This window comes from Aquimarina latercula DSM 2041 (genome assembly GCF_000430645.1).
GTDB lineage: Bacteria > Bacteroidota > Bacteroidia > Flavobacteriales > Flavobacteriaceae > Aquimarina > Aquimarina latercula.
Genome location: NZ_AUMK01000016.1, coordinates 57,672 through 110,718, shown reverse-complemented (window position 1 = coordinate 110,718; position 53,047 = coordinate 57,672). Strand labels below are relative to the sequence as shown.

Genomic DNA, 53,047 nt, shown 5'->3' with positions numbered 1-53,047 from the left:
GTCTGCGACTAGTGGCGTCAAAGATTGGCAGGCAAGAATACTAAATAAATACTAAGAACCAGTTGCATTGATTTGTAGCTGGTTTTTTATGTGATAAATTTAAGTTTTACTACTTTATAGACAGCTAGTACTCGTTTATAACGAATGTTGTCAAAGATCATTATACCTAACGATAATATGTAATAATCAAAAAAACTTTAGGATACAGTATAGCTTTTTGTATTTTGTAATACATAATTAATTAGTTCGATATTAAAAAGTCCATCACAGAAATTAATGGAGTAACTAGACTAAGTAAAATCAACAAAGCACGCTCGCAGGAGATAATGAATCTTCATGGCATTACAATTGTTATCCAAGGTATGCTTCCTATGATGATTGTTATTGGGAGTTTTATTAAGCTAAAAAGAAAAATCTGTATGGTTTATAATTTAGACTCTAAGTGTTTATCGAGTAAACATGGACATCTTCTTAATATTTATTCCTAAGTTCGCATGGAATCATTAATGGATTGTATCCCTATGAAAGCTGCCACGGTTAGAGAGTTAAAAATAGAGTTAAACAATTGTTCACAGCAAGAATTGGTAGCGCTATGCTTGCGATTATCTAAATTTAAAAAAGAAAATAAGGAGTTATTTACCTATTTGTTATATGAAGCTTCTGATGAGGATAATTATATCGCCTCGGTGCAACAAGAAATTACCAAAGAGTTTGGGCTGATTAATACCAGTAGCTATTACTACATCAAAAAAAGCGTTCGTAAAATCCTACGTATTAGTAAAAAGTATATTCGATATTCTGGTAAAAAAGAAACAGAGGTAGAAATATTATTACATTTCTGTTCAGAGTTAAAAAAGGTACGTCCTTCTATTAAAAATAATAGAATGCTAACCAATATCTATGATAGACAAATCAATAGTATAACTAAGACCATACGAACATTACACGAGGATTTACAGTATGATTATGAGTTAGTTTTGGACTCATTGGTATAATATCATTTTGTTTCAACAGTTTTTTTGATAAATTGGGGAATTTTACATCTTTTTTTATCAAAACACGGGAAAACACTTATAGTATATTATGTTGATTTTGAGTTAGTTTGTATGTGCACAAAAAATAAGTACTAACAATTTTAACTTAAATTAATCATTATGGGTATTAGTATTAGTATTGTTGCTGGACAAGATCAGGCAGCATCTAGCGTAAATGCAAGTGGATCCGTTCAACACGTGATTACCGATGAGGAAAGAACAACTTTTAAATTGGGGGATAAACAATTAAAAGATGCAGTAAATAAGTATTTCGGAAAATCTCCTAATGATGCTTACTTACATAGCCCAACGCCATGGGGCGATTTGTATAAAAAATATAATTGGCCACAGGTACAGATGGTTCTGGTGGTACAAAGTGCAGAGATATTAGGAATTACATCAGAACCGGTGATTGTAAAAACACAAGATTTTACAAACAACAGTAGTATAAAAGGAACATTTAATGTTGCGATTTCAGAATCATTAAACAATACTACTTCGTCTAATTGGAGTACAGGAGGTACATTAACCATTGGTCAGAAGTTTAGTTATGGAGTAAAATTTCTTGGAGCTGGAGCAGAAGGAGAAACCTCATTATCTTATAGCCAATCATGGGGAGTTGGTGGTCAAGAGTCTAAATCAATTACCGTAGGTTCTACATCGGGAGTAAGTGTAGAATTGGATCCTGGAGAATCTGTAGTAGCAGAACTTTCTGCTAGTAGAGGAGTTATGAAAGTAAGGATTAGATATAATGCTTATCTGATAGGTAATACAGCGGTAAACTATAATCCTACATATAAGAAACACCATTTCTGGAGTTTAGGAATCGGTGGTGTCATGTCTAAAGGAGGAGTTTCTAACTCAGTGCAATCCACAGAAGATATAGAAATTGGATACTATTCTAATTCTAAAATTGAACTAAAGAATAAAATAAGCGGTAAGATAAAAGCGAGTCATGCATTAGCAGATGCTACTGCTGGCGAACTTACATTAGCTTAACAGGTATATTAATTTTGTTTTTCCCGACTTCGATAGGGTAGTATACTATTATACTGCTTTGTCGAAGTTTTTTACCCTTTTATTAATTTAAAAATATAATCAAGTTGACTATCCTTGCCTTTAATAAGATCCTCTACAGAAAATAGTATCGTGCGATCAGGAATTACACCAGAACCTTTGGGTAGGCTATTGTCTTTTACATAGTGAGTAATTCGTTCCATAGACATTACCATAATAATCTTAGCGTTAGGTAATTCATAATACACAGGAAACTGTCCGGTATGAGCGTAGTAACCACCACCTGTTTCTTCGCCAACCAAAAGAATATCTGGATCGTTTTTAGCTAATAAGGCAAGTGCCGATCCAGCAGAAAATGTAGTGCCACCTGCCAACATATACACCTTGCCCTTAAATCTATTTTTGTTAGGTACCATCATAGTCTCTAAATCATCAAAATCTAGTTTCCAGCCATCGTATTTTGGATGGTTATAAAACTTGTCTTTCAAGAATTCTTTTTCTCCGTACGTTCTAGTTACATATGTACGTTCTGGGATTTCTAAAGAAGATACAAAAGAACTAGTTCGTTGTTTGTATAGTTTATCTGTGATAAAAGAGAAAAGATGTACTGAGTTGGGTCTAAAACCTCCATCATTATTTCTGATATCGATAACTAAATGTTTTATTTTCTTTTTCTTAATTTCTTTAAATAGTTTTGTTAATCGTGATTTAAACGCTCTAATATCTACGCCAAAAGAGTTAGCAACCAATACAGCTGTTTTTAGATCATCTCTATAGTAAACAAAAGGTTCTTTGGTATTAACATGCTTTGAAAAAAAAGCAACTTTATCTGTAGCATTATGATATTTAGAAAAATAAGAGTTACGGTTGATATTTCTGTGTTTGGCATTTACAAAAGATTCTGCAGCTAAGGTGATTGTCTTTTTACTGCCATTAGGTGTTATGTAATCAACTATATATTCTTTTTGTACACCATATTCGTACATATAGAATAGTCCGAATTTTAATTCAATGTCTCTATATTTTCTAGTAAGATTATATCCATCAGTGGGAGCATATTTTTTTAAGGCTTCTAAAATAGTTGTAGTCGGAGTATTATTGATAGTGGCTACTTTTGACCCAATCGGTATATCAAAATCATCCGTATCTATATAAAACTCTGCCTGTATAATTTTTAGTATTAGTGGAAAATAGTATTGTGTAGTGTTTAATGTGTTAGGAGCAAAAAGTAATAGATGACCATCTTTTATTTGATCAGTAATTTGTTGCATTTTTTTAAACAGTTCAATATCTGCAATATCTTCGGATAAAGATCCTTTTGTAGTACTTAGTATAGAATCTAGTGTTACTTGATCAATATATTCATAGAGTGCAGGATGCCCCTGTTTTAATATGTTTTCAAAGATTTTAAAATCTTCTTGCGCTTTTTCTGGTGTGAGCGTTTTTTGAGCAAAAAGTGAAGTAGATATAGTAATTAAAAATACAATGCACCAAATGCGATTCATGTGATAAATTTTGATATACAATTTTTAAAGACGTCACTTAAGAAAAAATGTGACAATCTCTTGTTTTCCCTTAGGTGTAAAAATAAGAAATTACATACGAGCAACGATTATTTATAGACTAAAAAACAGGTGCTTCGTTAGCACCTGTTTTTCTATATTGTATGTATAAAGTATATTAATTTAATTTTCGTAATTGTTTCTTTATTTTTCGAATTGCGGATTCGATAGACTTTTCTGGTTCAATTACATTATACTCTCCCCAGAATTGTGGGTCAGAGAAACCAGAGGCTTCATCACTAATTACTACAGATGATTTTAAACGATCTTTAGGCCGTAAATTTTCGTTCTCTGGATTCTTTTTCCAATCAGTAACAGCCATTTCTATATTTAGCTTATAGGTAGAGTTAAATAACTTCTTTTTCCAGTTTACCTTAAAAACTAAATCGATTTTACCGTATCCGTAGTACCATCTTCCATTCTTTTCTCTATAATTCATGTTATAAGTAGCAACGGTAGGGTACACTTTGGCTCTGGTAGGTTTTTTTCTAACAAATAATTTACTTGCTTCTTCTCGGTCATCTAACTTAAGACTAAAAACAGCTTTTGTTAATGCTAATGTTTCTGAATCTATATATAACTTTCCGTAGTAATAAAGATCTTTGATATAAGGTCTTTGCTTAAACTTAAGAACATAAATATAGCGATCATTAATTTTAGTGGATTTATCAAAGCTGAATTCATAAATTTTCAATATATCTTCTGTAAACAGAAGGTCTGGATTTTTCATTACATCAATGAATAAGGTACTTGATGGTCCACCTTGAAGCTTTAGTGTTAGTGTGTCTAACTTTTTGTAATCAGCGCTTTTTCTGGCTTTGTATAGTTTAATAACATCATTTTTATCAGATGCATAAGGCTTTTTATATACATCTACAACCGCTTCGGAAAGCGAAACATACGTTCGTCTCCTTTTTATAGTTTCTCTGTAAAAAGCTGTCATAATTGTATTATCACTTTGATAATTAGCACCACGTTTTTTCATTACTGCTTTAATAAGAGCTTCTGGATCTCTAGGGTCAATATTTATTTCTGTAAGTTCTGTGATTGATGCAGATAGTTGGATTTTTGTTTTACTACCTTTTAGTGTGGACAGTGATACTATTTTGTCCTTATACCCCAAGAATGAAACAGTAATATTGGCACTGGCGTTACTTTTTGGAACTTTTAACAAAAATTCACCTTCGCTATTTGTAATCGTAGAAATGTTAGTTCCGTTAAGAGAAACTGTTGCAGAAACCAAAGGCTCATTATCGGTTTTGTCTACTACAAACCCTTTATATTCATTGTAGTTTGCTTCATTGGGGATGCCAGTGTCTTGAAAAAAGCTAAACGCTTGAAGACTATTAGAATACCCAATAATTAAAAATATACTAAGTAAAAAGGTAAAACCATTTTTACTTAAAAAAGTACTTTTTTTATTCATATCATATTCGTTCAGTTAATACTATAATTCTTAAATTTTTGAGGTAAAATGTAAAGTATACAATATACTAAATTTACGAGTGAATTTTAATGTACAATAGTTAAAAATGAGCTAATTATGAGTTTGTGAGTGCTAGTTTTGATAATTGCAAAGCATTAGATTTTAGTAAATTATCATTAAAAAAGAATTCTATTAATGAGTATTTTTCTTTTTAAAAAGAAAAATAAGAATGATATTTTAGTGATATCCACTATGATCACCAAACCAATTTTTGAGCTTTATATTTAATATTTCTGTAGTAAAAGGTTTGGTAATGTAATCATCGAGTCCTTTTGCAATAAATCGCTCTGCATCGCCAGGCAATGCGTTAGAAGTAATGGCAATTACAGGAGGTACTTTTTTATATCCTTGTCGGATTAGTTTACAGGTTTCTACACCATCTAGTTCTGGCAAGTTGATATCCATAAGAATAAGATCGTATGTGTCTTCTTCAAACATTTCTATTGCTTTTCTACCTGTTTTAGCAACATCAGCAGTACATCCCAAATATTTAAGTATTTGTTTAGAAACGATAATGTTTGTTTCTGAATCTTCTACTAGTAAAGCATGAAGATTAAATTTTTGATCATTACTTTTATCAAAAGCTTTCTCCGTAGATGGTATAACAGCGTTAGATATTTTTGTTTTAAAAGTGAACCAGAAGTTACTTCCTTTTCCGATTTCGCTTTGCACTCCTAGTTTACCATTCATTAGGTCCACTAATTTTTTGCTTATTGTTAGTCCTAACCCAGTTCCTTCACCCACAAGAATGGCTTCGTTATGTACTTGGCTAAATCTGTTAAATAATGATTTTTGGTCCTCTTTACTTATACCAATTCCAGAATCTATAACTTCTATCTTAAAGGTTAATTCGTCATTTTTTTTAGAAACCAACGAAGACTTTACGGTAATGTTACCTTTATTGGTAAATTTAATAGCATTACCAATTAGATTAGAAATCACTTGTTTTAATCTATTATCATCGGCATAAATTTGTTCTGGTAATGTGTCCGGATATTCAGAAATTAAATCAATACCTTTCGCTTTGCTATTAGCAAGGAATAGGTCAATATTTTGATGTATTAATTTTTTAAGATTAATACCTTTTGGGGATAAAGAAAATTTTCCTGCTTCCATTTTGGATAAATCCAGAATTTGGTTTAGAATATCTAATAAATTCTGTGAGGATTGGTGGATAGTACTTACATACTCCTTCTGTAAATCATCTAATTTTGTGTTTTTGAAAAGTAAATCAATCATACCAATAACTCCAACCATAGGAGTCCTGATTTCATGACTCATATTAGCTAAAAAATCTTGTTTAAATTTTGAGGCTTGAAGAATCTGCTTATTTGTACCTTTCAGTTTATCTAAATTACGTCCACCAAACATAGCAAAAAGTCCTAGAAATATGGGTGCAGTATCTATTATATAATGTATCGGGTGTTTTTTTTGTACGAATAGGATAGATTCCAATGAAAACTCTAAACCTAATTTAGAAATATCTATACTGGTAGCAACAATCGGAAACATTAGTCCGAATAACATTCCGTAAAAGGTATATTTTGCGGCTTCAGATTTTAACCATGATTTTTGATTCATAGATGGTTTTTTGACTACGATCTTACGTTAGTTAATGATCCGATAAGGTTATTTTGGGGCCTTACTGGGATATATGCTAAATATAGTGGTTTTTTTGTAAATGAATAATATCTGTTTTTTTCGATTACTAGCCGCCGATACTAATCATGCTTCTATTTTGAGAATGAAGTTCAGGGTTTTCTAGTTTATCAGAAGTATCCATTCCTCCTCTAGAAGCAAATTTATGCTGTAAAGCAGATCGTATCGCAGGAAGTATTGATTGGTTAGCCCTAAGTGGTTTTAATAAGGAAAACTCATTATTAGAAAATAAACAGTTTTTTAGTTTCCCATCTGCTGTAATGCGTATTCTATTACACGTATCGCAAAAAGGATTCGTAACAGAACTTATAATAGCAAAACTACCTAAATGCCCATCAATTTTATAATTTCTAGCAGTGTCATTAGGTGAGTCTGTTAATCTTTTCAGTTGCAACGGGAAAGTATAATGTACTTTGTCCAATATCTCTTGCTGTGTCACTAATTTATCCATATTCCATTGATTACCATCAAAAGGCATGAATTCAATAAATCGAATAGTAAGATTTTGATTCTTTGTTAGATTAATAAAATCAATGATTTCGTCTTCATTGAAATTTTTTATTAAAACAATATTTAGTTTAACATGAAAACCTTCCTTTTGAAAAAGTTGAATGGTATTCCAGACTTTATCGAATTCATTTCGGCGGGTAATCTTCTCAAACTTATCTTTATGCAGTGAGTCGATACTTATAGTAATTGTAGTAACATTGTTTTCTTTTAGTAATGGAAGAAAACGATCTGCTAATATCCCATTGGTAGTAATTCCAATCTCTACTGGGAGTGCGGCTAGATTTTCTAAAATTAAAGGGAAGTCTTTTCTTACCATTGGTTCTCCGCCGGTTAACCTAATCTTAGTAACACCAATATTAACAAATTCTTTTGCAATTGTATGGATTTCATCTGATGTCATTAGATGTTCTTTCGGTCTCAATGGTATTCCATTAGCAGGCATGCAATAGGTACATCTTAGATTACATCTTTCTGTCAAAGAAATTCTAAGATATGTGTGTTTTCGACCGAGATTATCTGTTAATATGTTCTGATTATTTATATCCACTTTCAATTAAGATTAGTTTCCATCGTGTTTAGCTCCTTTTAATATTCGAAAGGTATGCAATACAGCGGGGAAAATAGCTTCCATAGATTCTTTTGCTCCATTTGTTGATCCTGGTAATGCAAGTATTAATGATTCTCCAATCACACCGGCAACACTTCTAGAAAGCATAGCATATGGCATCCGATTTTGACCATAAGTTCGGATTGCTTCTTCTATTCCAGGAATTCTACGTTCTACTAAAGGAAGCAGTGCTTCTGGTGTTACATCCCGCGGTGATAATCCGGTACCACCAGTAAAAATGATAAGATCATTTTCTCTTAATTGCTTTACTTGCTGTTGTATTTCATTTATCTCGTCTGGGATTATTGTATATGTGCTAATAGTAACCCCACACTCTTCTAATTTTTCTATAATTGCTTTACCTGCTTTATCTTCTTTATGACCCTCAGAAATTGAGTCGGAACATACAACAACTCCGGCTTTAAAAGGCTCTCCGTTATCTTTGTAACTGGATTTTCCTCCTCGTTTTTTAAGCAATTTGATATGCCGGATTTCTACATTTTTGTCAACGGGCTTGAGCATATCATACATTGTGAGAGCTACTACAGATACTCCATGCATTGCTTCAACTTCTACACCTGTTTTATAAATGGTTTTTACCGTCATTTCTATAACAATTTCTAGATTATTAATTTTATAATCTATACTAGTGTATTCAATAGGTAAGGGATGACAATCAGGAATCATATCGCTGGTTCTTTTAACAGCAAATAAACCTGCAGTTTTAGCCATTTCAAAAACATCTCCTTTAGGAATACTTTTAGAGATAATGGCTTCTATGGTTTTGGAATTTCCGACTTTAACAATGGCTTGAGCTACTGCAGTACGAAGAGTATTATTTTTATGTGTGATGTCTACCATTCTTAATTATTTACTTTCCAAACATGGGTTTCGTCTTCAAAAATTTCTTTTCCAAATACAGGGACATCTTTTTTTATTTCTTCTACTAAAAACTCCAATGCTTCAAAAGCTGCTCTTCTATGCGGAGAAGATACAAATACAAAAAGACAAATTTCGCCAGCTTTTACTTTTCCTAAACTATGATAAATATGCATACAGGTAAGATCATATTTATCAAAAGTAGCTTCACGTATTTCGTGAAATTTTTCTTCGGCCATATCCTTATATGCAGAATATTCAATCGCTTGTACAGTATTACCTTCAATCTCATCTGCTCGTACTTGACCTAAAAAAATATCGTGAGCACCAATGGTTGTCTTAGTTTGATGTTTTTCGATAGAGTTTGCTATAAAACTTGGACGTATCGGTCCTTCTACAAAAACAGTTTTTCTTTTTTCCATGTATTACTTTTTTTAACCACCAGAAAACGGAGGTAATAATGCTATCTCACTTGCGGAGCTAAGTAGTGTATTATTTGACTTAATTTCTTTATCAATCGCAATTTTAAATGATAATCCTTGCAATTTTTGATATTTGTTTTTCAGTAAATTTTCTAATTGATCTACTTTGCTACCTTTTTCTAAAGAAATAATTTCTTCTTTGCAATTAGTAGCTTCAGCAATCATCCCGAAATATAAAATCTTTAATTCCATTGCGTTGCCTGTTTATATTGTTGCTGTGTATTTATGTTTTTTACGTACGGAGCTATAGTATCTTCTATAGGAATACTTTTTACTTTTAGTGTAGATAGTGTTTTTCTTAGGCTTAAACGTTTTTTATTAATACTTTCTAGAAAAGTATTAATAACAGATTCATTATATAACGTAATCAATGGAATATCTTGGAAAGTGATTATATCAAAATTAGGTTCATACGCTGAAATTAATTTATCTAGAACCATATGATTAACAAAAGGAACATCACAACTAAGTACTAAATTCTGTTTTGTTCTAGTATGTGTTAATCCAGTATAGATCCCTCCAACAGGTCCTAAATCAGGAATTATATCCGAAATACACTGATAACCAAAAATAGTATAAGCTGGATTATTAGTAATGATTAGAATTTTGTCTGTAATTGATTCTAGTGCCTTTAGAATATGAGCTATAAAAGGTTTTCCTTTGTGCAGTTTTAAACCTTTATCTTCTCCCATTCTACTACTCTTACCACCAGCTAGTATAATACCTGTTATGTCTAAACCTTTTAGAGAACTCATAATTGTAGCTCTTTTAGTTGTTGATCTAAGAAATCCCAGCAATTTTTATTTATGTTTTCGAATGCATTAATCATTTTTAGGCCGTATTCAGTTATTTCTGTACCACCACCACCGCTTCCCCCTGTATTTGTAATCACAACAGGAGTAGAAGCATTTTTATTAATGGAATCAACTAAATTCCAAGCTTTCTTATACGACATCCCAAGAGATTTTGCAGCTTTAGAGAGAGAACCTTCAGTTTTTATGGCTTTTAGAATTTTAATTCTTCCTTCTCCAAGAAAAACACCCTTCTCACCTTCGATCCATATCCTGCTTTTTATGTGGTACATGCTAGCCGTTGTTTCCTGCAAGATATAACGAAAAAAATAAAGAATACACTCTTTCAGAAATTTTTATGATTTATTCAAAATAGAAAGAGTTTGATAAGGTAAATTGAAATTATAGTTGTGTTCTTTTTTGAAAACATAAAATTAATCAGGTAACAAAATAGTTTCTACCAAAGAATCTTTATCAACTTTACTAATATTTTCTGGAATAAAAACTAAAGCATTTGCTACAGCATAGGAATATAACATGGCAGAACTTTGACCATCTAGAATTTCTACAGTTTCATTAGAAACTTTAGCTTTTAAAAACTGTGCCCGATCTCCTTTTTTGATAAAATCTTTTGTTAAAGATTTCATAGTCCTTGTAAGACCGTCAGAAGAGGAATCACCCATTATTTTTTGAATAATAGGAATTACATAAATATAAAAGCAAGTAAGAGAGGATGCAGGATTACCGGGTAAAGCAAAAATGAATGTTTCCTTATTTTTTCCAAAAAACAATGGTTTACCAGGTTTTTGTTTGATTTTATAAAATAATTCTTCGGTGCCAAGTTCGGATAAAGCTTCTTTTACAAAATCATAATCACCTACAGAAATTCCTCCACTGATTAATACTAAATCATTGTTTTCAATAGCTTGCCTGATTGTTTCTTTTGTACTTTCATATTCATCCTGAACAATATATTTATTAATTTCTTTTATTTGAAATTGCTCTAGAACAGCTTGTAGTTGAACAGAATTACTTTCATAGATTTTTCCTTGTTGTAATTTTTGTCCAGGCGCTATTAATTCATTTCCAGTTGTTATTATCGCTACGCTTGGGGGAATAAAAACTTCCAAATCAGTAATCCCTAATCCTGCTAAAAATCCAATACCAGCAGGAGATATTTTTGTTCCTTTTTCTAATGCAATATCTCCTTTTTTTATCTGTTCTCCAGTGGCTCTAATATTTTGGTTTTGGTGTATTTCTTCATTTATGGTAATAGTGTTTTCTGATCTTATTACCTTTTCTTGTATTACTATAGTATTTGCATTATCAGGAACTCTTGCACCTGTAAAAATGCGAACTCCTTGTCCTGGCAATAATGAATAATCATCTGCATCACCTGCTTTTACTTCACCAATAATTTGATAGGTGTTTTTATCATGAAGTAACAAGGCGTATCCATCCATCGCTGATTGACGGAATGGTGGCATATCTATGGGAGTAGGAATATTTTTGCTAAGCCTTAATCCATTAGTATCTTTTAATAAAACGGTTTTTGTTTTAGGAGTATAAAGTACTTCAGAGATTATGGACAATGCTTTTGATACAGAAATCATTTTAAAATTATTTTATATCAAAAATATTGCTTTGTTTGGAGGTAACCTAAATTTTATAACGCATAAAAAAAGCACGGCAATAAATACCGTGCTATCATAAAACCTTACTTTTTATGATTGATTTAACCTTTAAAAACGATTTTTTTTAGTTTGTAACCTTCAATTTTGATGAAGTATGTTTTTGGATCTCTATAATTATGAATGTAATCATCAATTATACCGTGATCTAATAATCTACCTGTTAGTGTATAAAGACTATAGTTAAGACCTTGGGGAACTTCTTTAATGTCTTTAAATGTTTCTAAACCAGTACTCTGTTGACAAGTTGAATCTGCTAGAAATCTATCGATAAAGGTAACTCGTCCTTTTTTCTCTCCTTCTAAAGTAACTGTTGCTGATTCGTCTACGTCAAGAATTCCGCTTCCAGAAATATCTCCTAATATAATTAAGCACGCATTTCTGATTTTAATTCTTGCACCGTTTTCGATATGTAAACTTTCTGTTATAAAAATAACACCTTCTTCGGTATTCTCGTCTAAACCATTAATTATGGTGTTCTCAGTCACTGACATTAATTTATAAGAAATGTCAATTTTTACATTCGCAAATGCAACACTTGCGAAAAGTAATGTTAATAGGGGTAATAATTTTTTCATAAGGTTCAGTTTTTGGGTTAAACTGCAATTAAAAAAGTAAGTTTTTTCTTACTAATTAAGTGTTTTAATCGTTGTAAAACACATAATCAACGACAAGATACAACTTTTTATGTTAAAACCGTAATTTTTCGCATTTAAATATTGATTTTATTACCATAGATTTTGCAAAAATTCTCATTTAACCCATAAACACTGGTGTTTAGACAAATGTTAAATTTTAAAGGTTTATTAACAAATTGATTTCCAATTTATTGCTTTTAGTGATTTTCGCTGTAAAATGATAGACCCCGTTTTTTTTAAGTTTATTTTTAAATATTGGTATATGATTTAAGGATATTTAATTTTAAATTTGATTATAATGATGATCAAACTATTATTATTTTCCCAAGGCTTTAATATTTGGTTTAAAAACCTACTAAGAGAACTTTCTAATAATATAATCAGTCTTTTTTTTATTGGGTCTGTTTATTTAGCTTTATGGCACTTTCCGCAGACAGTAGATTTATTATTAATTCTAAATCAAGCAGATGCTTTTTTACTAGAAGTTCCATTATATTTTACGCTACTTATTATTGCTGCATTTTTAATTTGGAACGCTCCTAAGTATTTTTATTTTCACAATTATAAAGACATTACTCTTACTAATCTCATAGGGTTTATTCCTAATCAACATTATAAATTTCAGGATAGAAGTGAATCTGCTAGTTATGCTTACATGACTAGAATTCATATGAGAAAAACATTACCAAGAATTTTAGCAATTTTATTATTAGCCATATCTGCATTGAGTATTCTTAATGCAATGGAGTTATTTGGTTTAGAAAACACATATACGGAATTTTTAAATCCTACAAATACATTAGTCTTGATTGTTTTTTTGCTATTGTTATTGTCTGAACCTAAACTATACAAGGTGCTAAAGGATTTTCTAAATCGAAGTGCTAAAACTAAAGTTTTTATTTTTATAGTTTCTATTGGATTAATGATTTTAATTATATCATTGGGAACACTAAATACTCAGACAGAGAAAGATTTAGGGAATCTTTTTCTTTCTAATAGTGCATTGGTACTGTTGTTTTTTACTTTGTCATTTAATAGTTATAAGTTCTTAAAGCATTTTCCTAAAAAGTTCTTTTATACTTTTATTCTAATGTCTGGGTTCATTATGTTAATGACATTTCTATTATTTAATTTTTATCCTAGTCTGGTAACCGGAATAAATCCATTATCCGTTTTAATTCTTTCGCTTTTAAGTCTTTTCATGATTTGTTTTATATTGATTTTGATCGGGAAAAAAATACGCCTTCCTTTATTATCAATTGTAACGGTCTTTTGTATTTTCTCTGCCAAGTTTTTTTCAGACACTTCGGATCATTATCAACTTAATTTGATGGAAACAAATGTTGATAGACCTTCATTAGATATTTATATATATTATTGGTTAAAGAGTAGGGAGAACATCATTAATGATAGTGAAACTACTTTTCCAATTATTATGGTTTCTGCTGAAGGAGGAGGGTCGAGAGCGGGACTTTGGGCTTTTTTAGTACATAGTTATTTATATGAAAACACAAAAGGGGATTATTTTGAAAAACATTTACTTTCATTAACAGGAGCCTCTGGCGGTGGTGTTGGTAATTCCATGTTTTTTGCAGAAGCTAGAAATACCAGTTTAGAAGGAAAAAAATCAAGCTTTAAAATTGATGAGAATGCTCATAAACCTATTGTAAAGTATAAAGCTAGTGGTATTTACAAGGAAAATTATTTATCGGTAGCATTGTTGTCTTTATTAGGACGCGATTTATTTAAGGAAGTCACTAGTTTATTTAAATTTAAAAATAGAGGGCAATTATTAGAAGAACATTGGAATCAAGCTCATGAAAAATACTTTTTGGATTCAAAAGGTAGGAGTATTATAGATAAAGAGTTTCTATCTTTTTACGATAATATTTTTACCGGTGATACCATGGATTTGATTTCTCAAAAAATACCACCTTTATTGTTTGTCAATACTACACATACGCAAACAGGAAATTATAATATTATTAGCCCAGTAGAATACTCTCAAGTAAAAGAATTCACGGGAATGAATGATTTTTTAAGTACTATACAGTCTAGTTACCCTAATAATTCCATTGCACTTTCGACTGCGATGAGGATTAATGCAAGCTTTCCATTTATTACTCCTGTTGGAGAAGTTAGGAATAGGACACAAAAGGATATATTCATTTCTGATCAATATGCAGATGCAGGATATTATGATAATATTGGAGGGAGAGTATCTATTGGTGTTGAAGAAGTGCTTAAGAAAGTATTAAATGATTCTTTTCCTTTGTTGAGAAAGAAAGTGAAAATTAAACAGTTGATTATCACTAATGAAGAAGAACTAAAAATAGCGAAAACAAGCACCCAACTTTCAGCCCCATTAACAACTCTTAAAAATGTTAGATATGGTCATACAAAAGAGGTTATGGAAAAATTGGGAGATGATTATGTAATTAGTTTAAAACAAACAGAAATTATGCCTTCCTCCATTAATTTGTTAGCAAGAGATATTAATAAAGAAGAACTTTTTATAAGGCCAGTACTGCCGCTAGGGAGATATTTATCTACCGTAGCAATTAGGTCTATGGAAGCTAGATTGGATTCAGTAAAAGTGGATTTGGATTTAATTACACAATAAGCAAGTCAATTGTCGTTTTTTTTTGTACATTTGTCAATGTAAAAAATTCTTTTGGTTATGAGCGCAGTATCACCGTTAGATTATGATGGTTTAGAAAGTAAAGGGTTATTGAGGTACCTAAATATTGATATTCCTTTGCACAATGTTTATGATTTTATTGAACTATCTCGTAATGGTATTGATAAGCGAGCATTATTACATCTTGCTAAAACGATAGATTTTGATTTGAGTGAGTTGGCCCATGTGTTGCATTTGTCGGAGCGCACGATACAGCGTTATGAGCTCAATAAAAAGTTAAGTACCGAAGCAAGTTCAAAAGCTTTGCAATTGGCAAAACTTTATGCGAGGGGAGAGAATATTTTTGGAGACTTAGATCGTTTTAAACGGTGGATGGAACATCCAAATGTTGCGTTAGCAACTAAAAAACCCAAAGAACTTCTTGATACCACTTTTGGATTTCAGTTATTAAACGAAGAGTTAATTCGTATAGAGCATGGAATTTTTGCATAATGTTGGTATATAGAATTGCTAAACAAAAGTATATAAAAGACCTTACCGGTATTGGAGCTAAAACCGTTGGAGGCAGATGGAACCCAAAAGGGGTTGCTGTCCTATATACAAGTACTACTGCGGCTCTTTCTGTTTTGGAAGTTCTAGCACATTTACCAGCTGCATATTTTCCGGATGATATGGCTATCGCCACCATCGAACTACCGGATGATAGAATTTCTACAATAGATATTAAAGAATTACCAAAAGATTGGAATAAAATACCACCTTCTACAGGAATTCAACATTTTGCTTTAAATTGGATATCGGAAAATATAAATTTAGGATTAAAAGTTCCCAGTATTATAGTACCAAGAGAGCAGAATCTTCTTATTAATCCATTACATCCAGATTTTAATTTGGTAAAGCTAATAGAGATTGAACCTTTTAGTTTTGATACACGACTACTTAAATAATTTCCTGTATTTAATTTTTAAAATCAATATTTACAGACTTAATTCTAAAAAATAATGATCATTATTAATGATGTTTTGTAGCTAATTTTTTGTTAATAAGATAATATAACTTACGGTTTAAGCATTGTTTTTCAACGGTTTAATGGTTTTGTTTTTGTTTTTGATTAGTTAAATTTTTAAAAAGAGCTTCCTGTATTTTTACAATTTGTCTAACTTGCAAGATTGGATATGAGTAACGAATCCTCAATTTTTACGTCTTATTCCAAAGAACTAAACTTAATTTATTAATAAAATGAATACAAAAATGAGAAAAGTGTATTTTTTGGCTGCATTCGTCATTGCATTTGTCGGTTGCAAGAATGAAACCAAAAAAGAGGAAGAAAAGGAAACCGAGGCTGTGGCCGAAGTTGAAAAAGTTCCAGGTATCGTTTTGGACAATATGGACCCCACCGTTAGTCCAAAGGAAGATTTTTATAACTTCGTTAATGGTAGTTGGATGAAGAATACAGAAATTCCGGAAGATAGAACTAGCTGGGGTGGTTTTGGTGTATTAAGAAAATCTACGGATAATGATGTTTTAGAAATCTTGGCTAAAGCAAAAAAGAGTGGAAAATATAGTGCAGATACTGATCAAGCTAAGGCTTTAGCAATTTTCGATACTAAATTAGATACTACAGCTAGAAATGCTGCAGGAGTAAAACCACTTCAACCAGCATTAGATGCTATTGCGTCTATTAATAATCTAGAAGATCTTCAAACAGTATTGGCAAAAAACCCTTCAGTTTCTTCACCTTTTATTGGATTGGGAGTACAGGCAGATCTTAATAATAGTGCTATGAATGCAGTATATCTTGGTCAAAATGGCCTTGGTTTGCCAGATAGAGATTATTATTTAGATCAGGACTCAAAATCAAAAGAAATTCGCGAAGAGTATAAAAAGCATATTGTAAGAATGCTTGGGATGTTAGGAGATACTGAGGCTGATGCAAAAATTGCGGCAGATAAGATCCTAAAGATGGAAACTCAACTTGCAGAACCAAGACTAAATAAAGAAGAGAGTAGAGACGCTCGTAATTATAATAATCCAAGAACGCTTGAAGAAGCGGATAAAATGTTGTCAACTTTGGATTTAAATAAAATGATCTCGGATCTTGGTGTAACTAAAAAATTCGATACTATTATAGTTGCTCATTTGAGATATACAAAGTCTTTAGATGGTTTTTTTAAAAATACACCTATAGAAGATATCAAAACACTTGTAAGATGGGATACCTTTAATAGCGCTACAGGTCTTTTATCAACTGATATAGAAAAAGCAAACTGGGAATTTTACAGTAAATATTTAAGAGGTCAGAAAGAGCAAAGACCGGCTGATGAGCGTGCTTTAGCAACTGTTAATGGAACAGTAGGAGAAGCATTAGGTCAGTTATATGTTGACGAAAAGTTTCCGCCTGAAGCAAAAGAAAAGGCAGAAAAAATGATTGCTAATGTTATCACAGCTTTTAAGGCTAGAATTGAGCGATTGGATTGGATGAGTGATACCACAAAGGTAAAGGCAATAGAAAAACTTGATAAATTTACAGTTAAGATTGGATATCCAGATAAGTGGGAAGATTATTCTAAGATGACAGTTTCTGCGGATAAATCTTATTTTGATAATATGGCAGCTGTTAGCAAATGGGCTCAGGATAGACAATTTGATGATATTGGAGAACCAGTAGATAAAACTAAATGGGGAATGTCTCCACAAACAGTTAATGCTTATTTTAATCCTCTTAATAACGAGATTGTTTTTCCTGCGGCAATATTACAACCTCCATTTTATAACTATACTGCTGATGAAGCTGTAAATTATGGAGGGATTGGAGCTGTTATTGGTCATGAAATTTCTCATGCTTTTGATGATTCTGGTGCTCGTTTTGATGCAGATGGAAATTTATCTAATTGGTGGACAGAAGATGATCTTAAGAAATTTACCGAAAGAGGTGATGCTCTTGCTGAACAATATAGCGCAATCGAAGTGTTAGATAGTGTATATATCAATGGTAAGTTTACTCTTGGAGAGAATATAGGAGATCTTGGAGGTGTATTGGGAGCTTATGATGGATTACAGATGCATTTAGCAGAAAATGGGCGACCTGAGGATATTGATGGATTTACTCCAGAACAACGATTTTTTATGTCTTGGGCTACTGTTTGGAGAACGAAGGTTAGAGAAGATGCGTTAAGAACGCAAATTAAGACAGATCCACATTCTCCTGGAACTACTAGAGCAATTCAACCATTGTTAAATGTTCAAGCATTTTATGATGCTTTCGATATTAAACAAGGAGATAAAATGTATTTAGAGCCGGAGAAGAGAGTGAATATTTGGTAAACAAATAAAAATAAATGAAAAGCCCTGATGATATCAGGGCTTTTTTTATTGAAGATTTTTAATTCTCTTTTATTTCATTCATTAAAAGAAATGCATCATTTACATATTCTTTTTCTAAAAAAAGAGTGAAGTAATTAGAAGTCGATATAATTTCAAAAACTGGAATTCCTTCATATGCTAAAAGCTTAAATATATAGAAATATAATCCAATCGATCTAGAACTATCATCAGGAAGAGCAATAGACATAGAAGATAAATCATCTTTGACGGATATACATGTTTCATCCTTAAAATGATCTTCAACCACTGACTTAAGGGATGAAGAAACAAGTATATTACTTTCTTGGAAATTACTAGAATATGTGAAATAGGTTTTTGATTTATCTTTCACAGTATTTAATAGATTAGATTGACTGGTAAGAATTGTATTAGAGTTTAGAAAAGCATATTCTGTAATTCCTGACCTTACCACAATATCGCCTAAGCTTCCAAGATTTTCTGAATGTTTAATTCTTTTAGGATGATATCTTCGTAAAGCCATTACAATGGAACCTGACTTTACTGGTTTTCTCATTTCTTTTTCTACTTGCGGCAATAGATCGGTAGCGAGTGAACTAAAATTAATAATATCTCGTGATAGTGCGTCTTCCAAAAATGGCTGATGCCTCAGTATATTGTGAACACAATCTGTAATAGTTTTCATTCTGTTAGATATTTAACATATTGTGTAAATATATACTTTTTTTATCAAAATATTTATTCTTTATGCTCTATTGTCTAATTATGCATTGTAAAAAATAAAAATTGCTATGAAGATTTTAAAGTTTGGAGGAACATCTGTTGGGTCTGTAGAGAATTTGTATAAAGTTAAGGATATACTTATAAGTGATAATGACCAAAAGATCGTTGTATGTTCTGCGATGTCTGGAGTTACTGATCAGTTGGTAAATTTAGTAGCATATATAAAACTAAAAGATGCAGAAGGTATTACTAGAAATCTTCATAGATTAGAGAATAAACATTTAGAGGTAGTTGATACCTTAGTAGATGACTTAATGCTAAAAAATAGTCTTAAGGATGGAATTTCTTCAATGATAACAGAAATGTTAGAGTTGTCTAACCAGGAATATACAGAAGTGTTAAATGCTAGGGTTCTTACTTTTGGTGAGACATTGTTAACCTATATTTTCTCGAACTTTTTGAGTACTATTGGAGTTACCAATCAATTAATTTCGGCAAAGGATTTTATGTGTGTTGATAATGTGGATAATCCAAATATTAAAAAGGTCTCTCAGAAATTAAATGAAGTTCTGGAAAGCAATGAAACTTCTAATATATATATAACGCAGGGATTTGTTTGTAGAGATCATTTACATCAAATTAGTACGCTTAAAAGAGGAGGTAGCGATTATACCGCTACTATTATAGGTGCTGCACTAAATGCCAGTGAGATTCAAATATGGACAGATATCGATGGGTTACATAATAATGATCCTAGATATGTAGAAGGTACAAACCCAATTGCTCATCTTACATATAATGAAGCTGCGGAATTAGCATATTTTGGAGCTAAAATTTTACATCCACAAACAGTTTCTCCAGTTGTAGATAAAGATATTCCTGTACTATTAAAAAATACGTTCGATCCTAAGGCAGCTGGAACAGTAATTTCTAATAAAACATATAGAAAAGGATTAAAAGCCATTTCTGCGAAAGATGGAATAACAGCCATTAAAATTAAATCAAATAGAATGTTGATGGCACACGGATATCTTAGAAGGATTTTCGAAGTTTTTGATAATTATCATACATCCATTGATATGATTACTACATCAGAAATAGCAATTTCTTTAACGATTGATGATGTTACTCACATTGATGAAATAGTAAAAGAAATAGAGGGGTATGCAGAGGTTACGGTTGAACAGAATCATAGTATTATTTGTATTGTTGGAGAATCTGTAATTAACGATAAAAATTCTCATAAACTTTTTGAAATCCTTAATTATATACCTGTTAGAATGATTTCTTATGGCGGGAGTAATAATAATATATCTATTCTTGTAGAAACTAAAGATAAAATTCCTACCCTTAGGTTTTTAAATGAGAGGTTGTTTCTTTCTCATCAGGAAGCAGTTCTCTAAATTGTTTGTTATGTAATATGATGAGTCTTAAGTAAAAGGAAAAACGCAGTATTTGTATTGTTTTTTCAAGACAATAAAATTTTACTTTTATAAAGATTATTATTTTTTTATTTAATCCCAACAATTAACCAGGTTGGGATTTTTTTAATAAATATAGGGTAGAAAGATAATTAGCTGTTTTATATATAAACCAATAAACTTAAACCACTTCCAATGTTAAAGAGAATCGTAGAAAAATACCGTCTAGAAATTGTTTTGTTTGTTTTTTATTCGGTTGTTACCTTTACTTTTATTAAGTTGTTTTTATTTTAAAGTAATTCGTATCAACGCATCAATTTTAATAGGACTGATTATTTTCTGTTTTTTTGTTGATTGTAAGTTTCTATATTTTGGGTGGTAAAATTCCTTACAACTACTAATTAAATATTGCCTTTTCGTAAGTCCTAAACAATAGTATTTATAGGGTGTAATAATTAATACAGATCTAATCTGTAATCCCTTTTTATAACAAGTTTTTAAAATTTTTTGAAAAAAATAGTGATTTGCCAGTAACATATAGATCGGAAATGACATATACTTATAGCGATGGTATCACATAAGGAGATATTCTAGTTATAATTTAAAAAAAGAATATGCTTATTAAGGTCTTTGGAAGTGCCGTTTTCGGTGTTGAGGCTACGACAATAACTGTAGAAGTTAATATAGATAAAGGGATTGGATATCATCTAGTAGGATTGCCTGACAATGCTATTAAAGAAAGTAGTTTTCGAATTGCAGCTGCACTACAGAATAATAATTATAAACTTCCAGGTAAGAAGATTACCATTAATATGGCTCCCGCAGATCTTAGGAAAGAGGGATCAGCATATGACCTAACATTAGCTTTGGGTATACTGGCTGCCAGTTCTCAAATTAAGGGAGAACATATTTCTGATTATTTAATAATGGGAGAATTATCGTTAGACGGAAGTCTTCAACCTATAAAGGGAGCTTTGCCTATTGCTATTAAAGCTAGAGAAGAAGGGTTTAAAGGATTTATTTTACCTACTCAAAATGCAAAAGAAGCGGCAATAGTGGATAATTTGGAAGTTTACGGTGTAACAAATATTAAAGAAGTTATAGATTTTTTCGATGGAAAAGGAACTTTGAATCAAACCGTTGTGGATACTAGAGAAGAATTTTATAAAGAACTAGATAATCCAGAGTTTGATTTTGCGGATGTAAAAGGGCAAGAGAGTATAAAAAGATGCATGGAGATTGCTGCTGCAGGTGGTCATAATATTATTTTAGTTGGACCTCCAGGTAGTGGAAAAACAATGTTGAGTAAGAGGTTACCAAGCATATTGCCTCCAATGTCTCTTCAAGAAGCATTAGAAACGACGAAAATTCATAGTGTTGTTGGAAGAATAAAAGATAATGTTGGATTAATGGCACAACGTCCTTTTCGTAGTCCTCATCATACAATATCTAATGTTGCTTTAGTTGGTGGAGGTAGTTATCCGCAACCTGGTGAGATTTCTTTGTCACATAATGGTGTTTTGTTTTTGGATGAACTTCCTGAATTTAAACGAGATGTATTAGAAGTTATGCGTCAACCATTAGAGGATAGAGAAGTAACAATTTCTAGAGCTAAGTTTACTGTGACTTACCCATCCAGCTTTATGTTAGTAGCAAGTATGAACCCAAGTCCTGGAGGGTATTTTAATGATCCCGATGCGCCAGTGACTTCTTCTCCTGCAGAAATGCAACGATACCTTAGTAAAATTTCTGGACCTTTATTGGATCGAATTGATATTCATATCGAAGTTACTCCGGTTCCTTTTGATAAATTAAGTGAAGAAAGAAGAGGTGAGAGTAGTGTTATGATAAGACAACGTGTTATTAAAGCTAGAGATATACAAACAAAAAGGTTTCTAGATTTAAAAAACATTCATTATAACGCCCAGATGGGTGTGAGACAATTAAGAGTTTATTGTCAATTAGATGATGCTTCAAAAGAATTATTAAAAACCGCTATGGAAAGATTAAACCTTTCGGCTAGAGCGTATGATAGAATATTAAAGGTTTCTAGAACTATCGCAGATTTAGAGGGTTCTCAATCAATTAATGGAGATCATATTTCTGAAGCAATACAGTATCGAAGTTTAGATCGTGATGGGTGGTTGGGTTAAATTTTATTGGATAGGCAGAAGTTTTTTTACATTATGAGTAGGGTAATTTTTGCTAAAACTGTTGTAACTAGACAAGACATTTTTTTGAATTAAATAATTCTATATATTTTAAAACATTTATTAATCTTTTGCACAAATTATGAAAAATTTTTATCTCTTTTTCGCTCTACTTTTTTTCGGAATAATTAATGCTCAATACAATCAAGATGCTCCTTGGATGCGGAACCTGAAACAAAGTAAGACCAACAAGGAATTAAGACCTACTTTTCAAGAAATTCAACAAGCTTTTAATGATTATTGGGAAACAAGAGACCCTAGTAAGAAAGGTAGTGGATATAAACCATTTAAAAGATGGGAATATATTTGGGAGGATGTTGTTGATGGAGAAGGATACTTGCCAACTCCTGAAGATAAATGGATTGCTTGGGAACATAGGAATGAAATAAATAATAAATTAATATCTACAGATTTAAGTAATTGGGAAGCCATAGGACCTTTTACCCATACAAATACAGGGTCTTGGTCTTCAGGTCAAGCTAGAATTAATGCTATAACTGTAGATCCGAATGATGCAAATATTTGGTATGTAGGTACTCCTGCGGGAGGATTATGGAAATCAGTTAACGCTGGAAATGGATGGATGCCTTTAACAGATAATTTACCTCAAATAGGGGTTTCAGGAATTGCTATAGATTATTCTAATTCTGATATTATTTATATCTCCACAGGAGATGATGATGGAAATGATACTTTAAGTGCCGGTGTTTTTAAATCTACAGATGGCGGACAAACTTGGAATCCGACTGGATTGGCTCCAAGTAATACACCATTGTCAATGAATGAAATTTATATACATCCAACCAATTCTAGTATATTATGGGTAGCTACTAATACAGGAATTTTTAAATCAATAGATGCAGGTGTAACTTGGAATGTTACTTTACCAGGAAATATTAAAGATATTAAATTAAAACCAAGCGATCCTAATGTAATATATGCTGTAACTCCTAGCGAATTTTATAAATCGACCAATGGAGGAGATTCCTTTAATATTATTACCAATGGAACTCCAACAGGTAGTGGTAGAATGGTAATTGAGGTAACACCTGCAAATAACGAATATGTCTACATATTAAGTGTTAATGCGGACGAATCTTTTCAAGGTGTATATCGCTCTGAAAATAGTGGAGAGTCTTTCTTAGAAAAAAATAGTTCTACGGATGTTATAGAAAGTCAACAAGCTTTTTATGATTTAGCCTTAGGTGTTTCACAAACAGATGCTGATGAAGTATTTGTAGGTTGTCTTAATGTTTGGAAGTCAGATGATGGAGGTACATCTTTTAGTAAATTAAATGAATGGTCTTTCCCTCAAGGTGCTTCTTATACGCATGCAGATATACATATGATTAGATCTTTTGGAGGAACTGTTTTCGTATGTTCGGACGGAGGTATTTATTCATCTACTAATGGTGGGAATGTTTTTACAGATCATACAGCTGGTATTCAAGCAAGTCAATTTTATAAAGTGGCTGTTTCTCAAAATGATCCAAATAAAATGGTTGGAGGATTACAAGATAATGGAGGGCACGCATATAATAATGGAAATGGAAATTGGCTTAATTACTATGGTGCAGATGGAATGGATACAGCAATTGATCCAACAAATGATGATAAGTATTACGGATTTATTCAAAATGGAGGAGGGCTATATTTGTCTTCGAATGCAGGTAGTAGTGGTTCAGGAAGTGTGCCCCAACCAGCTGGATCTAATGGGAATTGGATAACGCCATTAGCAATAAACGCAACAGGAGAGTTATTTGCTGGTTATGATAATTTATATCGTTTAAATGCAGCTGAAAATGGATGGGTACAATTAGCGGATTTAGGAAGTTCAGCAAGTCAAATGGAAATAGCGTCATCTGATAATGCAATTATGTATATTTCAGTAAGTAGTACGCTTAAGAAAACAACTGATTCAGGAAATAATGTTGTAGATGTATTTAATTTTGGAAGCAGAATAAGAGGAATAGCTATTCATAATACAGATCCTAATATTGTATGGGTTACTACGGCATCTGCCGTTCATAAGTCAATCGATGGAGGAAATACTTTTAATAATATTTCTTCAAATTTACCAATAAATGACAATTACTTTTTTATAAATGATATAGTGCACCATTCTGGTCAATCACAAGATCCAATATACATAGGTACGAGTATTGGTGTGTATAGGAGTGTTAATGATGGATCTTGGACTCCATTTTTAAATAATTTACCAACTACTATAGTTAATGATTTAGAAATTAATATAGCTGATAATTCCATTACCGCAGCTACTTATGGAAGGGGTATATGGAGATCTTCACTTCCTAATTGTCTTACAATTACTGCAAAACAAGAATTGTCAATAGATAATGGAGCTGTTGAAGAAGGGTCCTTAGTGGGCTTATGTACTGGACAATCAATCAAATTTCAATTAGATGTACTTACAGGAGCTAATCCAACTTATGTTTGGTCTGGACCAAATGGCTTCTCTAGTGTAGATGCGTCTATAACAATTAATGATCTATCCTTAAATGAAGCAGGTCAATATTTGGTGACAATTGATTCAGATGGAACGTGTGGATCAATTGAGTATGCATTTTCGTTAGACTTGGAAGAAGCTTTACAACCTTTAGTTTCTGATATTGATGTTTGTGCTAATGATCAAGCAACACTTACAGCCTCGGGGAGCACAGATTATAAGTGGTATACTGCGGCTACAGGAGGTGCTGAAATAGCAACAGGGACATCTTTTATAACCCCAGCTATAACAGGTCCTACTACTTATTATGTTTCAGGAGTTTCTTCAGTAATAGTTTCAGAGAAAACACCTGCGCCAGATATTAGTACAGCTGCTGATTATGATTTTTCTCAGGGGTTGATTTTTAATACGAATGATGATATTACTATTGAGTCTTTTATGATGTCAGCTATGTCTGCTGGATCTAGAACTATACAAGTTGCTGATGCAGCTGGAAATGTAGTCGCTTCAACTACTGTAGATATTCCATTAGGGGAATCGTTAGTAATTGTAAACCTTAATGTTCCTAAAGGGAATAATAATATAATATCTGTAACAAGTGATTTAGTTTCATTAAGAAGAACACCTGCAGGAAATGGAGTTAGTTATCCTTATACTTCACCTTCCAATGTAGTTTCAATTGTTGGAAACACAGTAAATGCATTAGAATTCTATTACTTCTTTTATGATTGGAATTTTACATCAAAAGGAGGGAGGTGTGAATCGATTCGAACACCTGTAAATATTAACATTGCAGCTGATACTCCTGATTTATCGGATGGAGACACAGTATATAGTATTGATGGAGGAACAGCAGTATCATTTAGTGACGGAGAAACAATTGAAGTTTTAGAAGATTTAAATATAGAATTGACAATACCAGCTTCTCCGTTTAATGCTTCGGTAGTTTGGACTGCACCTGGAGGTCAAACATATAATACCGATAGTATTAATTTTGATAATATAGAACTTAATGGGGATGAAGATGGAGATTGGACAGTAGAAGTTACTTTTGGAGCAAATTGTGGGGTAGCACAACAGGTAATTAATTTTACTTTAAATGTCGAGCCTACTACTCTTAGTGTTGAAGATTTTAATTTAGATACTATAAAAATCCATCCAAACCCTACTCGAAGTAGGTTGTACATAGATAATACAGTTAACTTTGTTAATCCTACTATTACAATTTTTGATATAAGAGGAAGGAAATTAAATAAAACTCTTGATATCCAGAAAATAACTTCCAAGCAGGTTGAATTGAATATATCATCTTTGTCACCTGGAGCTTATTTTATTGTAATAGAAAATGATCAAAGAAGATTAATTAAGAAAATGGTTAAAGAATAGTCAATACTTAATTAATTTTTATAATTACGAATTATAAAAGCTTTATATATTTTGTATTGTTATATATAATATATAAAGCTTTTCTTTTTTTAAGTTTAATATGGAATGAGATATAGAGTAATGTATTTATAAAAAAAATATTATAAAGGGATTTATATTAGGATCAACAGTTAAAATAAATAAATCTTAAAATTTTAATGTATACAGAAGCTTTTTTGAATAAAAAACGACCTTTTTAACGTTTTTTTAATAATATAACAATATAAATACTCATTTCCTTAAACTACATTTAAACCTTAATCAAAAAAATAAAACATGAAAACTCGAATATCTAGGACGCTTTTAGTAGCATTATCCTTTTTATTTGTTTCCGTTATTTCTTGTAAAAAAGAAACAGCAGAAACTAAATCAGAAAACGAGGAAGTTGGTAAATTATCTATCGATTTCGAAAAGTACGAATTAGAAAATGGCCTTCAGGTTGTTTTACATCAAGACAAATCAGATCCTATTGTTTCGGTTGCTATACAATATGGTGTAGGATCTAATCGAGAAAAAACAGGAAGAACAGGGTTTGCTCATTTATTTGAACATATGCTATTCCAAGAATCGGAAAACGTACCTCAGGATCAGTTTTTCAAAAAGATTCAGGATGTAGGAGGAACTCTTAATGGAGGTACTTGGCAAGATGGGACTATATATTACGAAGTGGTTCCTAAAAATGCAATGGAAACAGTAATGTGGTTAGAATCTGATAGAATGGGATTCTTGATTAATACAGTTACCGAAAGTGCTTTTAATAATCAACAAGAGGTAGTTCAAAATGAAAAAAGACAGCGAGTTGATAATAACCCTTATGGTCATACAAGTTGGGTAATTGATAAAAATATTTTTCCAGAAGGTCATCCTTATAATTGGCAAGTGATAGGGGAGTTAGTAGATCTTCAGAATGCTACGGTAGAAGATGTAAAGGAGTTTTATGATAAGTATTATGGTCCAAATAATGCCACACTGGTATTAGCAGGTGATTTTGAAACAGCTGATGCTAAGGCAATGATTGAAAAGTATTTTGGTGAAATCAAAAAAAGACAACCAGTAGAAAAACTAAAAGTTCAGAATGTAACTTTGTCAGGGACAAAGAGGTTTATGCATGAAGATAATTTTGCTACAACTGCTCAACTTAATATGGTATGGCCAACTGTAGAACAATATACAGATGATGCATATGCTTTAGATTTTTTAGGAGAATTGTTGTCCGAAGGAAAAAAAGCTCCATTGTATAAGGTGTTAGTTAAAGAAAAAGAATTGACATCGGATACAAATGCTTGGAATCGTTCTATGGAAATAGCCGGTAAATTTAGAGTTAATGTTACCGCTAATGAAGGAAAAAGCTTAGCAGATATCGAAGCTGGAGTTTTTGAAGCGTTTAAGAAATTTGAAGAAGAAGGAATCACAGATACGGATATTGAAAGAATAAAGGCCGGTCTAGAGACTCAGTTTTATAATGGAATAAGTAGTGTTTTAGGAAAATCTTTTCAGTTAGCACAGTATAATGTATTTGCTGGAGATCCTGGATTTATTACCCAAGATATAGAAAATATCAAAGCGGTTACCAAAGAAGATGTATTGAGAGTATATAATAAGTACATTAAAGGAAAACCTTATGTTATTACGAGCTTTGTTCCTAAAGGGAAAGTTGATTTAGCAGCCAATGATTCTGAAAAAGCTGCTGTTGTAGAAGAAGAAATCAAAGAGAATGTAGAAAAAGCAGTGGCAGAAACAAAAGAAGAAATAGAAAAAACACCATCCGCTTTCGATAGATCTGTAGCGCCTAAAGAAGGAGAGTCTCCTAAGCTTAATATTCCATCTTCTTGGAATACAACATTAGCTAATGGAATGAAAGTATACGGAATGGAACAAAATGAACTTCCTTTAGTGAATTTTAGTTTAGTGATTTCTGGAGGTCATTTATTAGATTCTTTTGATAAGGTTGGAGTTGCAAACCTTATGACTGACATAATGATGGAAGGAACTGCAACTAAAACTCCAGAGCAGTTAGAAGAAGAAATAGAATTGTTAGGAGCTTCAATTAATATGTATACTACAAGAGAAGCTATAATCATTAGTGGAAATACATTAGCACGTAATCTAGATAAAACGATAAACCTTGTAGAAGAAATTTTATTAGAACCTAGATGGGATGAGGAAGAATTCGCAAGAATTAAGACTAAAACTATTAATGGAATAAAAAGATCAGCTGCCAACCCTAATGTTGTTGCAAGAAATGTTTATAATAAGGTATTGTATGGAGATAAACACATGTTTGCATATCCAACTAGTGGAACAGTAACTTCGGTAGAATCTATAACTATTGATGACTTAAAGCAGTTTTATATAAATAATTTTTCTCCATCCGTAAGTAAATTTCAGATAGTAGGTGATTTAAATAAAGATAAGGCTATAGCTTCACTTAAAAACTTAGAGAGTAAATGGGCAAGTAAAGAAGTTACTATTCCTGAGTATGAAATTGTAAATAATAGAGATAAAGCATCTTTGTACTTTGTAGATATTCCTAATGCAAAACAATCAGTTATCAATATTGGGTACTTATCTATGGCTCGTACAGATGAAGATTATTTTCCAGCTACGGTAATGAATTATAAGTTAGGAGGATCTTTTTCCGGAAACGTTAACCTAATTCTTAGAGAAGAAAAAGGGTATACTTATGGTGCAAGATCAGGGTTTAGTGGAAGTAAAATTCCAGGAACATTTACCGCTTCTTCTAGTGTACGTACCAATACCACTTTTGAATCAGTAAAAATATTTAAAGATGAAATCGAAAAATATAAAAGTGGTATTTCTGAAGAAGATTTGACATTTACTAAAAATGCTTTAATTAAATCAAATGCGCGTAAATTCGAAACTCAATTCGCATTATTAGGAATATTACAAGAAATGGGAAGATATGACCTTCCTGCTGATTATATAGCTAAAGAAGAGTCAATTATTGAAGGAATGACTCTAGAACAGCATAAAGCACTGGCTAACAAATATCTGGATGAGTCTAAAATGGCATATTTAGTTATAGGAGATGCTGCTACTCAGTTTGAACAATTTAAAAATGCTGGTTTTGACGAAGTAGTAATGTTAGATAAAGATGCTAATGAAGTAAAATTATCTGATGTAAAGATGTAATTATTATATCAACATATCATATTTGGATAAAGGAGAACTTTAAGTTCTCCTTTATTTTTATTGACTATTATGTTTGATTTTTATTTTTTGCACTAATCGACAAATGTATTTTTTAAATTCCATATTTCTTATACCATAACCATCCAATCCAATTAACTCAACATTTCTTGAGTCTATTGATTTTAAAGAAATATAAAACAGAGAGTATCCATCCCTTTTGAACCAGATTTCATTTTCTTTTCTTAAAATCTGATAAGAACTACACTCTTCGGAAAAAGGAGATTCTTTAATTAAAGAATAATTTTCATAATTTATACATTCATAATGTTGCTCAATTTTTGTCCAATAGAATTGATAATATATTACTATAGCAGTAACAATTATGGTTAGTAAAACGATTGCTAACATGATTTGTGAGTTTCTGGAAGAAGTATTAATAATTTCCAATGGATTGATTTATAGAATAAAAGTTTAAATCTTTAGATTTATCATCTAAAATTAATTCTCGCTTTTCTATATCATCTTCAAATGTTACTATTTTTCTTAATTCTCCGAATTCGTTATATGTTTTCCAGGTACCTTGTCTCTTACCTTTAGTAAATGCTCCTTCAATTTTTATTTTTCCATTAGAATAAAAAGCTTTCCATATCCCATCTTCATCACCGTTATTGTAGTTTTCGATAAATATTAATCGTCCTTTTTGATCATAGATTTTCCATTGACCATGAATTTTATCATTATTAAATACCCCTTCTTTTTTTAATTGGCCATTATCATAAAATAATTTCCAGGTTCCATGTAACTTGTTGTTACTTGTTTCTCTAATTTCTTTTATAGAGCCATTGCTGTAGTAATACGTATTACTATTACTTTTTGGTTTTATTATAGTTTTTGAAATACCATTAGTAGAAGTTCCATTGGTTAAAGGTAATGACTGCTGCGCTTTGACTTTATGAAGAAATATTAAACTAATGGAGAATATTATTTTAATTAATGTGCTTTTCATAATAAAAATGCTTTTTGTTTTTGAACACTACAAAGGTTCGGAATAAAACGTTTTTTTCTTACACCTCTTTTAGTGAAAATGTATTCACGGTTTTCAGGGAAGAGCACTCTGGTTTTGTAAACTATTTTGTTAACGATAGTATAGTAATACGGTATTACAAAACAGTAATCTGTTAGGGATATTTACCCCTATATAGTAAAGTTGTTTTCCTTTACAGATTCCGTGTTTTAACTATACCAAATGATCTGTCTAAAACATAATTTTATAACATCTTAATCAAACATATAATTCCCTTTTATTGGTTGAGAATATTCAAACCCCAATGAATTAGTAACCTACCCCGAATTCTTTAATTTTTTTAGTATGCAAGCGATTTTATATATCTAACGCTAGATGTAAAAGATTTAGATACAAATCAGTTAATTCGATAATAAAAGGATATGATATTCGAAGTGTTACAGATTATTACAGAGGAGGTTAATAATTTTTTCAACATAGAAATTGAAGAAAAACCAGTTTCATTAGATAATATAGCTTTTGTGGAGTCTGAAGATGATGAACCCTCGGATAGCAATAATATTGTTCTTTCGCTACTACATACAGAAGAAGAATCCACCTTAAAAAATATTCTAAATCATAAAATAGAAGGCACAAAAGTGGTCTATAAAAACAACAAAGTTAATTTGAATCTTTATATAATGTTTTCGGCAAATAGGAATGATTATAAAGAATCATTAAAAAGTATTTCAAGAGTGGTAGAATTTTTTCAATTCAAGAAGATTTTTACACAATCTAATACAAATTTTGACAGGGATTTGGATGGAATGGATCAGATAGGTGATTTTAAGTTTACAACAGAGCTTTTTACTCCATCATTTGAAGAAATGAACTTTATCTGGGGAACTCTAGGGGGTAAACAATATCCTTCAGTAATATATAAGGTTAGTGTACTGGAGATAGAAAGAGATGTAACACAATCCGAAGGTAGTTTGATAACAGAGATTAATGGAAGTTTAAAACGTAATTAATTGGCTTTTAGTATTTTATATAAAGAGATGTTTCAGGTGCAGCTGCATCATTCATATTTTCTTGATAATGGATCTATTTCATTTACCTCGATGAATAATGAAGAGAAGGTTATACGATTAAATAAGTATGTTTTTAAAGATTTTTTGAAAGTGGTTCCAACAACTGCTACGCAAAAGGTTTTTAGAGATCATAAAATTATTATGAAAGAGGGGACGGATGGTTTTATAGTACTTAACAAGGTTGTAGAAGAAAATGATGATTATAAATCAACAATTTTTCTCGATGATAATCTAGGGTTTACATTCCTCATATACAACAACGATTACCTATTTGATAATTATACAGAGTTACCCAAAGAGAAAAATAGATTGTACTATTTCTCAAATATAAAACCAAGTACAGAATCCGATCCATATACATATATCCCTTTAAATTCATCTAACGATCTAATAGATCAGGATTATTTGTTATCAGAAGAAGGTTCGCAAGCAATTTGGTATAACATATTGCAGGAGAATGGTGATGCAAGTACCAATCCTTATTTAGAGCTATTGGCAGAAGTTGAGGAAGGTGATTTAGTAACCGATGAAGCTAAGCATCTATTAAACCAAGCTATACAATCAGAAAAGAGTAAAGGATTGCTCGGCATTATTAAACTTCATACGATAGGGGATAATAGCATGGATCTTATCACAATAGATAACTCAGATCCTAATGATGTGAAAAACTATTTATTAGATCCTAGTCCTTCTTATAAGCTTCATTTTGATAACAGAAAAACAATTTGGAAATATATTAAGAAATCTGATGATGAGGAATTAGAAACTTCTTCTGTTCAACCTTTAACCAAAAACGGATTTATCGAAATTGATCCTGATGCTGATATTGTACCTCCGCTTCCATCGGATATTGAAAAATATACTTTTCCGAATCCAACAGCAGATTTGATAAAGCAAACAACAGATGTAAACACAAATATTACAACAACATATTCTGAAATTTTTATTTAAAAACAATTAAAATTATGGCAACGTACAAAACACCAGGGGTTTATATAGAGGAGATTGTTAAATTTCCTCCATCCGTAGCCCAAGTAGAAACAGCAATTCCAGCTTTTATAGGATACACTGAGAAGGCAACAAAAAAGGTAGCAGATGATTTGTTACAAAAGCCAACCAGAATTACTTCTATGTTAGAATATGAAACATACTTTGGATTTGCATTACCAGAGGTAAATATTGAAGTTACAATATTTGATGCCTTAGTAAATGGAGATATAGAAAGAAATATTACAATTGATAAGGATCAGGTTGTAGCTAATAGACAACCCTATTTAATGTATTATGCCTTACAGATGTATTTCGCAAATGGAGGAGGACCTTGTTACATTGTTTCTGTAGCTGATTATACAGGAGGAAATGTATTATTTAGTGATTTAAATGATGGATTAGATCTTCTTAAAAAAGAAGATGAGCCCACATTGTTATTGTTTCCTGATGCTACTGCAATTGCAGATCCAAACGAATTTTTCGCATTATATAATAATGCCTTAACTCAATGTAATGATCTTCAGGATCGATTTGCAATCATAGATACCTATAGTTATGATGATACTAGTGATGCTCCAATTGTAGCATTGCGTTCAGGAGTAAACCTAGAAAAAGATTACCTAAAATATGGTGCTGCTTATTACCCATATTTAGAAACCATTCTAGATTATAGTTATGATGAAGCTAATGTTGCTATTAGTCATACCAGCGAAGATGAAACTCCAGAGAGTATTACTGCAATGGCAACAGCTACCCAGAGTACTTCAGACATACAAACTGTTTTAAATGGTATTCCAGCTTTAGTCATTGCGTTAACAGATGCAGATACAGTTTTACAAGCAGGTACTAATGGAGAAGCCAATACTAATCGAACTACTATTACCGATACAATCCAACCTATTGTTGATGCACTTAATAGTGTAGTTAGCTCTGGATCCAGTGCAGCGACTGATGGTAATGTAGTAGGAGAAGCTGGAGTGACTGCCGCTGCAGGAGCATTGGATGCAGCAATAACAGGAGCGAGTGCTATTCCAACATTAATCACAGCTTTAGAAGGACATATTACTGATATTAATGGGGCAGCCAATAGCGCACCTGGTGGTGGAGTAGTAAAAACAGAATCTACAGCAGCCGTTACAGCCGTTGCGACCATAGAAGCAGATATTCAGGCAGTGATAGCATTAATAACACCTGCATTAACCGATGCAATTACCGCAGCACAAGCAGCTGATGGCGTTATAACTGGTTCTCTTGATGGTCAAAATCTAGCAGCTATTGAGAATATAGATAGTGCAACTTATAACCTAATTAAAGTAGAATTAGGAATCCTTCCTCTTGAGTTACCACCAAGTAGTGCTATGGCAGGGGTATATGCAAGAGTAGATAGTGATAGAGGAGTCTGGAAAGCGCCAGCAAATGTTGGAGTAAATTATGTAATCAAACCTTCTATAAAAATAACCAATGAAGAACAGGATCGATTAAATGTAGATACTGTAGCAGGAAAATCTGTAAATGCAATTCGAACTTTTACAGGAAAAGGAACTTTGGTTTGGGGGTCAAGAACCTTAGCAGGTAATGATAAGGAGTGGAGATATGTGCCAGTAAGAAGATTTTTTAATATGGCCGAGGAATCTATCAAAAAAGCTACAGAACAATTTGTTTTTGAACCTAATGATATGAATACGTGGGTTAGAGTAAAAGCAATGATCAATAATTTCTTGACACTACAATGGAGAGCAGGAGCATTAGCTGGTCCTACACCTGATAAAGCATTTTATGTAAATGTGGGATTAGGAGAAACGATGACAGCTGATGATATTCTTGATGGAAATATGATTATCGAAATCGGAATGGCGGTTGTTCGTCCAGCAGAATTTATCATTCTTAAGTTCTCTCATAAAATGCAAGAAGCTTAATCAACTTATAATAATTTAAATCAACAATATAAAACATAGAAATCATGGCAGAATATCCATTACCAAAGTTCCATTTTAAGGTAACAATTGGAGGCGACACCGAATTAAATTGTACCGAAGTATCTGGTTTAGACTTTGAAACTGAAGTAATAGAATATAGAGGAGGAGCGGATAATGACTACTTCAAGAAAAAACAACCAGGGATGACCAAGTTTGCTAACATAGCAATCAAAAGAGGAACTTTTGTTTCTACAAAAGGACAGTTCTATGATATGTGGAAGAAGAATGTATTCTTTCAAGAAGGCGAAGAGAAGTTTAGAAGTGACCTTACCATTAGCTTGTTAGATGAAAAACATGAACCTATATTAACTTGGGAAGCACAAGATGCTTGGTTACTTAAGATACAATCCACAGATCTTAAGGCTGATGGAAATGAGATTGCTATTGAATCGGCAGAATTTGCAATTAACAGTCTTAAAATAGCATCTTAATGGCAACCTATTATCCACCCGTTGGCTTTCATTTTAGTGTCGAGTTTACTGGTTTATCAACTAGTGAAGTAGATCATCAATTTCAGTCTGTAGCTGGATTATCGGTAGATGTAGAAACAGAAGATGTTACTGAAGGTGGAGAAAATAGGTTTAAGCATAAAATTCCGGTTAGAACAAAATATCCAAACTTAGTTTTAAAAAGAGGCTTATTGGTAGATTCTAAAGTAATCAGTTGGTGCAAAGATGCTGTCGAAAACTTTGAGTTTGAACCTATAGATCTTATTGTTAAACTTTTAAATGAAAAGCATGAGCCGTTGTTGTCCTGGAATATTGTGCATGCCTATCCAATTAAATGGTCTATAGCTGATTTTAATGCTCAAGAAAGTAAAGTGGTTATTGAAACCATAGAACTGGTGTATAACTACTATAATACAATTTGATAATCATGGGAGCGATCGAAATTAAAGAATTACATATCAAAATAAATGTAGACAATGATCAGAAAAATACGGATGCCCCAAAAGGAGATAAACCATCAGGAAATAAGGATATGATTGTTGCAGAATGTGTAGAACAAATCATGGAGATCATTTCAAAACAGTCTGAACGATAAACAATGAGTACTGGAGAATTAAAAAAATTAAAGGTTGTAGCCTATAGTGATCCACAATTTAATGATAAAGTTGGGGATGGTGAATTTACCACCTTGGTAAATCCAGAAAAATACACCTTTAATTATAAAATCGAGCAAAACGAGGATCAAGCTTCGGGGACGAGTGATTTATCTCCTAAGTTTAATAAAAAACTTCCAGAAGATCTTGAATTAGAATTTTTATTTGATAGATCAGGTGTTATAATTCACTATGGTAGTGATCCTGGGAGTAGTTCGGGTAATAAAGTTTTTAAAGACGAAGGTGATGGTATCATTGATGATATCGAAAAGTTTAAAAAAGTAATCCTAGATTACAATGGGGACGAACATAAACCAAACTATCTAATGATTTCGTGGGGGACTCTTCTTTTCAAAGGGAGTCTTACCGAAATGAGCATAGAATTTAAACTATTTAAACCTGACGGTACACCGATCCGTGCAGTAGCAAAGGCAAAGTTTCAAGGTTTTGTAGAAGATGATCTTAGAGTAGCAAAAGAGAATAATCAATCCCCTGATTTAACACATGTACGTGTGGTAAAAGAAGGAGATACGTTGCCTTTAATGTCGCATCGTATTTATGGAGATTCTAAGTATTACTTGGAAGTAGCAAGAGTAAATGAGATCACTTCATTTAGACAATTAGAAGTAGGAAAAGAAATTTTCTTTCCTCCAATAGAAAAAACATCATAAAAATGGCTGAAGGCAGTGTAATACAGACATCAAAAAACGCAGACCTTGTTACAAGCAAGGTACTTGTCAACGGAGAAGAGTTGTCTAAGGCCTATCAGGTTAAAACAATTTCTATCCAAAAGGAGGTTAATAGAATCTCTACTGCTAAGTTGATTATAACAGATGGAGAACCCTCTAAGCAAGATTTTGAATTAAGTAATCAAGAACTAGTTGTACCGGGAGCAGAAATCGAAATTACCGCTGGATACCATTCTGATGAAGAAACGATTTTCAAAGGAATTGTTATTAAACATAATATAAAAATAAGAACTAATGGTTCTTATCTTATTGTGGAGTGCAAGGATGAAGCTGTCAAACTTACAATAGGCAGAAAAAGCAAGTATTTCTATGATAAAAAAGACAGTGATATTATCGAAGAAATTGCGGGCGATTATGGTATTGCTAATGATGTAGAGGCTACCAATTATGAGCATAAAGAGTTAGTACAGTATAATGTGTCGGATTGGGACTATGTGGTTTCACGAGCTCAAGCAAATGGCAAGCTTTGCTTTGTAGACAATGGTGAATTAAAGGTTGCTAAACCAGATTTTAGTACAGATCCAGTTGAAACTGTAACCTTTGGAGCAACTATTTTAGACTTAGACGCAGAGATAGATGCAAGACATCAGATCGATAAGGTTACTTCTTATGGATGGAACTATTCTGATCAAGAAATTGTCGAGGTAGAAGCAAATGATCCATCAGTTTCTTTAAACGGTAATTTATCTGCTTCAGACCTTTCTTCGGTCATTGCTTTAGAAAATCTAGAATTACGTCATGGAGGATCGCTTACCACAGAAGAATTACAGGATTGGAGCGATGCTAAGTGGATGTTTCAACAATTGTCAAAAGTAAGAGGTAGAGTTAAGTTTCAAGGAGTACCAGCCGTAAAACCAGGAACTTTGTTAGATCTACAAGGAGTAGGAGATAGGTTTAATGGTAAGATCTATATCACAGGAGTAAGTCATCACATTGCAGAAGGAAATTGGACAGTAGATGCACAATTTGGGATCAACCCTAAATGGTTTTCTGAAACCTATGATATCAATGCATTACCAGCATCAGGATTACTATCAGGAATTTGTGGATTACAAGTAGGAATCGTAAGTCAACTTGAAGAAGACCCAGATGGAGAAGAAAGAATTTTAGTTCAGATTCCAATCATCAATAACGAAGAACAAGGGATTTGGTGTAGAGTTTCATCATTGGATGCTGGAGAAAATCGAGGTGCTTTCTTTAGACCCGAAATAGAGGATGAGGTGATCGTTGGCTTTATAAATGATGACCCGAATGATGCTGTGGTACTAGGAATGTTACATAGCAGTGCTAAACCTTCTCCTATTACCGCAAGCGATGATAATCATGAAAAAGGATTTGTTACCAGAAGCGAAATGAAAGTACTTTTTGATGATGATAAAAAGTCTATAACTATTGAAACACCTGCAGGAAAAAAAATAGTGTTAGATGAAGATGCAGGTTCAATTATTGTCGAGGACGATAATTCGAATGTAATTACAATTGATAGTTCGGGTATAGCAGTAGAAAGCGCTGGAGATATTAGTCTAAATGCATCAGGAGATGTTAATATCGAGGGAACCAATGTAAATATAAAAGCAAGTGCAGAATGCAAAGCCGAAGGAGGAGCAGGTATAGAAGTTTCTTCAAGTGCAATTGCAACCCTTAAAGGGTCACTAGTACAAATTAATTGATAAGATTTAAAAAGAACCAATAATTATAAACAGATAGACAATGCCATCAGCAGCAAGAATTACAGATATGCATACCTGTCCATTAGTGACAGGAGTAGTACCGCACGTAGGAGGACCCATATTACCACCAGGAGAACCTACTGTACTTATCGGAGGGTTGCCAGCAGCACGAGTTGGCGATATGGCAGTATGTGTAGGACCACCAGATACAATAATTATGGGGTCTGGAACAGTAATGATTGGAGGGATGCCAGCAGCAAGAATGGGAGATAGTACTGCTCATGGAGGAGTAATTGTACTAGGATGTCCTACAGTAATAATAGGAGGTTAGTTATGGAAAATAAGAATTCTTTTTTAGGTACAGGCTGGGGATTTCCACCAGAGTTTAATAAAACAGCAAAACATGTGTTGATGACCTCTAATGAGGAGGATATCAAGAAGAGTTTAGAGATTTTATTGACAACTAGATTAGGAGAAAGAATTATGGTGCCTAACTATGGATGTAACTTAGATGAGCTTCTTTTTAAACCCCTTGATAGAACCTTAAAAACTTTTGTAATTGAACTAATTAAGACAGCAATTCTCTATCACGAACCAAGAATAGATGTAATTAAAATTGATATCTCTGAAACAGATGAATTAGAAGGAAAATTGCTCGTGAAAATTGAGTATTTGATTAGAAGTACAAACTCAAGAAGAAATGTAGTTTTTCCTTTCTATAAAGAAGAAGGAACCAACATATAATGCGCTAATAAATCTATGTGTAACGACGGGAAACATAAAGACAATATAATTTTTAAAAGAAATGGAACCGATCAAGAGGAACGTTTTAATAGCGTCTTGGATCCAGCTAATTTAGAACTTCATGACTTTGATCTTGAAGACTGGTTATTGTTTGCATACAATTTTGCCAAACACATAAATTTCTTTGAAACAAATGATAATCAAATCCCATCTGGTGATTGGCAAGAACTTTTTAATCATTTCGATTTTACTAATCAAGACATTCCTAAAAGAACAGATAGCGATTATCAACTACTAAAAAATAAGATTTCCAAAACAATTGAAGATCTGGAAGCTCAGAGTAGTATCACTCCTCATATGACATTGTTTATATGTTTTTTAAGGTTATTAGAGTTTTCTAAACAACGATTTAATAGGATTACCAAAAGACATCTTGATTTTTTCTACAAAGAAATATTACAGATAGAAAAACTTCCAGCAACAGAGGATAAAGCTCATATTATTTTCGAACTGGCTAAAAAAAGTGTAGAAGAAAGAGTAATAAAAGAAACTGCATTAGATGGTGGTAAAGATGCCAATGGTAATAAACTCATTTATAAAACCACAGAAGAACTCATTGCCAATAAAGCTAAAGTTGGACAAATAAAGAGTTTATATAATGATATCAATCTGGGTGAGATCAAGTATAGTTCAATGGCTAATTCGTTAGATGGACTAGAAGAGGCTTTACCAGATAATGCAAACTATTGGCTTCCGTTTGGATATACATCAGGAGAAAAAGGATATACAGAGTTACCAGATGCTCGATTAGGTTTTGCTATAGCATCACCAATGTTTGATCTCAAAGAGGGAGAAAGAAATATAGATATCACGATTACTTTTACAGAAAACATAAATACTACAACACCTCCTTTTACTCAAGATGATTTATTAGAAAATCTTGAGATACAATGTAGCGGAGAAGAAGGTTGGCTAGGAGTTTTTCAACTAGGTAAGGATGTTCCTTTTAATATTAATGGTACAGATACCAATCGATCATCAGGTATTTTCGGGAATCAATTGCGGTTAGTTTTTCAAATTTCAAAGGATACTCCTCCAATTTTGAAATATGATAACGAAACACTTGGAGAAAATTTTACAACTACTAATCCTATTATTCGGTTTTTAATAAAAACAGATAATCAAAAAGGGCATGTACTGTTTAGAAAATTAGTTAAAAAAATAGTTTCGGGAATCAAAATACGTGTTGATGTAAGAGATATAAAATCGCTAACCTTAGATAGTGATACAGGAGTTCTTAATGCAAATAAACCCTTTTATCCTTTTACAACCCAACCTGTGACTGGATCTTCTTTTAAAATGAATTATCCAGAGGTTTTTTTAAAGAAGTGGGAGACTATTAACGTAAATATTAAATGGAAAAATACACCTGATTCTTTTGTGAAGCTTTATGAAGCATACAAGTCGGCTTATCTTGAGGGTACCAGCAGAAATATCTTTATGGATGGAATGTTTATAGATCCTAATGCGGCGAATTTATCTGCTAACCAACCAGAAGATGGTATTGATGACTTGACAACAGAATCCGCAGAAACTGATATTGTTCTAAATACAAATGTTGAAGACTTAATAGTTCAGGGTGACGATCATTTTAAAGCTCAACTGGCGGTTTTTCATAAAGAAGAATGGGATAATGAGAGCAATCCAGAAAGTGTGATTTTGTTTGAAGATCTCGTTGATGATAACCTTTATGAAACAAATTTCTCTGTAGATGGTAGTTCATATGAAATTGGAAAGAGCGGTCCACTACGATTAACATTAAACCAATCTTTTTTACATTTCCTATTCCCAAGAATTTATACCTTGGCATTATCCAGTGATAATGATGAAACGCTGATACCTAATGACCCATATACACCTTTTGCCGATGTTATAACCTTTAACTATTCTGCCGAAGAAAACACTGATTTTACTGCAGACGGAGAAAACGAATATGGGAACAATCGGATACAACTATTTCATGAAGATCCATTTGGACAGTATGAAGAACATTCATATTTAAAAATACAAGCACAAAAGAAGAGTATCTTAACTAAAAATGCAGATACTGGTAGCTGGATTGTACCTGATTATTGTCATGGTGGTGAATTATATATCGGATTAGAAGAAGCAGAAGTTTCACAGCAAATTTCCTTATTGGTTCAAATTTTAGAAGGTAGTGAAAATCCAGATGCAGATTCATTTGTTGGAAAACAAAGAGTAGAGTGGGCAGTACTCTGCAATAATCAATGGATGAACCTAGAAGAAAGCTTGCTGAACAATGGTATTGATAATTTCCTAAAATCGGGTATTGTTAAATTTAGTATTCCAAAACAAGCCACCAAAACCAACACCCGACTTCCAAAAGATCTTATTTGGATTAGAGCCAAAATGCACAAAGATTATGATGCAGTTTGTAAAGTGATTGACATCATGGCTCAAGTAGTATTAGTTCAATTTGAAAATAATAATAATGAACTGGCACATCTCTATAATGGACTTCCGGCAGAATCTATTTCAAAACTAATTAGTAGGGTTCCACAGATAAAAGGAGCTTCACAACCTTACAATTCTTTTGATGGAAAGCCATTGGAATCTGATGATGAATATTACAGAAGAATAAGCGAAAGATTGCGACATAAAAATAGGGCCATTACACTTTGGGATTATGAACATTTAATTATGCAAGAGTTCCCAGAAGTGTTTAGAGTGAAATGTTTGAATCATACTTCGAATGACTCTTTTTTATCTCCTGGAGATGTAACCTTGGTTGCTATTCCAGATATCGTAGACAAAAATGTTTTTGACATATTCGAACCTAGACTAAGTACAGCAACCCTTAATAAAATTCAAAACTTCATTAATCAATTAAACACCATGCATGTAGAAGCAGTGGCGATGAACCCTCAATACGAGCAAGTACTAATTAGATTGAATGTAAAGTTTTATGAGCAATACGATGAGAATTTTTATCAAAAACAACTAAACGAAGATCTTGTTAAATTCCTATCTCCATGGGCATTTGATACCTCACAAGAAATTGTTTTCGGGATAGAATTAAATCGTAGTACGCTTATCGACTATGTAGAGAAGCTATTCTATGTGGATTACTTATCCGAATTAGAAATGGCTAAGCATCCTGATGGAGTAGAAGTTCCAGAAAACCCAAAGGATGAAGACTATCTAGAACAATTAGAATTTGTTCAGGTACTTTCTCCAACTAGTCCAAAACATATTTTGGTATCAGCAAAAAATCATCTGATATCAACCGATATTAAAGTTTGTGATCCTATTATAATTGAAGAAGCAGAAACATGTCAGTACTAAACGAACATATTAGCATACCGAAAAAAGTCGCTACACAAGACGATTTAGACTTTTTCTATTTAAAAGAAAAAGGCATCGAATATATAGAACAATTAGGGGGTAAGTTATGGACAGACTTTAACTCGCATGATCCAGGAATTACAATGCTCGAAATGCTTTGTTATGCTATTACTGATTTAGGAATGAGAATTGAGCTTCCTATAGAAAATGTACTAGCATCTAACGATATTACTAAAAATGTAAAAACTCAGTTTTTCAAAGCTTCAGAAGTACTACCCACCAGTCCCGTGACGGCATTGGATTATCGCAAACTTTTTATAGATATAGAAGGAGTTAAGAATTGTTGGCTGGCAAAACATACAAAGAAAGTATATGTTAATTGCAAAGATGATCTGCTATCCTATAATCCAGATGATTTTAGTTTGATCCCAAGCGGGCAAAAAAAAGAATTTATACTCAAAGGGTTATATGATTTATATGTTGATTTTGAGGAGCTAGATCAAGCAGGTATAGACCAGGTAACCATAAAAATAAGAGAACGCTATCATGCGTATCGTAATCTTTGCGAAGATCTAGTTACAATAGAAAAAATACAAGAATTCCCTGTAAAAATTTGTGCTGATATAGAAGTAAGTACAGATGCGGATGAAGAAAAAGTACATGCGTTGATGTTAAGAGCAATTGATGCATATTTCTCAACTACGGTAAATTTTTATTCATTGACTCAAATGCTTGATAAAGGATATTCAACTTTAGAGATTTTTGATGGTCCAGTTTTGCAAAATGGTTTTATAGATACTAATGAACTTATAGAAGCAGATTTACGCAGCGAGGTGAGGCTATCTGATATCATGAAAATTATTATGGGTATTCCAGGAGTCACTAATATAAAAGATATCTCACTTGGATATTGTGGAGATCAAGCTACTGATACTAATGAATGGGTAATATGCTTGGAAGAATATGAAAAACCAATTGTGTGTGATAAAAGCGTTTTTAACTACAACAAAGGATTATTACCACTCAATATTAATAAAAAACAGGTTGATATTTATCTCGAAGAATTAGAGAAAGAAGAACAAGAAGCTATTGCTGAAGCTGGAGCAGATAAAGAACTTGAAATTCCAAAAGGGAAATATCTTAAAACTGATAGTTACACAACTGTTCAAAATGATTTTCCTGATACTTATGGAATTAGTGAGGTAGGATTACCAGCAAGATCATCTACTGTAAGAAAATCACAAGCCAAGCAACTTAAGGGATATCTATTATTTTTTGATCAGATTTTGGCTAGTTATTTTAAACATTTAGGTCAAGTAAAAGAATTACTTTCTGTAAGCGGAAATTTAACACAAACGTTCTTCACTCAGGCGATACAGGGTATAGAGAATCTAGATGAATTAGTTTCAAGTTATCCTATGGATAACGATGAGTATTTAACCAATGTTCTATATGAGGATTTAGATAATAATATTGAAAGAAGAAACGAAATTCTAGATCATTTGTTAGCGCGATTTGCCGAACGGTTTACTGAGTATTCTTTTATTATGAAGTCTATTTATGCTAATACTACCGATGAAGTAGTACTAAGAAATAAAGAAGATTTTTTAAAAGATTATAAAGTAGTTAGCAAGGATAGAGGTAATGCGTTTAACTATTATAATCAACCTCCAGAAAATCTTTGGGATACTTCTAATGTTTCAGGTGTGCAAAAAAGGATAGCTCGTCTTTTAGGTATTAAAGATTATAACAGAAGACATCTCACCGATTCTTTTGTAGAAATATATGACCTAATCAATAGTGATAATCAAAAAGTGTATAGATGGAGAATTAGAGACCTGAATAATTCTATCGTATTATCTGGTACTGAAGAATATTTTGATGCTTCTGCTGCAAATAGAGAACTGTTTTTTGCTGTTCTTCAAATTATTCAAACTAGAGAATTTAAAGTTGAAGAAGTTTTTAAAGAAGGGTTCTCTGATCATGCGGAGATTGATAATATACAGATTCATCAAGCTGATTCGGGTAAATATTCTTATGACATTATTAATCCTGCTATAGAGAATGAAAATGACCCCGATAGAATCATAGCAAAGCGATTTACCTATTATCAAACAAAAGGAGAAATAAAACAATCCATTCTAGATCTTATAAAATTTATGAAGGAAGATTTTACAGAAGAAGGATTATTTATTGTAGAGCATATGATGCTTCGTCCAGATATTAATCAAACAGATGTAAATGAGGGTGTTTTTATGCCAATTTGTACAGATGAGTGTACCAATTGTGAGCCGATAGATCCCTATTCTTATCGTGTTAGTATTGTATTACCTGGATATACACTTAGGTTTTCTAATACAGATTTTAGAAACTATATGGAACGAATTATCAAAGAAGAATTACCTGCCCATGTGCTAGCCAAAATATGTTGGGTTGGGTATAGAGAAAATGAAATAGAAGACCCCAACGATAACGAATTATTACAGTTTGAAAATGCATACAAAGCATATCTTCTGGCAAATACATCTTTTGACCAAGAACAGCCAGAACCAGAACTAATTGAACTTATTGAAGCATTATCTGGTCTTAACAATGTATATCCAACAGGAAGACTATTTGATTGCGACAATGAGAATGAAGAATTATACGGAAGAATAATTCTAGGAAAAACGAATTTAGGATCATTATAAAAAATCATTAAAATGTCAACCAAGCTTTCAACTATAACAACACAGTACCGAAGATTTACAAAAAATCAGGTGCTTACAGAAGGACACCTTAATGAGATCGTAGACTTTTTTGATGATCAAGATCGCTTGAGCAGAATTTGCCTTAGCGGTGTTGGAATTGTCTGTGGATTTAAGGTATCGTGCGATGATGTAAACAGTACAATTTCTATTTCGCAAGGAGCAGGAGTTACTACTGATGGAGATCTTTTTCATCTGTATCAAATTGATCAGGTAGAAGGGACAAAAATAATGGACATAGAAGCTAAAGAATATACTCATTATAAAGTCTACAATAATGAAAAGGCAAATTATACACCTTTTTTCTATGATGGTGATACGCAGCTAGAGATTTTTGAATTGCTTACTGCAGAACAAGCCGAGATAGAAAATGATGATTATTTTGTACTTAGCGCACTTCAAGGTAATACTGGCTTGGCAGTAAAAGAAGGAGTGGTATTACTATATCTTGAACAATACGAAAAAGAACTTGATCTATGTGTTAGTCTGTCCTGCGATAATCAAGGACAAGAAATGATCGGTAACTATAAAGCGCTATTAGTAAGCAAAACTGTTGCAGAACAGATTAATGATAATGACCCTATTATAAGTAAAACGAATTTCTCGAATTTGTTTCATCAGTTGCCCGATGTAAGATCCAATCGGGTAGTATGTCAACCAGAGGATTTTATACATTATCAAGAGCTTAAAAGAAGCTTTACTAATAGCTTGTATCAAAATAATGTAGTTGGTGATCTTAGATTTGGTTTTCAGACCTTATTAACAGCAATGCAAATGCCAATATTATTAGGAGCTATAGAAAATAATCTTGAGTCCCTATATTCTTTTACAGGAAGCAATGTTCCGCCTGATTTTCAATATAGACATGATTTACTTAAAGATGTTATAGACACCTACAATGAGATTAAGGAGCTTCTATTTAATATGGATTTTACCTCTTGCTGTCCTGATATTATGTCGTTTCCTAAACATCTTATGCTTGGAGAGGTTGAAAAAACAGGACCATGTTATGAATATAGACATAGTTTTTACAAATCACCACTGCTAACAGATCAAAATGTAAGCACCTGTTCAGATTGTCTTACAGCAGATGGATTAGCACAACCTGAAAATGATAACACATTAGAAGAGTTTATTATCGATCTTGAAGGTAATGAGATTGATATGTGTTATGGCGAAAACTCAGATGAGCAACGATTACATAGTCTCATAAAAAGGGCAGTTCAGTTATTAGCAAATTATAATGCCAATTATACATTTATAAAGATTACTCCTTCTTTTGAACTTGGTAAGCTAAGTAAAAAAGCAATACCTTTTTATAACAACGTTGGCGATCATTTAATTCAATTATGGGATTATGATAAAACAGTGCTAGGTAAGCATAGAAATAACTTAGGCTATCACAGAGATTTATTAAATATAAAACGCCCATTAGAAATCTGTATGGATCATGACTTTTATAGAATCGAAGGACATCAGGGACGAAACTATACAGATGCATTAGAGAGAATACAGGATATCAGAAGAGAACATGGTTTAGGCTTCAATGTCGTAGTATTAAAAATTAATGAGTCTGATGCTCAAGATTTTGTCGATAATTATACTACATTTTATTTGAATAAGAATCACGGATTCGAACATAAAGGAGGTGTTGCTCCCGGCGGCACATTTGTTATGGTTTATGTAGAAGGCGAATTTAGATCCTATCCGTATCCTTATGGATATGGGTATCCCTATCCATATCCCGGTCCGTCATTAGCTGGTGATTTCGAAGGCGAAGTTGATGAAGAAGGAAGAGAGGTTCTCAATCCCATAATTGCTGATTTTACATTACCATATATGTGTTGTGATGAAAACTTTATAACACTTAGTTTACCTACTAGAGAGCTTTGTTTTGATGAAACTACTGAGCCATTACCGTTTCATATAACACCAACTGGTGGATATGTAGAAGCGCAAGTTCCGATAGGACTTCATGGAGGAGTTACTGTAAATCAGTTCGGTGAGTTTGTTTTTGACCCTAATCTAGTTAGTGATGAGTTGATTGGAGAGACAATCACATTTACTGTAAACAATTTTGCCACAGAATGTGAGATTGTTATTACCAGAAGACCAGAATTTGGAATTGAAGTTGCTAATATCTCGGAAACAACCGAAGACAATCAGGTAACGGTAACCTTCAATATTACGGGAGATAATCTTGAAGAGAATTTGGAGTACACATGGGATTTTGGAGATGGATCGGATCGCGTTGAATCAACCGAAACTAGCATAGAACACGCCTATAGATTTGAAACTTCAGGAGTATTCACATTTACAGTTATAGCGCAAGGAGGAGTAAATGATTGTGCTAATCGAGAAGAAATAGAAGTTGCTATTGAAATCGTAGAAGAAATCGTGGTAGAAATTGAACCCACTACTATTTGTAGAGGAGATGATGTATTCTATCCATTTACGGTACAACCAGATGGAGCACAAGTAACAATTACAGGCAATGGGGTTTCTTTTAGAAATGGTCGTTTTGTGTTTAGAGCTACAGATGTACCATCTTCTGTAAGTTCGGTCCCAATCTTGGTGAATGGAGAAGCTTCAGGAATTGTAATAACAATAGAAGAACAACCATCAGCACAGTTTACACATTTGATTGAAGAAAATACTTTGGTATTAAATAATACTTCTGATATAGCAGATCGATATCTATGGAATGTTGCAGGAGAAGAAATTGAACGTACCAATAGATCACAAGTAAGAAGATCTTTAGATCTATATGATGCATCTTCTATAGAGGTTTCTCTAAGTGCTATAAGCGAATTATGCGGAGAACGATTAGATGGTCCAAGATCTATTAGTATAGGTTCTGATGAAGGAGAATTCACTTGTGTAGATATAGTAAGTGGTTTTGTTAGAGGTATGATAGCGGAATTTGAGACAATTCGAAATTCTGGAGCACTAGAAGGATTTGGAGAAGAAACTATTTTGGCTTTTGATAGCATAGAAGAACGGTTTAATGCTGTGATCCAAGATGTAGAATCTTTTACATCAGGTGATAACAACAATTTGTTGTTTGATATGTTTGATGAAAACACTTACAGGGCTTTATTAGAAGGAGTTAGGGGAGCAAGAGCAGAAGAGGAATTAAGTGTGTTAAGAGTGTTGATAGAGGTGTATACGCAATTATTCTATAATATATTAAGATGTCAAAGCCCAACGCTTCTTCAAGAATCTATAGAACAAATCTCTTCTATAGCTAATCTGATTAACACCACTTTTGAAGAATTTAGAAACTTAGAATTTAATCCAGATATAGATGGTACACTTAAAGAGTTTTTAGAAAGTATAAAAGAAGCATTTATAGAGTCAACATTTTTAATTAGTCAAATAGATCAGCAATTAGAAACATTAGGAGGACGTGGACGTAGCTAAAAAACATATTATTAATAAAGTTTTTATTGAAGTAAGTACTAGTTCTAATAAAAGAGCATATTACTTCAAGGATAATATTGACCTATTTATTAAAGAGTATGTGCTACCACGTCTACTTATCTCCTTTGATGATTTAGGGAATAAAGATCCTGATCATTTTACACAGCTAGAGCGACTAGATGTAGAACTTGAGATAAAACCTAGTCAAAACCTGAAAGGATTAGAAGAAGATATTGCTCATCAGATTACAAAAAAAATATATAAACTAAGAGGAGAAAAACCGTTTAAAGCTAATAAAAAGCATACTTTAAGATTATTAAAAAGAGAAGAAAGAAGATTCGAAAAATTCCTTCATTTTTTAGAAAATGGTACCCATAGCTGGTTTAATACATCTGATGAGTTATTAAATTTTAGTGAAAATTTATCCATATTTAAAGATGAACGTAGGTTTAAAAAACTGTCAACAGTTATTCAAAATCCTCTTTCGCGAAAAAGGCTGATTTTACAGTTTACGGATGATGAAATTCAAAAGATTTTTAATCATTTTATAACAGACAATCAATGCGAAAAAGAAGCATCACAGAAGCCAGATATGGTTAAAGAGCTAATTTTAAAAGGAAGTATTGATGGCAAAAAGTTTACGCTAAAAGAAAGGTTTTTTATTTGGGATATTGTATTCGATGTACTTATAGAAGAGGTTGATACGTTAAAAATTTCAAATAAGTTCACCCAATTAGTATTAGAAATTACAAAATGGGAAATAAGTAAAAATAAAAGGTATGTAAGCACCTATTTTCTTGAATTACTTACGACAACACCAGCACTAACAATAATCCAGAATTTACCAAAAGAAATTAAGAAAATATCCCAAGTATTAGGTTCTTATCAAGACAATATAGCTCAATCTAGTGAGAAACATAAACATACGGATAGGGAAAGTTCAATAGAGGAAAACATCCAGAAAGATGAGATAACATCAATACCTTATAAAAAGATACAAAAAGGAAATGAAGACAAACTAGATACTACTCATTTTAATCCTATAAAATCAGAAGAAAAAGATTACAATATGGATGACAGTCTTGAAATTCCTGAAGATTTCGAAGACGTATATGTAAACCATGCCGGTCTTGTACTTGTGCATCCGTTTTTGAGTCAACTTTTTAAGAGTTGTGAGGTAATCAATGATCATAATGAATTTTTAGATAAAGAAAAAGCAGTGCATATACTGCACTATCTTGCTACAGGAAAGGAACAACAGCTTGAAAATAATATGGTGTTCGAAAAATTTCTATGTAATCTTCCTTCAAAATATCCAATCAATCGTTTTGTACCACTTGAGCCTAAAGTGAAAAATCATGCAGATCAAATGCTAACGGCACTGATAGGGCATTGGGAGGTAATAAAAAACTCTTCTAATGACTTGTTAAGAAACGAATTTCTACAACGTTCTGGAAAGTTAATGCATACAGAAAGCCGTCTCCGAATTATTTTAGAAAGAAAAACTCAAGATATACTCATAGATAAGATTCCGTGGAATATATCAATGATAAAACTGCCTTGGAAAAATAAAATCATTTTTGTGGATTGGTAAAATATAATTTATGGAATTAGCGATAGAAAACATATCATATGAAGAAGAAGATAGAGCCAATATCTATTTAGAACAACAAGCTGTATTTGAGAAAATTTTTCAATTATTAGATAGTTCAAAGATTGCTTTTGTAGGAGGTGTTGCGGATTATATAAACCTAAGATCTTATTATGAAATGCCAGTTCACGATTTGGACATAATTTACCAAGATGAAAAGGATTTGACACCTGTTATTGAGAAGTACAATCTAAGACGACATGGGATTAATTTTTATAATATAAATGAATCCAGAGAAGTGCTGGTTTCTGAAATTTTTATAAATAAAAAGAGAGTTCATATTGACTTTTTTAAACGAAATTTTTCTAAGATGAGATTACAGGAGTCTTACTTACTTGGAACCAAAGTTCTTCATACTTCTTTTGATGAAATGATGAAATTTCATAATGATCATATCCCTTTACTAACTTCGGATACAATGGGGGCAAATTACGAATGGAGAAGACTTTATAAACATAGTAAAAAAGCCTCATTGTATAATAATGTTCGCTACTTAAAAGAAAAAGGATTACTAAAGCGGTTAACAAAGTAACTTATGATTGAACCACGGATAATATTCAGTTTAAACACCGCTCCTATTGTACAGAATAGATGGAACATGGGAAATAGGTTTAAAGAAACGATCTATATGACTGCTCTGAGTATATTATATTGTCATTTATGGTATAAAGATGTAGAATTATATGTAGATGAGAATGCTTATAGGTTTTTATATATGTTGCCATGTCGTGTAACAAAACTCCCTTTTTTCCATGATAAAGATTTATGGTCTGCATCAAAAATAAAAGCCATTCAACTGCAGAATAAACCCTTTGTTCATCTAGATACAGATGTGTTTATCAAAAGTAAAATAAACTTCAACTTTGATAAAGTATTATTAGAAAGAAAGGAAGGAGGATATGGCATACATTATAAAAAGCAGGTTGAATTTTTTAATCAATTCGTTATGGATCAACCATTTTGGAATAATGACCTTGGATATTCTTTTAGTTGCGGGGTACTAGGTTTTAATGACCTTTCATTGTGTAACAAATTTGTCCATGCATATTACGATATAGAAGAAGTATACAAGAATGTTAGAGAGCAATTTAAACCTTTAAAGCGTAAAGGATACGAACCTGTTATTTTAATAGAACAATATACGCTTGCTTGCTTATTGGATCATGAAAACACAAAACCATCATTGCTGCTTAACGGAAGAAGTATTGCAGAACATTCTAAACAAGCTGAAAAGATCGGATATAGCCATCTTTTTGGAGTAACCAAGTATAAGAAACATATTATAGAAGAGATAGAATACAGGTTGTTTAAGATCTTTCCGTACTGGTATAGTCAGGTGAAAACAGCATTAGAAAAACAAAAAGTAATTCAAAAAAAGCACTCCAATAGCAAGGTGGCGTAAACACTATTCGGTAATATCTGAACTTAAAAAACAGTATTATGAGGTTACAAAAGAGAAGAAAATCGAGCCCCAAACAGCAGCATGAAAAGCCTTTCATTCAACCAAAACTCAAAGTTGGAAAACCAGGCGATAAGCATGAGGTAGAAGCAGATCAAATGGCCGATCAGGTAGTGAATAAAACTAATGATGCAGGAAGTGCTGTCCAGAAAAAAGAGGCTACGGAAGAAGATAAGGTGCAAGCCAGTATGTTTAAAGATAGAGGAGAAGGACAAGTAAGAAGAAAAGAAGAAGAGGAACCAGTACAGAAGATGGAAGAAGAAGAGCCTGTTCAGAAACAAGAAGAAGAGAAACCTGTGCAAGCTATGGAGGAAGAAGAACCTGTTCAGAAACAAGAAGAAGAGGAACCCGTGCAAGCTATGGAGGAAGAAGAGCCCGTTCAGAAACAAGAAGAAGAGGAAGCAGTACAGAAGATGGAAGAAGAGGAACCTGTTCAGAAAAAGGAAGAAGAGGAACCTGTCCAAGCCAAGGAAGAAGAAAAAGTGCAAAAAAAAGGAACGAATGAAAATGGGAATACCAATATAGAATCAAGATTAAAAAGTAGAAAAGGTAAAGGAGTAAAGCTCTCAAGAGAGGTGAAAACAGAAATGGAGTCAGGCTTTGGGGCTGATTTTAGTGCTGTAAACATACATACAGATACAGAGGCCGTTAAATTGAGCGAAGCTCTGGGAGCACAAGCTTTTACACACGGTAATGATATCTATTTTAATGATGGTAAGTTCAATCCAAATTCTAAAAGAGGGAAACATTTACTTGCTCATGAGCTTACGCATACCATTCAACAAAAAGGTAAAATAAAAAAGAATGTACAAAAACATTGGAAAAAATCTCAAAAACACAATGTAGTAAGTAGCAAAAAGGTAAAGGTGGATATCGATTTGGATTTTAAAGGAGCGGTACTTAATAAAAGTAGCAATGCAACATTAAATGCATCTGGATTAGCAAATGCGGCAAAAACACAGATAGAGAATAGTTTTAAAGGTAGTATGACCAAAAGCATGTTCGGATTAGAATTTGAATACGATATCAAAACTACGGCCAATGTTAGGGTAATTAATAAATTGATGGATCTTCAATTTACAAAAGAACATTTATTTGTTGTATTAGATGATTCTCATCCCAAGGTCAATGGGACTTATGGAAGTGGGCCTTTTTATGGGACTTTAGTATATCTTAATGAAAAACATACTCCCGGAATGATATCCGGAGCTGATATGAATACAATTCCGCACGAAGTAGGTCATACTTCTGGGCTTAAGCACCTGATAGAAAAAGGAGAAGAATCAAATCTTGTAGGAAAAATTATTAAAGAACTACATCATAATATGAATAATGATA

General features: G+C 32.4%; 41 protein-coding genes (1 of these 41 running past the window's edge). 27 read left to right on the top strand and 14 right to left on the bottom strand.

What is annotated here, in order from left to right:
* Positions 1-521: 521 nt before the first annotated feature.
* Complete coding sequence (locus H526_RS0115715; protein WP_027393891.1) at positions 522-995, top strand: hypothetical protein; 474 nt, start codon at positions 522-524, stop codon at positions 993-995.
* Positions 996-1,154: 159 nt separating this feature from the next.
* Complete coding sequence (locus H526_RS0115710) at positions 1,155-2,033, top strand: follicular epithelium yolk protein subunit (protein ID WP_027393890.1); 879 nt, start codon at positions 1,155-1,157, stop codon at positions 2,031-2,033.
* A 71-nt stretch (positions 2,034-2,104) separates the two neighbouring features.
* Here the strand turns inward: H526_RS0115710 and H526_RS0115705 are convergent, their stop codons facing one another.
* From H526_RS0115705 to H526_RS0115655, 11 genes are all read right to left on the bottom strand, one after another.
* On the bottom strand, positions 2,105-3,556 hold the full coding sequence (locus H526_RS0115705; RefSeq protein WP_027393889.1) for a S41 family peptidase: 1,452 nt from the start codon (positions 3,554-3,556) through the stop codon (positions 2,105-2,107).
* Positions 3,557-3,731: 175 nt separating this feature from the next.
* A complete protein-coding gene (locus H526_RS0115700) occupies positions 3,732-5,039 on the bottom strand; it encodes a carboxypeptidase-like regulatory domain-containing protein (protein ID WP_027393888.1) in 1,308 nt (435 codons plus the stop codon).
* Between the two features lie 237 nt (positions 5,040-5,276).
* On the bottom strand, positions 5,277-6,680 hold the full coding sequence (locus H526_RS29305) for an ATP-binding protein (RefSeq protein ID WP_051336184.1): 1,404 nt from the start codon (positions 6,678-6,680) through the stop codon (positions 5,277-5,279).
* A 127-nt stretch (positions 6,681-6,807) separates the two neighbouring features.
* A complete protein-coding gene (gene moaA, locus H526_RS0115690; protein WP_155839708.1) occupies positions 6,808-7,815 on the bottom strand; it encodes a GTP 3',8-cyclase MoaA in 1,008 nt (335 codons plus the stop codon).
* Positions 7,816-7,827: 12 nt separating this feature from the next.
* Positions 7,828-8,736, bottom strand: coding sequence for a bifunctional molybdenum cofactor biosynthesis protein MoaC/MoaB (gene moaCB, locus H526_RS0115685; RefSeq protein ID WP_027393886.1), 909 nt, complete (start codon positions 8,734-8,736; stop codon positions 7,828-7,830).
* 2 nt (positions 8,737-8,738) lie between these two features.
* Positions 8,739-9,176 (bottom strand): molybdenum cofactor biosynthesis protein MoaE, encoded by a 438-nt coding sequence (locus H526_RS0115680; RefSeq protein ID WP_027393885.1) that lies wholly within the window; start codon positions 9,174-9,176, stop codon positions 8,739-8,741.
* A gap of 12 nt (positions 9,177-9,188) precedes the next feature.
* Positions 9,189-9,428 carry a MoaD/ThiS family protein gene (locus H526_RS0115675; RefSeq protein ID WP_027393884.1) on the bottom strand — a complete coding sequence of 80 codons (240 nt, stop codon included), beginning with the start codon at positions 9,426-9,428 and terminating at the stop codon, positions 9,189-9,191.
* The gene (gene mobA, locus H526_RS0115670; RefSeq protein ID WP_027393883.1) at positions 9,419-9,991 is read right to left on the bottom strand and encodes a molybdenum cofactor guanylyltransferase; all 573 of its coding nucleotides are present in this window, start codon (positions 9,989-9,991) and stop codon (positions 9,419-9,421) included. Before mobA ends, H526_RS0115675 begins: the two co-directional genes overlap by 10 nt.
* Entirely contained in the window at positions 9,988-10,320 is a 333-nt protein-coding gene (locus H526_RS0115665) for a winged helix-turn-helix domain-containing protein (RefSeq protein WP_027393882.1), read from the bottom strand. Before H526_RS0115665 ends, mobA begins: the two co-directional genes overlap by 4 nt.
* A 141-nt stretch (positions 10,321-10,461) precedes the next feature.
* Positions 10,462-11,640, bottom strand: coding sequence for a molybdopterin molybdotransferase MoeA (locus H526_RS0115660; RefSeq protein WP_027393881.1), 1,179 nt, complete (start codon positions 11,638-11,640; stop codon positions 10,462-10,464).
* Positions 11,641-11,762: 122 nt separating this feature from the next.
* Complete coding sequence (locus H526_RS0115655; RefSeq protein WP_027393880.1) at positions 11,763-12,296, bottom strand: hypothetical protein; 534 nt, start codon at positions 12,294-12,296, stop codon at positions 11,763-11,765.
* Positions 12,297-12,654: 358 nt separating this feature from the next.
* On the opposite strand from H526_RS0115655, the gene H526_RS0115650 reads away from it, so the two are divergent.
* From H526_RS0115650 to H526_RS0115635, 4 genes are all read left to right on the top strand, one after another.
* The gene (locus tag H526_RS0115650) at positions 12,655-14,979 is read left to right on the top strand and encodes a hypothetical protein (protein WP_035085748.1); all 2,325 of its coding nucleotides are present in this window, start codon (positions 12,655-12,657) and stop codon (positions 14,977-14,979) included.
* Positions 14,980-15,036: 57 nt separating this feature from the next.
* On the top strand, positions 15,037-15,489 hold the full coding sequence (gene parS, locus H526_RS0115645; protein WP_027393878.1) for a type II RES/Xre toxin-antitoxin system antitoxin: 453 nt from the start codon (positions 15,037-15,039) through the stop codon (positions 15,487-15,489).
* A complete protein-coding gene (locus H526_RS0115640) occupies positions 15,489-15,944 on the top strand; it encodes an RES family NAD+ phosphorylase (RefSeq protein ID WP_027393877.1) in 456 nt (151 codons plus the stop codon). Before parS ends, H526_RS0115640 begins: the two co-directional genes overlap by 1 nt.
* A 304-nt stretch (positions 15,945-16,248) precedes the next feature.
* Complete coding sequence (locus tag H526_RS0115635; protein WP_155839707.1) at positions 16,249-18,321, top strand: M13 family metallopeptidase; 2,073 nt, start codon at positions 16,249-16,251, stop codon at positions 18,319-18,321.
* A gap of 58 nt (positions 18,322-18,379) precedes the next feature.
* On the opposite strand, the gene H526_RS0115630 is transcribed toward H526_RS0115635, so the two are convergent.
* Positions 18,380-19,024 carry a hypothetical protein gene (locus H526_RS0115630; RefSeq protein WP_027393875.1) on the bottom strand — a complete coding sequence of 215 codons (645 nt, stop codon included), beginning with the start codon at positions 19,022-19,024 and terminating at the stop codon, positions 18,380-18,382.
* A 106-nt stretch (positions 19,025-19,130) separates the two neighbouring features.
* On the opposite strand from H526_RS0115630, the gene H526_RS0115625 reads away from it, so the two are divergent.
* From H526_RS0115625 to H526_RS0115610, 4 genes are all read left to right on the top strand, one after another.
* A complete protein-coding gene (locus tag H526_RS0115625; protein ID WP_027393874.1) occupies positions 19,131-20,465 on the top strand; it encodes an aspartate kinase in 1,335 nt (444 codons plus the stop codon).
* Positions 20,466-21,097: 632 nt separating this feature from the next.
* Complete coding sequence (locus tag H526_RS0115620; protein ID WP_027393873.1) at positions 21,098-22,636, top strand: YifB family Mg chelatase-like AAA ATPase; 1,539 nt, start codon at positions 21,098-21,100, stop codon at positions 22,634-22,636.
* 139 nt (positions 22,637-22,775) lie between these two features.
* A complete protein-coding gene (locus H526_RS30955; RefSeq protein WP_051336183.1) occupies positions 22,776-26,546 on the top strand; it encodes an Ig-like domain-containing protein in 3,771 nt (1,256 codons plus the stop codon).
* 315 nt (positions 26,547-26,861) lie between these two features.
* The gene (locus tag H526_RS0115610) at positions 26,862-29,738 is read left to right on the top strand and encodes a M16 family metallopeptidase (protein WP_027393872.1); all 2,877 of its coding nucleotides are present in this window, start codon (positions 26,862-26,864) and stop codon (positions 29,736-29,738) included.
* Between the two features lie 57 nt (positions 29,739-29,795).
* Here H526_RS0115610 and H526_RS0115605 read toward each other — a convergent pair whose 3' ends face one another.
* The gene (locus tag H526_RS0115605) at positions 29,796-30,146 is read right to left on the bottom strand and encodes a hypothetical protein (RefSeq protein WP_155839706.1); all 351 of its coding nucleotides are present in this window, start codon (positions 30,144-30,146) and stop codon (positions 29,796-29,798) included.
* A 25-nt stretch (positions 30,147-30,171) separates the two neighbouring features.
* Complete coding sequence (locus tag H526_RS0115600) at positions 30,172-30,744, bottom strand: toxin-antitoxin system YwqK family antitoxin (RefSeq protein ID WP_027393870.1); 573 nt, start codon at positions 30,742-30,744, stop codon at positions 30,172-30,174.
* A 440-nt stretch (positions 30,745-31,184) separates the two neighbouring features.
* On the opposite strand from H526_RS0115600, the gene H526_RS0115595 reads away from it, so the two are divergent.
* The 17 genes in view from H526_RS0115595 to H526_RS30945 are tightly spaced (at most 44 nt apart) and all read left to right on the top strand, a layout consistent with a single transcriptional unit that may run on beyond the window.
* Positions 31,185-31,772 carry a Pvc16 family protein gene (locus H526_RS0115595; RefSeq protein ID WP_027393869.1) on the top strand — a complete coding sequence of 196 codons (588 nt, stop codon included), beginning with the start codon at positions 31,185-31,187 and terminating at the stop codon, positions 31,770-31,772.
* On the top strand, positions 31,773-32,783 hold the full coding sequence (locus H526_RS0115590) for a hypothetical protein (protein WP_027393868.1): 1,011 nt from the start codon (positions 31,773-31,775) through the stop codon (positions 32,781-32,783). It begins immediately after the preceding gene.
* Between the two features lie 14 nt (positions 32,784-32,797).
* On the top strand, positions 32,798-34,738 hold the full coding sequence (locus H526_RS0115585) for a phage tail sheath family protein (protein ID WP_027393867.1): 1,941 nt from the start codon (positions 32,798-32,800) through the stop codon (positions 34,736-34,738).
* Between the two features lie 44 nt (positions 34,739-34,782).
* Positions 34,783-35,229, top strand: coding sequence for a phage tail protein (locus H526_RS0115580; protein ID WP_027393866.1), 447 nt, complete (start codon positions 34,783-34,785; stop codon positions 35,227-35,229).
* The gene (locus H526_RS0115575) at positions 35,229-35,669 is read left to right on the top strand and encodes a phage tail protein (protein WP_027393865.1); all 441 of its coding nucleotides are present in this window, start codon (positions 35,229-35,231) and stop codon (positions 35,667-35,669) included. Before H526_RS0115580 ends, H526_RS0115575 begins: the two co-directional genes overlap by 1 nt.
* A 5-nt stretch (positions 35,670-35,674) precedes the next feature.
* Positions 35,675-35,842: a DUF5908 family protein gene (locus H526_RS32175; protein ID WP_162897354.1), complete on the top strand. Its 168-nt coding sequence runs from the start codon at positions 35,675-35,677 to the stop codon at positions 35,840-35,842.
* Positions 35,843-35,845: 3 nt separating this feature from the next.
* Positions 35,846-36,571: a CIS tube protein gene (locus tag H526_RS0115565; protein WP_027393864.1), complete on the top strand. Its 726-nt coding sequence runs from the start codon at positions 35,846-35,848 to the stop codon at positions 36,569-36,571.
* Positions 36,572-36,573: 2 nt separating this feature from the next.
* Positions 36,574-38,319 (top strand): type VI secretion system tip protein VgrG, encoded by a 1,746-nt coding sequence (vgrG, locus tag H526_RS0115560; RefSeq protein WP_027393863.1) that lies wholly within the window; start codon positions 36,574-36,576, stop codon positions 38,317-38,319.
* Positions 38,320-38,359: 40 nt separating this feature from the next.
* Positions 38,360-38,650, top strand: coding sequence for a PAAR domain-containing protein (locus H526_RS0115555; RefSeq protein WP_027393862.1), 291 nt, complete (start codon positions 38,360-38,362; stop codon positions 38,648-38,650).
* Between the two features lie 2 nt (positions 38,651-38,652).
* Entirely contained in the window at positions 38,653-39,063 is a 411-nt protein-coding gene (locus H526_RS0115550) for a GPW/gp25 family protein (protein WP_027393861.1), read from the top strand.
* A gap of 15 nt (positions 39,064-39,078) precedes the next feature.
* A complete protein-coding gene (locus H526_RS0115545) occupies positions 39,079-42,429 on the top strand; it encodes a baseplate J/gp47 family protein (RefSeq protein WP_027393860.1) in 3,351 nt (1,116 codons plus the stop codon).
* A complete protein-coding gene (locus tag H526_RS0115540; protein WP_027393859.1) occupies positions 42,417-45,119 on the top strand; it encodes a hypothetical protein in 2,703 nt (900 codons plus the stop codon). The genes H526_RS0115545 and H526_RS0115540 overlap by 13 nt, the downstream gene beginning before the upstream one ends.
* Positions 45,120-45,131: 12 nt before the next feature.
* Complete coding sequence (locus H526_RS0115535) at positions 45,132-48,599, top strand: PKD domain-containing protein (protein ID WP_027393858.1); 3,468 nt, start codon at positions 45,132-45,134, stop codon at positions 48,597-48,599.
* Positions 48,586-50,193, top strand: coding sequence for a contractile injection system tape measure protein (locus H526_RS30950; RefSeq protein WP_027393857.1), 1,608 nt, complete (start codon positions 48,586-48,588; stop codon positions 50,191-50,193). The genes H526_RS0115535 and H526_RS30950 overlap by 14 nt, the downstream gene beginning before the upstream one ends.
* Before the next feature lie 10 nt (positions 50,194-50,203).
* The gene (locus H526_RS0115525; RefSeq protein WP_027393856.1) at positions 50,204-50,782 is read left to right on the top strand and encodes a hypothetical protein; all 579 of its coding nucleotides are present in this window, start codon (positions 50,204-50,206) and stop codon (positions 50,780-50,782) included.
* Positions 50,783-50,785: 3 nt separating this feature from the next.
* A complete protein-coding gene (locus tag H526_RS0115520; protein ID WP_027393855.1) occupies positions 50,786-51,652 on the top strand; it encodes a DUF6734 family protein in 867 nt (288 codons plus the stop codon).
* Between the two features lie 38 nt (positions 51,653-51,690).
* Positions 51,691-53,047, top strand: partial view of an eCIS core domain-containing protein gene (locus tag H526_RS30945; RefSeq protein WP_051336182.1) — the 5' portion only. The gene runs 164 nt beyond the window's last position; 1,357 of the gene's 1,521 nt are visible here — the first part of the coding sequence; it begins with the start codon at positions 51,691-51,693; its stop codon lies beyond the right edge, outside the window.

Coding starts and splice junctions, on each gene's coding strand:
- H526_RS0115630 (WP_027393875.1), bottom strand. CDS start 19,024: ATGAAAACTATTACAGATTGTGTTCACAATATACTGAGGCATCAGCCA.
- H526_RS0115580 (WP_027393866.1), top strand. CDS start 34,783: ATGGCAGAATATCCATTACCAAAGTTCCATTTTAAGGTAACAATTGGA.
- H526_RS0115680 (WP_027393885.1), bottom strand. CDS start 9,176: ATGGAAAAAAGAAAAACTGTTTTTGTAGAAGGACCGATACGTCCAAGT.
- H526_RS0115595 (WP_027393869.1), top strand. CDS start 31,185: ATGATATTCGAAGTGTTACAGATTATTACAGAGGAGGTTAATAATTTT.
- parS (WP_027393878.1), top strand. CDS start 15,037: ATGAGCGCAGTATCACCGTTAGATTATGATGGTTTAGAAAGTAAAGGG.
- H526_RS0115665 (WP_027393882.1), bottom strand. CDS start 10,320: ATGTACCACATAAAAAGCAGGATATGGATCGAAGGTGAGAAGGGTGTT.
- H526_RS0115650 (WP_035085748.1), top strand. CDS start 12,655: ATGATGATCAAACTATTATTATTTTCCCAAGGCTTTAATATTTGGTTT.
- H526_RS0115640 (WP_027393877.1), top strand. CDS start 15,489: ATGTTGGTATATAGAATTGCTAAACAAAAGTATATAAAAGACCTTACC.
- H526_RS0115620 (WP_027393873.1), top strand. CDS start 21,098: ATGCTTATTAAGGTCTTTGGAAGTGCCGTTTTCGGTGTTGAGGCTACG.
- H526_RS0115625 (WP_027393874.1), top strand. CDS start 19,131: ATGAAGATTTTAAAGTTTGGAGGAACATCTGTTGGGTCTGTAGAGAAT.
- H526_RS0115705 (WP_027393889.1), bottom strand. CDS start 3,556: ATGAATCGCATTTGGTGCATTGTATTTTTAATTACTATATCTACTTCA.
- H526_RS0115535 (WP_027393858.1), top strand. CDS start 45,132: ATGTCAACCAAGCTTTCAACTATAACAACACAGTACCGAAGATTTACA.
- H526_RS0115600 (WP_027393870.1), bottom strand. CDS start 30,744: ATGAAAAGCACATTAATTAAAATAATATTCTCCATTAGTTTAATATTT.
- H526_RS0115715 (WP_027393891.1), top strand. CDS start 522: ATGAAAGCTGCCACGGTTAGAGAGTTAAAAATAGAGTTAAACAATTGT.
- H526_RS0115550 (WP_027393861.1), top strand. CDS start 38,653: ATGGAAAATAAGAATTCTTTTTTAGGTACAGGCTGGGGATTTCCACCA.
- H526_RS0115700 (WP_027393888.1), bottom strand. CDS start 5,039: ATGAATAAAAAAAGTACTTTTTTAAGTAAAAATGGTTTTACCTTTTTA.
- H526_RS0115635 (WP_155839707.1), top strand. CDS start 16,249: ATGAGAAAAGTGTATTTTTTGGCTGCATTCGTCATTGCATTTGTCGGT.
- vgrG (WP_027393863.1), top strand. CDS start 36,574: ATGGCTGAAGGCAGTGTAATACAGACATCAAAAAACGCAGACCTTGTT.
- mobA (WP_027393883.1), bottom strand. CDS start 9,991: ATGAGTTCTCTAAAAGGTTTAGACATAACAGGTATTATACTAGCTGGT.
- H526_RS29305 (WP_051336184.1), bottom strand. CDS start 6,680: ATGAATCAAAAATCATGGTTAAAATCTGAAGCCGCAAAATATACCTTT.
- H526_RS0115585 (WP_027393867.1), top strand. CDS start 32,798: ATGGCAACGTACAAAACACCAGGGGTTTATATAGAGGAGATTGTTAAA.
- H526_RS0115565 (WP_027393864.1), top strand. CDS start 35,846: ATGAGTACTGGAGAATTAAAAAAATTAAAGGTTGTAGCCTATAGTGAT.
- H526_RS0115605 (WP_155839706.1), bottom strand. CDS start 30,146: ATGTTAGCAATCGTTTTACTAACCATAATTGTTACTGCTATAGTAATA.
- H526_RS0115655 (WP_027393880.1), bottom strand. CDS start 12,296: ATGAAAAAATTATTACCCCTATTAACATTACTTTTCGCAAGTGTTGCA.
- H526_RS0115525 (WP_027393856.1), top strand. CDS start 50,204: ATGGAATTAGCGATAGAAAACATATCATATGAAGAAGAAGATAGAGCC.
- moaCB (WP_027393886.1), bottom strand. CDS start 8,736: ATGGTAGACATCACACATAAAAATAATACTCTTCGTACTGCAGTAGCT.
- H526_RS0115520 (WP_027393855.1), top strand. CDS start 50,786: ATGATTGAACCACGGATAATATTCAGTTTAAACACCGCTCCTATTGTA.
- H526_RS0115575 (WP_027393865.1), top strand. CDS start 35,229: ATGGCAACCTATTATCCACCCGTTGGCTTTCATTTTAGTGTCGAGTTT.
- H526_RS0115555 (WP_027393862.1), top strand. CDS start 38,360: ATGCCATCAGCAGCAAGAATTACAGATATGCATACCTGTCCATTAGTG.
- H526_RS0115610 (WP_027393872.1), top strand. CDS start 26,862: ATGAAAACTCGAATATCTAGGACGCTTTTAGTAGCATTATCCTTTTTA.
- H526_RS0115660 (WP_027393881.1), bottom strand. CDS start 11,640: ATGATTTCTGTATCAAAAGCATTGTCCATAATCTCTGAAGTACTTTAT.
- H526_RS0115710 (WP_027393890.1), top strand. CDS start 1,155: ATGGGTATTAGTATTAGTATTGTTGCTGGACAAGATCAGGCAGCATCT.
- H526_RS0115675 (WP_027393884.1), bottom strand. CDS start 9,428: ATGGAATTAAAGATTTTATATTTCGGGATGATTGCTGAAGCTACTAAT.
- H526_RS0115540 (WP_027393859.1), top strand. CDS start 42,417: ATGTCAGTACTAAACGAACATATTAGCATACCGAAAAAAGTCGCTACA.
- H526_RS32175 (WP_162897354.1), top strand. CDS start 35,675: ATGGGAGCGATCGAAATTAAAGAATTACATATCAAAATAAATGTAGAC.
- H526_RS30955 (WP_051336183.1), top strand. CDS start 22,776: ATGAAAAATTTTTATCTCTTTTTCGCTCTACTTTTTTTCGGAATAATT.
- H526_RS0115545 (WP_027393860.1), top strand. CDS start 39,079: ATGTGTAACGACGGGAAACATAAAGACAATATAATTTTTAAAAGAAAT.